The sequence below is a fragment of the Streptomyces sp. NPDC001493 genome, from assembly GCF_053597235.1.
The window spans coordinates 513,697-569,844 of record NZ_JBSFHV010000002.1 but is presented as its reverse complement, the minus strand read 5'-3'; the positions used below and the strand labels follow the sequence as shown (position 1 = coordinate 569,844).

At 71.9% G+C, this 56,148-nt stretch carries 54 protein-coding genes and 6 tRNA genes (2 of these 60 cut by a window edge); 45 read left to right on the top strand and 15 right to left on the bottom strand.

The genetic code is table 11. The annotated features are described in order from the left end of the window. The 5 genes in view from ACWCWD_RS05085 to ACWCWD_RS05065 are tightly spaced (each overlapping or abutting the next) and all read left to right on the top strand, a layout consistent with a single transcriptional unit that may run on beyond the window. Positions 1–18 carry the 3' portion of a hypothetical protein gene (locus ACWCWD_RS05085; protein WP_450770391.1) on the top strand. The gene continues 159 nt to the left of window position 1, outside the view, so only the last 18 of its 177 coding nucleotides appear in the window; the start codon falls outside the window, past its left edge; the stop codon is at positions 16–18. Beyond that, on the top strand, positions 15–719 hold the full coding sequence (locus ACWCWD_RS05080) for a DNA methylase (RefSeq protein ID WP_450770315.1): 705 nt from the start codon (positions 15–17) through the stop codon (positions 717–719). Before ACWCWD_RS05085 ends, ACWCWD_RS05080 begins: the two co-directional genes overlap by 4 nt. After that, the gene (gene repSA, locus ACWCWD_RS05075) at positions 716–2,116 is read left to right on the top strand and encodes a replication initiator protein RepSA (protein WP_450770314.1); all 1,401 of its coding nucleotides are present in this window, start codon (positions 716–718) and stop codon (positions 2,114–2,116) included. Before ACWCWD_RS05080 ends, repSA begins: the two co-directional genes overlap by 4 nt. Continuing rightward, positions 2,116–2,322: an excisionase family DNA-binding protein gene (locus ACWCWD_RS05070; protein WP_266706459.1), complete on the top strand. Its 207-nt coding sequence runs from the start codon at positions 2,116–2,118 to the stop codon at positions 2,320–2,322. Before repSA ends, ACWCWD_RS05070 begins: the two co-directional genes overlap by 1 nt. Then, on the top strand, positions 2,319–3,545 hold the full coding sequence (locus ACWCWD_RS05065; RefSeq protein WP_450770312.1) for a site-specific integrase: 1,227 nt from the start codon (positions 2,319–2,321) through the stop codon (positions 3,543–3,545). Before ACWCWD_RS05070 ends, ACWCWD_RS05065 begins: the two co-directional genes overlap by 4 nt. 78 nt (positions 3,546–3,623) lie before the next feature. On the opposite strand, the gene ACWCWD_RS05060 is transcribed toward ACWCWD_RS05065, so the two are convergent. After that, a tRNA-Arg gene (locus tag ACWCWD_RS05060) sits at positions 3,624–3,696 on the bottom strand. Positions 3,697–4,243: 547 nt separating this feature from the next. Continuing rightward, positions 4,244–4,334, bottom strand: a tRNA-Ser gene (locus tag ACWCWD_RS05055). Between the two features lie 407 nt (positions 4,335–4,741). Between ACWCWD_RS05055 and ACWCWD_RS05050 the strand changes: the two genes are divergently transcribed. Both ACWCWD_RS05050 and ACWCWD_RS05045 read left to right on the top strand, forming a co-directional pair. Continuing rightward, positions 4,742–5,560 carry an SSI family serine proteinase inhibitor gene (locus tag ACWCWD_RS05050; protein WP_450770310.1) on the top strand — a complete coding sequence of 273 codons (819 nt, stop codon included), beginning with the start codon at positions 4,742–4,744 and terminating at the stop codon, positions 5,558–5,560. A gap of 399 nt (positions 5,561–5,959) precedes the next feature. Continuing rightward, complete coding sequence (locus ACWCWD_RS05045) at positions 5,960–10,369, top strand: PAS domain-containing protein (protein ID WP_450770309.1); 4,410 nt, start codon at positions 5,960–5,962, stop codon at positions 10,367–10,369. Between the two features lie 134 nt (positions 10,370–10,503). Here ACWCWD_RS05045 and ACWCWD_RS05040 read toward each other — a convergent pair whose 3' ends face one another. The 3 genes from ACWCWD_RS05040 to ACWCWD_RS05030 form a co-directional block, all read right to left on the bottom strand. Further along, positions 10,504–12,153, bottom strand: a complete 1,650-nt coding sequence (locus tag ACWCWD_RS05040) for a long-chain fatty acid--CoA ligase (RefSeq protein ID WP_450770307.1) — start codon at positions 12,151–12,153, stop codon at positions 10,504–10,506. Between the two features lie 179 nt (positions 12,154–12,332). Next, the gene (locus tag ACWCWD_RS05035; RefSeq protein WP_450770305.1) at positions 12,333–12,890 is read right to left on the bottom strand and encodes a SigE family RNA polymerase sigma factor; all 558 of its coding nucleotides are present in this window, start codon (positions 12,888–12,890) and stop codon (positions 12,333–12,335) included. A 371-nt stretch (positions 12,891–13,261) separates the two neighbouring features. Further along, positions 13,262–16,504, bottom strand: coding sequence for a glycosyl hydrolase 115 family protein (locus ACWCWD_RS05030; RefSeq protein ID WP_450770388.1), 3,243 nt, complete (start codon positions 16,502–16,504; stop codon positions 13,262–13,264). 508 nt (positions 16,505–17,012) lie between these two features. Here ACWCWD_RS05030 and ACWCWD_RS05025 point away from each other — a divergent pair. Continuing rightward, entirely contained in the window at positions 17,013–17,999 is a 987-nt protein-coding gene (locus tag ACWCWD_RS05025) for a bifunctional DNA primase/polymerase (protein WP_450770304.1), read from the top strand. A 178-nt stretch (positions 18,000–18,177) separates the two neighbouring features. Then, positions 18,178–19,356 carry a hypothetical protein gene (locus ACWCWD_RS05020; protein ID WP_450770302.1) on the top strand — a complete coding sequence of 393 codons (1,179 nt, stop codon included), beginning with the start codon at positions 18,178–18,180 and terminating at the stop codon, positions 19,354–19,356. A gap of 41 nt (positions 19,357–19,397) precedes the next feature. On the opposite strand, the gene ACWCWD_RS05015 is transcribed toward ACWCWD_RS05020, so the two are convergent. Continuing rightward, positions 19,398–19,472, bottom strand: a tRNA-Trp gene (locus tag ACWCWD_RS05015). A 364-nt stretch (positions 19,473–19,836) separates the two neighbouring features. Between ACWCWD_RS05015 and ACWCWD_RS05010 the strand changes: the two genes are divergently transcribed. Continuing rightward, positions 19,837–20,241: a hypothetical protein gene (locus tag ACWCWD_RS05010; protein WP_450770300.1), complete on the top strand. Its 405-nt coding sequence runs from the start codon at positions 19,837–19,839 to the stop codon at positions 20,239–20,241. Between the two features lie 99 nt (positions 20,242–20,340). On the opposite strand, the gene ACWCWD_RS05005 is transcribed toward ACWCWD_RS05010, so the two are convergent. From ACWCWD_RS05005 to ACWCWD_RS04995, 3 genes are all read right to left on the bottom strand, one after another. Further along, a tRNA-Ser gene (locus tag ACWCWD_RS05005) sits at positions 20,341–20,420 on the bottom strand. Between the two features lie 131 nt (positions 20,421–20,551). Continuing rightward, entirely contained in the window at positions 20,552–20,686 is a 135-nt protein-coding gene (locus ACWCWD_RS05000; protein WP_450770299.1) for a hypothetical protein, read from the bottom strand. Positions 20,687–21,302: 616 nt separating this feature from the next. Beyond that, a tRNA-Ser gene (locus tag ACWCWD_RS04995) sits at positions 21,303–21,386 on the bottom strand. A gap of 171 nt (positions 21,387–21,557) precedes the next feature. Between ACWCWD_RS04995 and ACWCWD_RS04990 the strand changes: the two genes are divergently transcribed. Further along, positions 21,558–21,995, top strand: a complete 438-nt coding sequence (locus ACWCWD_RS04990) for a GntR family transcriptional regulator (RefSeq protein ID WP_450770297.1) — start codon at positions 21,558–21,560, stop codon at positions 21,993–21,995. A gap of 11 nt (positions 21,996–22,006) precedes the next feature. Further along, positions 22,007–22,576: an HD domain-containing protein gene (locus tag ACWCWD_RS04985; protein ID WP_450770386.1), complete on the top strand. Its 570-nt coding sequence runs from the start codon at positions 22,007–22,009 to the stop codon at positions 22,574–22,576. On the opposite strand, the gene ACWCWD_RS04980 is transcribed toward ACWCWD_RS04985, so the two are convergent. Both ACWCWD_RS04980 and ACWCWD_RS04975 read right to left on the bottom strand, forming a co-directional pair. After that, the gene (locus ACWCWD_RS04980) at positions 22,564–23,037 is read right to left on the bottom strand and encodes an NUDIX hydrolase (RefSeq protein WP_450770296.1); all 474 of its coding nucleotides are present in this window, start codon (positions 23,035–23,037) and stop codon (positions 22,564–22,566) included. The genes ACWCWD_RS04985 and ACWCWD_RS04980 overlap by 13 nt on opposite strands. Further along, on the bottom strand, positions 23,034–23,804 hold the full coding sequence (locus tag ACWCWD_RS04975) for a helix-turn-helix domain-containing protein (protein WP_450770294.1): 771 nt from the start codon (positions 23,802–23,804) through the stop codon (positions 23,034–23,036). Before ACWCWD_RS04975 ends, ACWCWD_RS04980 begins: the two co-directional genes overlap by 4 nt. 626 nt (positions 23,805–24,430) lie before the next feature. Here ACWCWD_RS04975 and ACWCWD_RS04970 point away from each other — a divergent pair. The 21 genes from ACWCWD_RS04970 (at position 24,431) to ACWCWD_RS04870 (ending at position 38,052) form a co-directional block, all read left to right on the top strand. After that, positions 24,431–24,826, top strand: coding sequence for a DUF3307 domain-containing protein (locus tag ACWCWD_RS04970; RefSeq protein ID WP_450770385.1), 396 nt, complete (start codon positions 24,431–24,433; stop codon positions 24,824–24,826). A gap of 87 nt (positions 24,827–24,913) precedes the next feature. Beyond that, positions 24,914–25,096 (top strand): hypothetical protein, encoded by a 183-nt coding sequence (locus tag ACWCWD_RS04965; protein ID WP_450770292.1) that lies wholly within the window; start codon positions 24,914–24,916, stop codon positions 25,094–25,096. Next, the gene (locus ACWCWD_RS04960; protein WP_450770291.1) at positions 25,093–25,473 is read left to right on the top strand and encodes a RapZ C-terminal domain-containing protein; all 381 of its coding nucleotides are present in this window, start codon (positions 25,093–25,095) and stop codon (positions 25,471–25,473) included. The genes ACWCWD_RS04965 and ACWCWD_RS04960 overlap by 4 nt, the downstream gene beginning before the upstream one ends. A gap of 163 nt (positions 25,474–25,636) precedes the next feature. After that, positions 25,637–25,906 (top strand): DUF6284 family protein, encoded by a 270-nt coding sequence (locus ACWCWD_RS04955; protein ID WP_450770290.1) that lies wholly within the window; start codon positions 25,637–25,639, stop codon positions 25,904–25,906. Further along, the gene (locus tag ACWCWD_RS04950) at positions 25,903–26,175 is read left to right on the top strand and encodes a hypothetical protein (RefSeq protein WP_450770289.1); all 273 of its coding nucleotides are present in this window, start codon (positions 25,903–25,905) and stop codon (positions 26,173–26,175) included. The genes ACWCWD_RS04955 and ACWCWD_RS04950 overlap by 4 nt, the downstream gene beginning before the upstream one ends. Then, positions 26,172–26,483, top strand: coding sequence for a DUF6303 family protein (locus tag ACWCWD_RS04945; RefSeq protein WP_450770287.1), 312 nt, complete (start codon positions 26,172–26,174; stop codon positions 26,481–26,483). Before ACWCWD_RS04950 ends, ACWCWD_RS04945 begins: the two co-directional genes overlap by 4 nt. Next, positions 26,480–27,628 (top strand): DUF2637 domain-containing protein, encoded by a 1,149-nt coding sequence (locus ACWCWD_RS04940; protein ID WP_450770285.1) that lies wholly within the window; start codon positions 26,480–26,482, stop codon positions 27,626–27,628. Before ACWCWD_RS04945 ends, ACWCWD_RS04940 begins: the two co-directional genes overlap by 4 nt. Then, positions 27,625–27,966: an RRQRL motif-containing zinc-binding protein gene (locus ACWCWD_RS04935; protein WP_450770283.1), complete on the top strand. Its 342-nt coding sequence runs from the start codon at positions 27,625–27,627 to the stop codon at positions 27,964–27,966. The genes ACWCWD_RS04940 and ACWCWD_RS04935 overlap by 4 nt, the downstream gene beginning before the upstream one ends. Beyond that, positions 27,963–28,373, top strand: coding sequence for a hypothetical protein (locus ACWCWD_RS04930; RefSeq protein ID WP_450770281.1), 411 nt, complete (start codon positions 27,963–27,965; stop codon positions 28,371–28,373). Before ACWCWD_RS04935 ends, ACWCWD_RS04930 begins: the two co-directional genes overlap by 4 nt. 97 nt (positions 28,374–28,470) lie before the next feature. Further along, positions 28,471–28,842, top strand: coding sequence for a DUF6251 family protein (locus ACWCWD_RS04925; RefSeq protein WP_450770279.1), 372 nt, complete (start codon positions 28,471–28,473; stop codon positions 28,840–28,842). A 16-nt stretch (positions 28,843–28,858) separates the two neighbouring features. Then, positions 28,859–29,047, top strand: coding sequence for a hypothetical protein (locus ACWCWD_RS04920; RefSeq protein WP_450770277.1), 189 nt, complete (start codon positions 28,859–28,861; stop codon positions 29,045–29,047). 73 nt (positions 29,048–29,120) lie between these two features. Beyond that, a complete protein-coding gene (locus tag ACWCWD_RS04915; protein ID WP_450770276.1) occupies positions 29,121–29,456 on the top strand; it encodes a hypothetical protein in 336 nt (111 codons plus the stop codon). Between the two features lie 11 nt (positions 29,457–29,467). After that, positions 29,468–29,689, top strand: coding sequence for a hypothetical protein (locus ACWCWD_RS04910; RefSeq protein WP_450770274.1), 222 nt, complete (start codon positions 29,468–29,470; stop codon positions 29,687–29,689). A gap of 112 nt (positions 29,690–29,801) precedes the next feature. Further along, positions 29,802–31,958, top strand: a complete 2,157-nt coding sequence (locus ACWCWD_RS04905) for an FtsK/SpoIIIE domain-containing protein (protein ID WP_450770272.1) — start codon at positions 29,802–29,804, stop codon at positions 31,956–31,958. A 215-nt stretch (positions 31,959–32,173) separates the two neighbouring features. Continuing rightward, positions 32,174–32,437: a hypothetical protein gene (locus ACWCWD_RS04900; protein ID WP_450770271.1), complete on the top strand. Its 264-nt coding sequence runs from the start codon at positions 32,174–32,176 to the stop codon at positions 32,435–32,437. Between the two features lie 9 nt (positions 32,438–32,446). Further along, complete coding sequence (locus ACWCWD_RS04895; RefSeq protein ID WP_450770269.1) at positions 32,447–32,833, top strand: hypothetical protein; 387 nt, start codon at positions 32,447–32,449, stop codon at positions 32,831–32,833. 85 nt (positions 32,834–32,918) lie between these two features. Next, positions 32,919–33,647: a DNA methylase gene (locus tag ACWCWD_RS04890; RefSeq protein WP_450770267.1), complete on the top strand. Its 729-nt coding sequence runs from the start codon at positions 32,919–32,921 to the stop codon at positions 33,645–33,647. Next, the gene (locus tag ACWCWD_RS04885; protein ID WP_450770265.1) at positions 33,644–34,480 is read left to right on the top strand and encodes a bifunctional DNA primase/polymerase; all 837 of its coding nucleotides are present in this window, start codon (positions 33,644–33,646) and stop codon (positions 34,478–34,480) included. The genes ACWCWD_RS04890 and ACWCWD_RS04885 overlap by 4 nt, the downstream gene beginning before the upstream one ends. A gap of 2 nt (positions 34,481–34,482) precedes the next feature. Beyond that, positions 34,483–35,958, top strand: coding sequence for an ATP-binding protein (locus ACWCWD_RS04880; protein ID WP_450770263.1), 1,476 nt, complete (start codon positions 34,483–34,485; stop codon positions 35,956–35,958). A gap of 441 nt (positions 35,959–36,399) precedes the next feature. Continuing rightward, positions 36,400–36,585: a helix-turn-helix transcriptional regulator gene (locus ACWCWD_RS04875; RefSeq protein WP_450770261.1), complete on the top strand. Its 186-nt coding sequence runs from the start codon at positions 36,400–36,402 to the stop codon at positions 36,583–36,585. A gap of 63 nt (positions 36,586–36,648) precedes the next feature. Beyond that, positions 36,649–38,052: a tyrosine-type recombinase/integrase gene (locus ACWCWD_RS04870; protein ID WP_450770259.1), complete on the top strand. Its 1,404-nt coding sequence runs from the start codon at positions 36,649–36,651 to the stop codon at positions 38,050–38,052. Positions 38,053–38,188: 136 nt separating this feature from the next. Here ACWCWD_RS04870 and ACWCWD_RS04865 read toward each other — a convergent pair. Continuing rightward, positions 38,189–38,278, bottom strand: a tRNA-Ser gene (locus ACWCWD_RS04865). Between the two features lie 54 nt (positions 38,279–38,332). Beyond that, a complete protein-coding gene (locus ACWCWD_RS04860) occupies positions 38,333–40,090 on the bottom strand; it encodes a S1C family serine protease (protein WP_450770257.1) in 1,758 nt (585 codons plus the stop codon). Between the two features lie 198 nt (positions 40,091–40,288). On the opposite strand from ACWCWD_RS04860, the gene ACWCWD_RS04855 reads away from it, so the two are divergent. From ACWCWD_RS04855 to ACWCWD_RS04845, 3 genes are all read left to right on the top strand, one after another. Next, positions 40,289–41,116, top strand: a complete 828-nt coding sequence (locus tag ACWCWD_RS04855; protein WP_450770256.1) for a glycerophosphodiester phosphodiesterase — start codon at positions 40,289–40,291, stop codon at positions 41,114–41,116. Between the two features lie 89 nt (positions 41,117–41,205). Continuing rightward, positions 41,206–41,835, top strand: a complete 630-nt coding sequence (locus ACWCWD_RS04850; protein ID WP_450770254.1) for an ATP-binding protein — start codon at positions 41,206–41,208, stop codon at positions 41,833–41,835. Positions 41,836–42,164: 329 nt separating this feature from the next. Beyond that, positions 42,165–43,133: a DUF5926 family protein gene (locus ACWCWD_RS04845; protein ID WP_450770252.1), complete on the top strand. Its 969-nt coding sequence runs from the start codon at positions 42,165–42,167 to the stop codon at positions 43,131–43,133. A gap of 842 nt (positions 43,134–43,975) precedes the next feature. On the opposite strand, the gene ACWCWD_RS04840 is transcribed toward ACWCWD_RS04845, so the two are convergent. Further along, positions 43,976–44,641 (bottom strand): bifunctional DNA primase/polymerase, encoded by a 666-nt coding sequence (locus tag ACWCWD_RS04840; protein WP_450770250.1) that lies wholly within the window; start codon positions 44,639–44,641, stop codon positions 43,976–43,978. 718 nt (positions 44,642–45,359) lie between these two features. Here ACWCWD_RS04840 and ACWCWD_RS04835 point away from each other — a divergent pair. Beyond that, positions 45,360–46,868, top strand: coding sequence for a PP2C family protein-serine/threonine phosphatase (locus ACWCWD_RS04835; protein WP_450770248.1), 1,509 nt, complete (start codon positions 45,360–45,362; stop codon positions 46,866–46,868). Between the two features lie 201 nt (positions 46,869–47,069). Then, a complete protein-coding gene (locus ACWCWD_RS04830; protein ID WP_450770247.1) occupies positions 47,070–48,557 on the top strand; it encodes an aminopeptidase P family protein in 1,488 nt (495 codons plus the stop codon). 37 nt (positions 48,558–48,594) lie between these two features. On the opposite strand, the gene ACWCWD_RS04825 is transcribed toward ACWCWD_RS04830, so the two are convergent. Further along, complete coding sequence (locus tag ACWCWD_RS04825; protein WP_450770246.1) at positions 48,595–49,152, bottom strand: ATP-binding protein; 558 nt, start codon at positions 49,150–49,152, stop codon at positions 48,595–48,597. Between the two features lie 304 nt (positions 49,153–49,456). On the opposite strand from ACWCWD_RS04825, the gene ACWCWD_RS04820 reads away from it, so the two are divergent. From ACWCWD_RS04820 to pheA, 7 genes are all read left to right on the top strand, one after another. Next, a complete protein-coding gene (locus ACWCWD_RS04820) occupies positions 49,457–50,290 on the top strand; it encodes a hypothetical protein (protein WP_450770244.1) in 834 nt (277 codons plus the stop codon). 138 nt (positions 50,291–50,428) lie between these two features. Continuing rightward, positions 50,429–51,169, top strand: coding sequence for a YcnI family copper-binding membrane protein (locus ACWCWD_RS04815; protein WP_450770243.1), 741 nt, complete (start codon positions 50,429–50,431; stop codon positions 51,167–51,169). Between the two features lie 117 nt (positions 51,170–51,286). Beyond that, entirely contained in the window at positions 51,287–51,943 is a 657-nt protein-coding gene (locus ACWCWD_RS04810; protein WP_450770241.1) for an SCO family protein, read from the top strand. Next, positions 51,940–52,386, top strand: coding sequence for a copper chaperone PCu(A)C (locus tag ACWCWD_RS04805; RefSeq protein ID WP_450770239.1), 447 nt, complete (start codon positions 51,940–51,942; stop codon positions 52,384–52,386). Before ACWCWD_RS04810 ends, ACWCWD_RS04805 begins: the two co-directional genes overlap by 4 nt. A gap of 14 nt (positions 52,387–52,400) precedes the next feature. Continuing rightward, a complete protein-coding gene (locus ACWCWD_RS04800) occupies positions 52,401–54,416 on the top strand; it encodes a copper resistance protein CopC (protein ID WP_450770238.1) in 2,016 nt (671 codons plus the stop codon). Positions 54,417–54,550: 134 nt separating this feature from the next. Next, the gene (gene efeB, locus ACWCWD_RS04795; RefSeq protein ID WP_450770383.1) at positions 54,551–55,786 is read left to right on the top strand and encodes an iron uptake transporter deferrochelatase/peroxidase subunit; all 1,236 of its coding nucleotides are present in this window, start codon (positions 54,551–54,553) and stop codon (positions 55,784–55,786) included. 53 nt (positions 55,787–55,839) lie between these two features. Next, on the top strand, positions 55,840–56,148 hold the start of the coding sequence (gene pheA, locus ACWCWD_RS04790; RefSeq protein WP_450770236.1) for a prephenate dehydratase. Its footprint extends 627 nt past the window's final position; only the first 309 of its 936 coding nucleotides appear in the window; its start codon is at positions 55,840–55,842; its stop codon lies off the right edge, out of view.

Here is a 56,148-nt window from a genome sequence, read left to right as displayed (position 1 = left end):
CCGAAGGAGACCCGGTGACCGCCCCGACGCGGCGGCCCCGCGTACTCGACCTGTTCTCCTGCGCTGGCGGCGCCGGCAAGGGCTACGAGGAAGCCGGCTTCGACGTGGACGGCTGCGACATCGCAGACCGCCCCCGCTATCCCTTCCCCTACCACCGGGGCGACGCGCTGACCTACCTCGCCCACTTGATCGACACCGGTCAGATCGGCCGGTACTCGCTCGTGCACGCCTCCCCGCCCTGCCAGGCCAAGAACACGTTGACCGTCGGCACGAACGCCTCCCAGGGCTGGGGCGGCACCCACACCGACCTCGTCGCCCCCACCCGTGCCCTCCTCGACGCCACGGGCCTGCCGTACGTGATCGAACAGCCCAACGGCCGCGCCGCGATCCGCAAGGACGTCTCGCTGTGCGGGGAGATGTTCGGGCTCGGAGTGCTGCGTCACCGCAACTTCGAGTTGGGCCGCTGGGCCACCGCTCGCCCCGCGCACCCCCGCCACCGGGGCTACGTACGCGGCCACCGCCACGGTATCCACCGTGACGGCCCCTATGTCGCCGCGTACGGCAACGGCGGCGGCAAAGCCACCGTCCCGGAGATGCAGCAGGCCATGGGCATCACCTGGACCGACGTCCGCGAGGAACTCACCGAAGCGATCCCCCCGGCCTTCACCCGGTGGATCGCAACCGCGTTCCTCACCTGCCGGCAAGAGGTCTTCGCGTGACCGACACCGCCACCACGGCGGGCCTGGACCCGGCCACCCTCGCCGACGTGCTGAGGGTGGCTGGGTCCACCGGCTTCGACCGTTGGAACGAGCAGATCCGTCGTACTGGTGGATGCGCACAGCCCATCCACCTCACCGGCGCCACCAAGACCATCGACCGCGCCACCGGCACCTTGCTGCACCACTACACGACCGACAACGAACCCGGCGGACGGCTCCGGATCGCCTGCGGCAACCGCCGGGCCTCCCGCTGCCCCGCCTGCGCCTGGACGTATGCCGGCGACACCTACCACCTGATCCGCGCCGGCCTCACCGGCGACCCCGCCAAGGGCACCCCGGTCACGGTCCGCGAACACCCCCGCGTATTCGCCACCCTCACCGCCCCCTCCTTCGGCCCCGTCCACAACCGCCCCGGGAACCGGCCCTGCCGCTGCGGCACCCGCCACACCGACGACGCCGAGGAGCTCGGTACGCCGCTCGACCCAGCGAAGTACGACTACGCCGGGGCGGTGCTGTGGAACAACCACGCCTCCGACCTATGGCGCTACTTCACGATCTACCTCCGCCGCGAAATCGCCCGCCGCGCCGGCCTCACCCAAAAAGCCGCCCGCGAGCAATCCCGACTCTCCTTCGGGAAGGTCGCCGAGTACCAAAAGCGCGGAGCGGTCCACTTCCACGCCGTGATCCGCTTCGACGGACCCGACGGCCCGGACACACCCCCGCCCGCCTGGGCCACCCACGATCTCCTAGACGACGCCATCCGCGCCGCCGCCAACCGAGTCGAACTCACCATCCCCGCCCCCCAGGAAGCCGGCTTCCCCGGCTGGGTCCTGCGCTGGGGCACCCAACTCGACGTCCAGCCCATCGCCGCCTTCGGCAACGGCGAAGACCTCACCGAACAAGCCGTCGCCTCCTACGTCGCCAAGTACGCCACCAAAGCCGCCGAGACGACCGGGACCGTCGACCACCGCATCGGCAACAAGGAAGCCCTCGTCCTCCTCGACGTCCCCGAGCACCCGCGCCGGCTGATCGAAGCGTGCCTCGACCTCCACCACGCCTACCCGGACCGCAAGCTCCGCGACTGGGCCCACATGCTCGGCTTCCGCGGCCACTTCTCCACCAAATCCCGGGCGTACTCCACCACCCTCGGAGCCCTCCGACAGGTCCGCGCCGACTACCGCGCCACCCAACAACGCGAAGCCCTCGGCCTCCCCAACCCCGACGACCACCCGGAAGCCACCACGCTCACCCTCGCCCACTGGGCCTACGCCGGCCACGGCCACACCCCCGGCGAATCCTGGCTCGCCGCCAACATCCACCGCGACATCCAACACAACCGCGACACCGCCCGCGAACACCGCGCCGAACTCGAAGCCCTGGAGGGGGAGGAAAACTGATGACCACCGTCGTGATCCAGCGGAAGTGGCACACCACCGCCGAGGTGGCCGAGATGCTCGGCTTCGGCATTTCCAAGACGAAGATGCTGGTACTCACCGGGGAGATCCGCTCCGTGAAGATCGGTCGTAACCGTCGCATCCTCCCGGCCTGGGTGGACGAGTACGTCCAGCGCGTCACCGCCGACGCCGAGGGGTGGGCGGCATGACCGGCAAGCGCGGCAACGGGGAAGGTTCCATCTACCCGTACAAGAACGGCTTCGCGGCATACGTCTGGGTCACCAAGCCGGACGGGAAGCGGGCCCGGAAATACGCCTACGGCAAGACCCGCGACGAGGTCCACGACAAGTGGCTGAACCTCCACGCGGAGGCGAAGAAAGGGCCGGTGGCGACTCGTCACCGCACCCTCGCGGCCTTCCTCGCGTACTGGCTCGACTCGATCGTGAAGCCCAACCTGGCCCCACTGACGTACGTCTCGTACGAGGGGTACGCCAGGCTCTACATCACCCCGCAGCTCGGTGCGAAGCGGCTGGACAAGCTGACCGTGCGGGACGTGCGCGAATGGCTCACCAAGCTGGCAACGCTCTGCCAGTGCTGCGCCCAGGGCAAGGACGCGAAGCGGGACCTGGCTCATCGGAAGTGCTGCGCGGTCGGGGACTGCTGCGAGTCCTACCCGTCCCGCCGGGTGGTCCAGGGGTCCCGGGATGCCCTGCGGGCAGCGCTGAGCCACGCGGTCATGGAAGAGGAGATCAGCAAGAACGTGGCCTCGCTCGTGAAGGTGCCGAAGCCTCGCCGCCGGCGGATCAAGCCGTGGTCCGCCGCAGAGGCCAGCCTCTTCCTAGCTGATGCTGCGGCGCGGGATGACCACCTCTTCGCGGCGTGGGTCCTCGTGCTGACGCTCGGGCTGCGGCGCGGGGAGGTGCTGGGGCTGACGTGGAAGTCGATCGACTTCGAGGCCGGCGAGCTGTACGTGGACCACCAGATCCAGCGTGCCGGGCGCCAGATCCTTCACCGGGAGACCAAAACCGAGGACTCCGACGACTTCCTGCCCCTGCCGGCCGTCTGCCTCAAGGCCCTGCGGATGCGCCGCGCCCAGCAGCTCGGCGACCGGAAAGCCGCCGGGGAGCTGTGGCAGGGCTCTCACGACCTCGTCTTCACGACGAAGTACGGCACCCCGATCGAGCCGGGGAACCTCACCCGGATGTTCGCTCTGCGATCCCGTCGCGCGGGCCTGCGGGTCATCCCGCTCCGGAACACCCGGCACACCACCGGCTCGCTCCTGGTCGTCCTCAAGGTGCATCCGAAGATCGCTCAGCGGATCCTGCGGCACTCGCAGATCGCGATGACGATGGACGTCTATGCGGATGCTGCCGACGAGGAGGTGCGCGAGGCGATCGGCAAGCTGTCCGACGCGATGGGCGGTACCGGCTGACACGGTTGCTGTACTTCGCTGCTGTACGGACAACGCGAGAGGCCCTCAGGATTTCTCCTGAGGGCCTCTGGCCTGTTGTGCACTCGGCAGGATTCGAACCTGCAACCTTCTGATCCGTAGTCAGATGCTCTATCCGTTAAGCTACGAGTGCTTGGCGTTCCGGGCTTTTTTCTTCCCGGTCGGCGTTGCGAGAACAACATTACATGAACCGCGCCGGGACGCGAAATCCGTTAGCCAAACCCCCTCTGACCTGCGGAAACGCCCCCAGAGGGTGAATCAGGACCGTTCCGGGCCCCGCTCCCGCACCCGTCCTCCCGGCGCTTCGGCGGGCAGAAACCGTCCGAACGGGCCTCCGGAGCGGGGAGCCGCCACGATCCGGGCCCGGCCCCCTCACGATCACGACCGGGAACGGTCGGCGTCCGGCCATCGGGTGCGACCGGCGGTCCGCGTACGCCCGGGGCCACGGACACGACCGCCGCCCTGCGCGGGGCGGCGGCCCGAGCCCGGGTGGAGCCACGATCGGAACCGGACCGGACGGGCCGGACCCGACCCCGGACCCTCGGACCGATCGCCCCGGGCCGCCGAGCCGGAAACGGGCACCCCCAGGAACGACCGCCCCCGGGAACAGCCACCCCCAGGAACGGCCGCCCCGGGAACGACCGAAGCCCCGTGCCAGGGGCACGGGGCTTCGGATGGGGCGGAGGCGGAGGGATTTGAACCCTCGATGGGTTTTAAAACCCAAACCGCATTAGCAGTGCGGCGCCATAGACCGGACTAGGCGACGCCTCCAGCACACCTCGCGCAAGCGCGAGTGGTGCGTGCAGATGATGACACAGACGAGTGCGGTGTCACCAATCGCGGCCCACCGTACTAGCCAGGTGGGCGCGAGGGCAAAGGACATACGCCCCCGATTCGGGGAAGGTCCGGCACGCTCGTGCACCGGGCCGGTGTTCGCCGCCCCCACCTCCCCTCGTACGCCCCACCCACTCCCCCTCGTACGCCCCCGCCCGCTCCCCCCCGTACGCCCGGGCGTGCACTCCTGTTTGCTCCGTGCGGCCCCGTCGGATCGCGCAACGCCGGGGCGGGAGGGACGTTAGGGACACCAGGAAGGGCCGACGTGATCCAGGGACACGAGATGGGTCAGCCGGTGCCCGCCGCCACCCCCGTACCCGTGCCCCAGGACCAGGAGTCCCGCAATGCTGCGCCGTCTCGCCCTCACCGCCGTCGTCTCGATCGCCACGCTGTCCGCCGCCGCCCCCTTCGCCGCAGCCGTCGGGCCGCTGCCCGTACCCATCGAGGGGTCGGGGCCGCTCCCCGTGTCCGAGCAGGCGGGTCCGGTCGCCTCGCCGGGGCCCGCCGGGTCCCCGTACAGCGGGATGCTCCGCCCCGCGCGCAAGGGCGCCGGGCCGGCGGAGGCCCGTGGGCCGCGGGACACGGACGTCCCCGCCCTGCCGGGCCTCGGCAACAGCCACCTGCCGGGGGACTCCACCGGCCCCACCACGCTTCCGGCGCCCGTCACCCTTCCGGCACCCACCACCGGCGGGGCCACCGGAGACACGGGAGCCAAGGGGGACACCGGGGCCGAGGCCGACGCCACCACCCGGCTCACGGTGACGGTCCAGGACTCCGGGAACACCGACTCGGGGAAGACGGGCTCCGCCGACACCGACTCCGCGAAGCCGGGCTCCTCCGGCAGCCTCGTCCGGGACGGGTCGTACGAGCTGACGTGCGCGCCCGCCGCCGACACCCGGTCGGGCACGCGGGCCGGGGGCGACCACCCGCAGGCGCAGGCGGCCTGCGACCGGCTCGCGGAGGCGGAGGGGGCGGGCGAGGACCTGTTCCGGCCGGTCGACAAGGACGCGATGTGCACCCAGATGTACGGCGGACCGGCCACCGCCCGGATCACCGGAACCTGGCGCGGACGTCCGGTCGACACGACCGTGAACCGTAAGAACGGCTGCGAGATCGCCCGCTGGAACGCCCTGCGCCCGCTCCTCCCGGCCACCGGCCAGTAGGCCGGCCGACACCCCGAGCGGGAGCCCGGCCGACCAAGCGGGCGGGAGCCCTCTCGCACCCACAGCGGACGCACATCGGAAGCACATACGGGTCCCGAGCGCCCGCCCAGTAGGCCGAATGGGCCTTTTCCCGGGCCTTCTCGCGGCCCCTGAGCCCTCCCTCGGGCTCCTGGCGTACGGCTCCGTCCAAACCTCCGGAGCCGTACGTACGGGGCGCGTTGGGGTGTTCGGGGGCTTCCGGTGCGCACCGGTTGTACAGAAGCTCGATGAGAGCTCCCCCTCATCCACCGTTCCTGCCCGCTCCGGTGCCCGTAGACTCCTCCCGTGACAGCCTGTGGCCCGAGGGGCAAGATGGGGACCCGGGCCGGCAAGGTGCGGTAAACAGGGAGGAAGCGCGTCGTGAGCAGCAGGCCATCCCGAGGCACTGCTCGCCTCGCAGCCATACTCGACGCCCTCCCTGACGGGCTGCTGCTCGTCAACGCCAACGGCACGGTCGTCAACGCCAACACCATCGCGCTCGAAATGTTCGAGGCGCCCGGTACCGGCCTCGTGGGCCGTGGACTCCTCGACCTGCTCGCCGAGTTCGACTCGCGGCTGATCCCCGGCTCGATGCGCCGGCCGGACGCGGCGGACGCCCGGGGCCGGACCAAGCCGACGCGGATGATCGCGCGCCGGACGGACGGCCAGGAGTTCCCCGTCGAGGTCACCAGCGCGAGCCTCGACAGCGGCCAGGCCGCCTACAACGACTTCCCCACCTCCTCGTTCACCGGCGACGAGCTGCTGATGCTCGTCGTGCGGGACCTCTCCGGCACCGTCGACACCGAGGCCGAACTGGCCCGTTCGCAGCGGCAGACCGAGATGATCCTGCGGGCCGCCTCCGAGGGCGTGGTCGGTACGGACACCGACGGCCGGGTCGTCCTGGTCAACCCGGCCGCCGCGCAGATCCTCGGCTTCCGCGCCAGCGACCTGGGCGGCAAGGAGCTGCACCCGCTGATCCTGCACTCGCGTGCGGAGGGCGAGCCGTTCCCGTACGAGGAGTCGCCGCTCGCCGACACCCTGCGCTCCGGGCGCAAGCACCGGGTGCGCGGGCAGGTGCTCTGGTCCAAGAGCGGTGCGCGGGTCCCGGTGGACCTGACGACCGCTCCGGTACGCGACGGGGACCAGCTGGTCGGCGCGGTGATGACGTTCACCGACCGCAGGCCGTACGAGGAGCTCACCGAGCAGCACACGACCGAGGTCGCGGAGCTGGCCGAGAAGCACGCCGCCGAGATCGCCGCCCTGACGGAGAAGCACACGGCCGAGGTCGAGGAGCTGACCGAGAGCCACACCGCCGCCGTCACGGAGCTCACGGAGAGCCACACCACCGAGGTCACCGGTCTCACCGAGAGCCACGCGTCCGAACTGGCCGACCGCACCGAGCGGTACGCCTCCGAGCTGGAGGAGCAGGCCGACCACATCGCCCTGCTCGGGGCGCAGCACACGCAGCTGACGGCCGTTCTCGGCGAGTCGCTGCGCGGGCCGCTGGAGGAGCTGCGGGCCGAACTCGCCACGCTCGCCTCCGACCCCGCCGGGCAGCTCTGGCCCGAGGCGAACCAGATCCTGCACCACCTGGCCGCCGGGTACGCCCGGATGACCACGCTGGTCGACAACGTGCTGGGCTACCAGCGCCTGGACTTCGGCACGGAGACGCTCGACAAGGCTCCGGCGCCGATCGACGCGGTCGTGACGGCGGGCATCGACGGCGCGGTCGAGCTGATCGGCCCGGGGCGCGCGCAGTTCGCGGTGCACGCCCCGCCGATCGAGGCCGAGGTCGACGCACGCCGGCTGGCGACCGCCCTGGCCCACCTGGTCGCGGACGTGGCAGGGATCGACTCCACCGGCAAGACCCGGATCGCCCCCGGCGGCGGTTATCTGGACTCGACCGTCGTGGTGGCCGCGGCGCAGCGCGGGGACGTCGTACGGATCGAGGTGCGCGGCCCGTTCGCCGGCGGCGACCCGGTGCACACGCCGATCGTGAGCGGGATCGTGCGGGCGCACGGCGGGGTGCTCCAGACCCACGAGATGCCCGGCATGGCGGGCAGCGCGTACGTGCTCGAAGTTCCGCTGGGTTCGGGTTCCGGCACGGTCCAGCAGCCCCCGCAGCCCCCGCAGCAGCAGGGTGGGGTCCCGGAGCAGACCGGGCAGCAGCAGGAGGTCGCGGCCTTCGAGACCGTCGGCGCTCCCGCCGTCGTCAGCGGTGGCCGGCGCAGGGCCCGCAGGTCGTCGACGGACGCGTTCCTGGAGAGCGCGATGAGCCCGGAGGGGCCGGAGAGCCTCGCGGGCGCCGAAGGCGCGCTGCCGGTGGCGGAGGCCGCCGACGAGGGCGCAGCGGGTGTCGGGGGTGCCCCAGGTGCTCCCGTGGGCGCGTCGGACGAGACCGGCGGCGCCGGTCCGACCGGGCGGCGCCGGGCGCGGCGGGGTCCGGCGGCGGAGGAGGAGCAGGCTCAGGAGGCACTCGTGCCCCGGCCGAGCGAGGGTTCGGGCCGCAGGCGCGGCCGTCCCAGCCCGGCGGAGACCGCCCCGCTTCCGGCGCGGTCGGCGGGCGCCCCGGAGTCCGTACAGTCCGTACCGGTACCGGCGCAGGGCGGCCCCCAGCAGCAGGCGGCCCCCGTTCCGGCACAGGCCGGTCCCGCACAGGCCGGTCCCGCGCAGGCCGGTCCCGCACAGCAGCTCCCGCCCGCGCAGGCGCGTCCGCGCGGCGCCGGGCAGGCTCTCGCGCTCCCGGCGGCCGGTGGTGGCCCTTCGGAGGGTTCGGTCGTGACGGCGGCGGAGGGCGCCCAGGGCGCGGGCCGTCCGCAGCGCGGGCAGACCGTGCCTCCGCAGGGTGTTCCGGCGGCTCCGCAGGGACCGGGACAGCAGGCACCGGGCGCACAGGCACCGGGCCGCCCGGCACCCGCACAGCAAGCACCCGCACAGCAGACACCGCAGGGCCGTCCGGCGCTGCCGGTGCGGTCGCCCGTGGTCCACGACGACGGGATCCCGCAGCCCGAGGCGCTCGCGCCGGAGCTCCAGCCCGCGGGCCGTCGCGCCCGGCGGGCGCTGGCCGCCGCGCAGGAGCGGCTGGCCGCGGAGAACGCGGGGCCGCGCACCCCGTTCGCGCTGCCGCCCGCCGACGCGGACCGGCCCGTCGAGCCCGGGGCGGTACCGGACCGGCACGACGCCACCGCCATGGGTCCGGACGAGGACCACACCCCGCCGCAGCCGCACCCGGTGTCCGCCTCGCCGTCCGGCCGGCGGCGGGCCCGTCCCGCCGAGGCGGCGGGTTCGCCGGAGAGCTGGTCTCTGGTCGACTCGACCGACCGGGTCGGCGGCCCGGACCCGGCCGCCCGGGCGGCGGACCACGGACACCTCGACGACGAGGCCGAGGACGACGAGGCGCCGGAGCCCGCTCTCGCGTACGCGGCGCGTGCCCGCACCACCGCCGGGGCGCCGATGCCGCCCGCCACCGCCGTACCGGCCGCGGCGCCCGCCGCCGCGGCCCCCGCCGCTCCGGTCGCGGCCGCCGGGCCGGTCTCCGGCGACGGGCCCACGGCGCACGCGACCGGCAGCACCCCGGTGCCGCCCGCCGCCGTGCCCGCGGCCCGTCGGCAGCCGCTGCCCGCCGAAATGCCGATGCCCGGCGGTTCGGACACCCAGGGCCGGGCCTTCAGCGTGCGGACGCTGGGGCAGGGCGTACCGCTCGTCCAGCACCTGGGGCACCAGCAGAACCAGACGCTCGGCGGGGCCGGCCGGCGCCGCAAGCTGTCGGCTCCCCCGGGTGCCGAGACCCCGGCTCCCGCCGCCCGGCCGCAGGGCCTTCCGCAGGTTCCCGCCCCGCAGCCCGCGCGGCCCGGCACGGGTCTCCCGCAGTCGCAGGTCCCGCAGAGCGCGCAGCCCGGCGCCACCGCCTCGGCCTCCGGGCAGCTCATGGCGCAGGTCGCCGAGGGCCGTTCGTACGCCATAGGAGCACCGGACGAGGGCGCCGAGGGGCCGGAGCCGCTGGACGGTCCGGGCGGCGCGGTGGAGATCGCCAACCGTCCGCAGCCCGTGCCGGTCGACGACGAGCTGCCGCCGGAGCCGCTGGACAACCCCCGGCGGCTGCTGGTCTGGCCCGCTCCCGACGTCTCGACGCAGGCGGCGCTCAGCGACCGGGGCTACCGGCCGGTGATCGTGCACTCGCGCGAGGAGGTGGACGCGCAGATCGCCGCGTTCCCCGCCGCGCTCTTCGTGGACCCGCTGACCGGGCCCATCACGCGTACCGCTCTCCAGTCGCTGCGCCAGGCGGCGGTGGCGGCCGAGGTGCCGGTGCTGGTCACGGCCGGTCTGGGCCAGGCGAGCCGGGAGGCGGCGTACGGCGCCGACCCGGCCGTCCTCCTCAAGGCGCTCGCCCCGCGCGACAGCGAGCAGCACCCGCCCCGGGTGCTCGTCATCGAGGAGCGCGAGGAGATCGCGACGGCCCTAGCGCAGACCCTGGAGCGGCGGGGCATGCAGGCCGTCCGGGCGGCGACCGACAGCGAGGCGGTCGACCTGGCCGCGCGGATGCGGCCGAACCTGGTGGTGATGGACCTGATGCAGGTACGTCGCCGGCGGGCCGGGATCATCGACTGGCTGCGGGCCAACGGGCGCCTGAACCACACCCCGCTGGTCGTCTACACCTCGGCCGGACTGGACGGCCCCGAGCTGTCGCTGCTCGCTTCCGGCGAGACCGCGCTCTTCCTGGCCGAACGCTCCACCAGCGACGAGGTGCAGTCCAGGATCGTCGATCTGCTGGCGAAGATAGGGACCAACTGAGCCTGCGGGTGCCGAAAGCCCTGCGGTGCCGAAAGCGAAGGGCGGTACGGATCTCCGTACCGCCCTTCGCCGTACCGCCCTTCGCCATGCGGTCCGACGCGACGGGCCCGGCGCGACGAACCCGGTACGACCGGTCAGACGACCGTGACGTCCAGTTCGCCGTCCGCGTGCTGCTTGCGGATCACCTTCTTGTCGAACTTCCCGACGCTCGTCTTCGGTACCGCCGCGATGACCGTCCACCGTTCCGGGAGCTGCCACTTGGCGATGCCGGACTCGGCGAGGAAGTCCTTGAGGCCGTCGAAGCCGACGGTGGCGTCCTCCTTGAGGACGACCGTGGCCAGCGGGCGCTCGCCCCACTTCTCGTCGGGTACGGCGACCACGGCGGCCTCGGCCACCTCGGGGTGGGCCATGATCGCGTTCTCCAGCTCCACGCTGGAGATCCACTCGCCGCCGGACTTGATGACGTCCTTGGCCCGGTCGGTGAGGGTGAGGAACCCGTCGGGGCTGATCACGCCGACGTCACCGGTCTTCAGCCAGCCGTCCTCGCTGAACTTGTCCTCGGGGCGCAGGTGTTCGCCGTCCGACCCGCCGTAGTACGCACCGGCGATCCAGGGTCCGCGTACCTGCAGCTCGCCGGCCGACTCGTTGTCCCAGGGCAGGTGTTCGCCGCCCGGGCCGACCAGCCGCCCCTCCACACCGGCCGGGAAGCGGCCCTGGGTGACGCGGTACGGCCACTCCTCCTCGGGGGTCAGCCCGGCGGGCGGGTTGGCCATGGTGCCGAGCGGCGAGGTCTCCGTCATGCCCCAGGCGTGGAAGAGGCGGACGCCCAGCTTGTCGTACGCCTCCATCAGCGAGGGCGGGCAGGCGGCGCCGCCGATGGTGACGCGGGTCATCGAGGAGAGGTCGCGCGGCCTGGCGGTGACCTCCGCGAGGAGTCCCTGCCAGATGGTGGGGACGGCGGCCGCGTGGGTCGGGCGTTCCTTCTCGATCATCTCGGCGAGGGGGGCCGGCTGGAGGAAGCGGTCCGGCATCAACATGTTCACACCGGACATGAAGGCCGCATGGGGCAATCCCCAGGAGTTCACATGAAATTGGGGAACGACAGCGAGGGTGGTGTCGGCGTCCGTCAGCCCCATCGACTCGGTCGCGTTGACCTGCATCGAGTGCAGATAGATCGAACGGTGCGAGTAGACGACACCCTTGGGGTCCCCCGTGGTGCCGGAGGTGTAACACATGGCGGCGGCCTGGCGTTCGTCGATCTCGGGCCAGTCGAAGGTGTCCGGGCGGCCCGCGAGGAGCTCCTCGTAGTCGTGGACGCGCGGTACGGCCCCGTCGAGCAGGGACAGGTCGCCGGGACCGGCGACGACCACGTGTTCCACGGACGGCAGGTGGGGCAGGAGCGGCGCGAGAAGCGGCAGCACCGACCCGTTGACGATCACCACCTTGTCGTCCGCGTGGTTGACGACCCAGACGAGCTGCTCGGCGGGGAGCCGCAGGTTGAGGGTGTGGAGCACGGCACCCATGGCCGGAATCGCCAGGTATGCCTCGATGTGGAAGGAGTTGTTCCACATGAGTGTCGCAACCCGCTGGTCGCCGTCGATGCCCAGTTCGTCGCGGAGGGCGTTGGCGAGCCGGATCGCGCGGGCACCGATCTCCGCGAAACTGCGGCGGTGCGGCTCGGGTTCGCCGGTCCAGGTCGTGACCTGAGACTTCCCGTGGATCGTCATCCCATGGGTCAGGATGCGGGTGACAGTCAGCGGTACGTCCTGCATGGTGCTCAGCACGGCGTCCTCCCGGAGGCGCTACGCGGCAGTAAGGTTCCGCTGATTCTGCGCACATACCGCGCGGTATGTCACTACTCCGGGCCATTCCAATCGGTACGCGCCCCGGCCTGTCCTCGACGCGGGATCGACGCGCGGGGGCAACGCGCGGGGGTCAATGCACGGGGATCAGCGCGCGGGGGTCAACGCGCGGGGGTCAGCTCCGGGTCCTCGCGGAGCTTGCGGAGCGCGCGGGAGACGGCGCTCTTCACCGTACCCACGGACACCCCGAGCACCTCGGCGGTCTGGACCTCGCTGAGGTCCTCGTAGTACCGCAGGACGACCATGGCCCGCTGCCGGTCGGGCAGTTTGAGCACGGCACGCCACATCGCGTCGTGGAGCGACTGGTGTTCGGCGGGGTCGGGGGCGGGAGCGGTCTCCGGCTCGGGCAGGTCGTCGCAGGCGTACTCGTCGACCTTGCGCTTGCGCCACTGCGAGGTGCGCGTGTTCACCAGGGCCCGGCGGACGTATCCGTCCAGCGCTCCGTGGTCCTCTATCCGCTCCCAGGCCACGTAGGTCTTGGCCAGCGCGGTCTGGAGCAGGTCCTCGGCGTCGCTCGGATTCGCGGTGAGCGAGCGGGCGGTGCGCAGCAGGACGGGCCCGCGCGCCCTGACGTAGGAGGAGAACGACGGGTAGGGCGGGGTGTGTCCGGCGGCGGCAGCGGGGTGCCTGAGGGCGCCCGCGCGGACTGGCGTGGTCATCCCTCCAACCTAGGAGCGAAGGCCGGGCGGCGGATCGACCCCAGGTCCCGAAGGCCCGTCCCCCTCAGGTTGTAGGCGCCGGGAGGCGTCCACCTCCTGGGGGTGGAGGGCGCGCGGACGGGGTTCGGGGGCGCACGCGCCCCGCGCCCCCCGGCGGCCGGGGAACGCGCCCCGGTGGACCGGTGACGCGTCCTCCGGCCGGTACGCGGCCGGTCCCGCGTACGGAACGGCCCCACGCGTACGGAACGGCCCCTCGCGGACGGGAACGGCCCGCGCGACGCACCGGAGTGCCGTCGCGCGGGCCGTCCGCTGACCCGTCCGGGCCGTCCACCGGACCCGTCAGGGTCGGCGGGTGGTCCCTCGGACCTCGCTCAGCCGAGCCGCAGGCTCTCCGGCGGGCCGAGGTAGACCGGGCGCAGGCCGCCGGTGTCGACCACCAGCTTCTGGACCACCACGGTCGGGTCGATCATCCAGAACTTCAGCACGTGCTCCCCCGGCCGGGTGATGACGTGCGCGGTGGCGGTGCGGTTGACGTTGTCGGAGGTGGCGCGCGCCCACTGGACGTTCATGGTGCCGTCGTCCCCGCCGGTGACCGTCGTGACGTTCACCGTGGTCGGCACCTCGTCGTCGAAGGAGACCGCGTACTTCAGGCCGTCGCCCGAGAGCGGGTTGTTCCTCGGCGAGAGGTACGCCCAGACCGTGACCGGCCCGGTGGTGAAGAGGCTCAGCGTGTATTCCAGCCGGGGCCCCCGGCCCGCCGACTGCCGGGCCGCCGTCACCGGGAAGGGCTCCATGCCGCCCGCCGTACGGCCGACGTCGGGCAGGCGGCGCCAGCCGACCGACCCGCTGCCGACCGCACGGCTGTAGTGCTCGGCCTCCATCGACACGTACCCGCCGGCCTCCACGAACCCCTTGAGGCCCGACTTCGGCGCCTTGGGCCGGTCGACGACGGCGGTCACGACGACGCTCGACCCGCCGGGACCGCTCACCGTCACCGGTATCCGGGTGACGCCCTGCGGCGCGCGCTTCCAGTCGACCCGCAGGGTGACCCGGGTCTGCGTGGTGACCCGCCCGCGCGGCCGGTCCACCACCAGCCAGGACTTACCCGTCGTGATCCGGTAGTCGAACGGCGCCTGCCCCCGGTTGAACACGTCGAGGTACGGGTCGGGGCCGTTGCCGTACGGGGAGAACACCGGCAGCACCGCCTCGCCCGTGCCGCCGCCCGGCCACCAGTCCTCGCTGCCCTCGACGGCCACGCCCATCTCGGCCGCCCGGGGCAGCTCGATGCGCTTCACCGCCGGGTAGATCTCGTCGGCCAGCGCCACGTTGTTCAACTCGGGCTGCTGCCACGGTGCGTTGGGCCCGTAGCGGCCGACGTCTCCGTACCCGATGTGCGGCTGGGTCTGGAACCCGTCCCACTTGCCGCCCGCCACCTGGGTGTTGAACTTCTTCGCCAGGGCGAAGTCGTCGGCGAGGCGGGCCTCGGCGGTCGCGGCCAGCTCGTTGGTCAGGGCCCGGCCCTGGTCCGCGTAGAAGAGGTTGGTGAACTGCGCCTCGCGGAGCTCGTAGACGTTGGCGGTGGCCTCGACCTCGTACCCGACGAGCTCGAACCAGGCGTCCTGCGAGGAGGCGGGCAGGCGCTTGCCGACCTCGCGGGCCTTCGCCGCGAGGGCCCGCCAGCGCTCGGTGACCCACTCCAGTTCACGGTGGTCCACGAGGCTGAACGGGGTCGCCCGGTCGTCGTAGACGATCGCCGAGGCGTCGGTGGCCGGGTTCTTGGCGGGGTCGAGGGTGATGCGCCGGTTGAGCAGCTCCGGCTTGCGGATCTGCTGGAGGTGCGCGTACTCGGAGAGCACCTCGGCGATCCGCTCGGCCTGCTTCTCGCCGAAGTGCTGTCGGGCGTAGCCGAGTTCCCACTCCGGGAGGTTGTCGAGGTCCCAGCGCGCCGGGCTCCAGGCGTACTCCATGAAGAACTGCGTGGAGAGCTCGTTGCCCTTCAGGTCACCGACGTTGGTGACCCACAGGTTCCGGTTGCCGTAGGTGTACGACTGGTTGAGCTGGTCCCACATGTTCGGCAGCGAAGTGGTGTCCACCCACTTGTAGTTGCGGCCGACGCCCACGTAGTCGAAGTGGTAGTAGAGGCCGTAGCCGCCGGCGCGGTCGTCGGTGGCGAGCTGGGGCAGCTTGCGGATGTTGCCCCAGTTGTCGTCGGTGAGCACCACGGTCACGTCGTCGGGAACGCGCAGCCCCCGGTCCCAGTAGCGCTGCACCTCCTTGTAGAGGGTCCACACCTGCGGGACGGACTTCTCGTCGCCGGTGATGTCGGCGATGATGGCGCGCTGGCTCGCGATGATCTCGCTCATCAGCTCGATACCGTCACCGTCCGGCAGGCTGGTGTCGCCGTTGCCGCGCATGCCGAGGGTGACCACGCCCTCGAACTCCTGCTCCTTCATGCGCCGGATGCCGTCGGCCCAGTACGCCTTCAGCGCCTCGGAGTTGCGCCGGAACGACCACTCGCCGGTACCGCCGTAGGGGTCGTGGCCGGGGGTGGTGATGTTGCCCGCGCTGTCGCGCACGGCGGCCACCGCGTGCCGGTTCCACTCCTCGATGCCGCGCATCATGGGGGCCTCGTGCGAGGTGCCCATGACGATCCCGTACGCCGTCGCGGTGGCGTGGTTCAGCGGGTCGTCCTCGGCGAAGGCCCGGCCCCAGACCGCCGGCCAGAGGTAGTTGGCCTTGAGGCGCAGCAGCACCTCGAAGATCCGGGCGTAGAAGTCGGCGTTGAGCCCGCCCTCGAACCCGGCCGCCTTGCCCGGGCCGAAGAACTTGGGCGCCCAGGTGCCGAGCGAGGGGTTCTCGTCGTTGATGAAGATGCCGCGGTACTTCACCGAGGGGGTGCCCTGGGTGAAGCGGCCGGGGCGCACGTGGATCTGGTCGCGGTGCTCCGGCACCACGTCGTCCCACCAGTACCAGGGGGAGACCCCGATGCCCCGGGAGACGTCGTACGCGCCGAAGATCGTGCCGCGCTGGTCGCTGCCGGCGATCACGAACGCCCGGTCCACGCCGGGCATCGGCCGCTCGACGACCGTCTGGAGGGACGTCTCCCACTTGCCCGCGATCCCGCTCACGTCGAGCTTGCCCGCGGCCACGAGCCCGTCGATCAGCGGGCTGCGCCCGATGGTGCCGACGATCGCGATCTCCCGCCGGCCGGCCACCGCCTTCCGCACCACGGCCGGGCGCACGCCGGTGACCCGCTCGATGTCGGACTGCAGGTCACCGACGGCCCGGATGACACCCGCCCAGTCCTCGCCGCTGACGACGAGAGGAACCGCGCGGCCCGACTTCACCAGCGTGAACCCGCCGGACACCGGAGTGAACGAGAGGTACGCGCCGGCGTCGGTGGCCCGCGCCCCGCCCAACCCCTTCGCCCCACCGGCACCCGTGGCGCCGACGGGCGCCGCCAGGGCGGGCGTCGCACCGCCGAGCGAGAGGAGCGGGGACGCCAGGGCACTCAGACCGAGGCCGAGAGCGAGGACGGACCTGCGGCTGGCGCGGCCCGACGCGGGCGCGTCCGAAGCGCCGGAGAGACGGGGGTCCTCCTGCGAGTCCGGAATCTGCGGGCCCGGAATCTGTGATTCCACGAATGACCTCCGATAAAAAGTTTCGAGAAAAGAGTCGCCATACGGACACAAGGGAGAGTTCGCAGGTCAGGGCCTCGAACAGCGCGAACTGGCGCACCCGGCACCCGGAATCCGCAGCTCACCGATCTCTCCCTTATCGAGCCAAGGCGCCCGAATACGAGGAATTCCGACATCGAGCCGTCCCGGAGTCCCGCGCCGGATCGAAACATTTCGAATATGTCCCCGCAATTTTCTGGAAACCTAAAGCCCGCCTTTTCCAGAGGTCAATCCCCTTGCACCAACCGATTCCGGAAAGGGCGGCACGGACGCGGCCCGAACCACCGGGGACGGGGGCGAGGGGCGACCCCGAGTGCCTGGGAGGCGGGGCGGGTGAGAGGCGACCCGAGCACCCGGGAGGCGGGGGCGAGGGGCGGGGGCGGGGGTGCTCGGGGTCACCCTCAATCCCGTTGCCTTCTTCGAACGCTTGTACGAACATGGCTCCATGGCCCCCACCGACCGGCAGATCGCCACCCTGGCCCTGGCCCACGCGCTGAACGCCGCGGAGCGGGGGCTCCCCGTCATCCCGCTCACCGCCGCCCGGCTCCCCGCACTGCCTTCGGCGCACCGGAGCAGCACCGCGCGCACCGCCTGCACCGGCCTGTGCGGACGGCCCGGTCACGGGGTGCACGACGCGACCACCGACCCGGCGGCCGTCCGCGCCCTCTTCGCGGCGGCCCCGCACGCCGCCGGGTACGGCATCGCCTGCGGACAGGGCCCGCACCGCCTGATCGGCATCGACCTGGACGCGGAGGACGACCTCGGCCCGGCGCCCCGTACGAACACGGGCGACCAGTCGGACGGCGCCCTGCGCCAGCTCGCCCTCCAGCACCTCTTCACGATCCCGCCGACCCTCACCGTGCTCACCCCGGGCGGCGGCCGGCACCTCTGGCTGACCGTGCCCCCGGAGGTCGCCGTGGCCGGCTCGTCGAGCCGCCTCGCCCCCGGCGTCGACGTCCGGGGAACCGGCGGTTACCTCATCGGCCCGGGCTCGGTCACCCCGCACGGCACCTACCGCCTCGCCCCCGGTACCGCGCACCTCGCGCCGGCGCCCTGCCCCCGCACCCTGCTCCGCCTGCTGACGCCCCCGGCCCGCCGGGCCCGCACCACCCGAGGCGGAACGGGCGGCGGGGCCGGGACCGGAAGCGGAACGGGCGGCGGGGCCGGGACCGGAAGCCCAGCCGGAGCTCGTACGCCGCGCGGCCCCGAACACGGCGAAGGGCTGGTCCACTTCGTGCTCGCCGCCCGCTCCGGGCAGCGCAACACCCGGCTGTTCTGGGCCGCCTGCCGGGCGTACGAACACGGCTTCGGCGACGCCCTCGCCCCCGCCCTCGCCGAGGCGGCCGTACGCGCCGGGCTCCCCGCCCACGAGGCCCGCGCCACCCTCGCCTCCGCCGCTCGGCTGGCGGCGGGCCGCTCCGAGGCCGCCTGAAACCGCCGAAGACCGCCGGGCCCGGTCCGAGCGGGGAGGGGCTCGGCCGACCGGGGAGAGTAGGGTTCTCTCCGGTCTCCGCAGCCCGCAGGACCGGTGGACGCGGACCACGCACGTCGCGTACACCCCGCCCGCCCGTCCCGCCCGCCCCGCCCCGCCCCGCAGAGATCGGCCTCCCATGTCCGCCGCAGCACCCACCGCCCGGGGGCACGGTGACATCAGGACGGCGGCCCGCACCCCACGCCGGATCCCCGCCGGCTCCGGCCGGTACGCGCTCCTCGCCGTCGTCCTCTTCCTCTGCGTACGGGCGCTCGGCCTCGCCGCCCTGGCCGTACGCGCCGCCTCGACGGGCAAGAGCCCGCGCGTGCTGCTGTCGGAGCGCTGGGACTCCCTCTGGTACGCCCGGGTCGCCGAACACGGCTACGCCTTCACCCTGAACGCGCCGGACGGCCGCTCCCTGTCGAGTACCGCCTTCTTCCCCCTGCTCCCCTGGCTGGAGCGGTCCGTCCGCGCGGTGAGCGGCCTGAGCCTGCCCGCCGCCGGACTGGTCGTCTCCGCCCTCGCCTCCGCCCTCGCGGCCTGGGGCGTCTTCCTCGTGGTGCGCCACACGTACGGCGCCCGGGCCGGGGTCGTCTGCGTGGTGCTGTGGGCGGCCGTACCGGTCGGCATCGTCCAGTCGATGGCGTACAGCGAGGCCCTGTTCACCGCCCTCGCGGCCTGGGGGCTCCTGTGCGTACTGCGCGGGAGGTGGGTGAGCGCGGGCGTCCTGGCGAGCCTCGCGGGACTGACCCGCCCGGTCGGACTCGCCGTCACGGCAGCCCTGTTCCTCGCGGTCTGGCTCCACCACCGCGGCGCGACCGGCACCGCCCGGACCCGGCTGCGGGCCGCCCTCGGCTGCCTGATCGCACCGGCGGGCGCCGCCGCGTACATCCTCTGGGTGGGCGCCCGGCGCGGACACCTGCTGGGCTACCTCGACGTACAGGACGAGTGGGGCAACGGCTTCGACGGCGGCTGGGCCTTCGCCCGCTTCCTGACCGGTGGCTCCGCCGCACTCGCCGTGCTCGCCCTCGCCGCCCTGCTGCTCCTGGCGTACTGGCCCCACCACATCGGCGCGAAGCAGCTCCAACCCCCGCCGCTGATCGCCTACTCGGCGCTCGTCACCCTGCTCGCCGTCGGCGCCTCGGGCTACTTCGGTTCCAAACCCCGCCTGCTCCTCCCCGCGTTCCCCCTGCTGATCCCCCTCGCCGTCACGCTCACGAGACGCCGCCCCGCCCTCACCTGGACCGTCCTCACCGCCCTGACCACAGGCTCGGCGGTGTACGGCGCGTACTGGCTCACGGGGTCGGGCCCGCCGTAACCACGGGGCGGCATCGAGCCGTCCGTACGGAACCGGAGAGGCGGAGCCGGCCGGATTCGAACCGGCGTCCTCACGGTTTTGGAGACCGCGCGCGACGACCTCTGCGCTACGGCTCCGCCCGCCGGAATCGTAGAACCCCGCGGGCGGCACCGGTAGGCCCAAGCTCAGAAGCTCCTCAAGGCTTTCCGCTTCGGCTCCGCCGCGCGCGGACGGCGTGCGACGTTCGTCCTCCCACGCCGTACGGCACACGGCCGCACGGCGGACGACTGCCCACCGGCAGCAGAGGAGACCGACATGCTGGCAACGCTGCGCCCCGGCGAAGTGATCGTCGTCGTCATCGCCCTGATCGTTCTCGCGGGTCTCGGGGTACTCACCCTCCGCCGGCTCGGGGGCCGCAACCGGTAGATAGCCTCGGGTACTTGGCGGGTGCACGCGGGTGCACGATCACAGCTACGGCTCCGCCCTCACGTACGGGGAATCATGAGCGCCACCAAACTCCTCCTGTCCGCCGTCACCGCCGCGCTCCTGGCCTCGGCCAGCGCCTGCAGCGCCTCCTCCGCGCCGGACACCCCGACGAGCACCACCACCGCCGCCGCCACCACCGCGACGGCCGACGCCGAGCCGAGCCGTTCGGCGAACGCCGGGGTCGCCGCCGCCCTCGTGCCCGATGTCACCGGCGGGAACGCCGGGCGCGCGTACGAGCAGATGAGCGCCACCATGGACATGACCTTCAAGGACGCGAGCGGACAGGGCCGCCCGGTGGACGACCCGGCCTCGTGGAAGATCTGCGGCTCCCAGCCGGGCCCGAACCAGCCGGTCGCCGACGGCCCGGTGGTCTTCGACGTGGTCATGGTGTCGGAGAACTGCCCGAACACGACGCCGTAGCCCTGGGAGGGCCGTCCGGCGTGAGGCGGAGTCCATGACGAAGGGGCGCCCCTGGTGAGGGGCGCCCCTTCTGTTCGGCGCGTTCGCCGAGTTACGCGGTGGGTGTGGGATTTGAACCCACGGTGACTCGCGCCACGACGGTTCTCAAGACCGCCCACTCAAGTCAGTCCAAGTCGCGCTGACCTGCGCAGAGAGCCGACAGAGCCCTCTGCCCACCTTTGCATGCCCATACATGGCCCGCAGTGGACCAACAAGCCAGAGTCAGGCGCCTATCGTGAGCAAGGATTGAGCTACGCCACGAATGCACCCGTCAGTTCTCCAAGTGGCTGACCCATGCCGTCTTGATCTGCTCCCCCTGCTCGGCAGTGATGATCCTTGCCTCCAGCGCCACGGCCACGAGGTCAGTGCCGGCCGCCAGTTTGAGAGCGGTGAAGGCATCGTTCATCCGGTCTGAGTTTCGAGGGGTGCCGACGTGCCCAGAATCCAAGTCAGCCGGAAGGAAGTTCGCTACCTCCCCGTCCTGATGCTCGAACGCGGCCCGATCCATCTTCACGTGGACCCGCTTAGTCCCAATGGTGACCACGGTCCCGTGCGACCCGTGGTGGTACAGAGGCCTGTCACTTGGGACTCTGACCGTGACCTTGTCCCCGACCTTGAAGCTACTCAGTGTCTTTCCACTGCTGAACATACGAGCCCCCCAGATTGCGTGGAACGAGAGGCGCTTCATACCGCCGCTCTGTCCTACTTCTACACCTTGTCTGAGCGCCCTCAGCAAGTCATTCGAGACCTGCCCCGCCGTGATGCGTAGGTGGCAGAACTGCACAGGGATGGGCAGATGGCATACGGACTGACCTGCAATGTCAGCCCGTATGCGGTGCGCGGCACGCGTCACCGAAGATCTCGACGCCTCAGGCCCCCGCTGGTCCTGACAGCCGTACCGACCGCCGCCGTCCGCGCTTTCTGTGGCAGCCCACCCCCGCGCGTGAGGTGAGACAAGGTGAACGCAGAGGGCGGGTCTCCGACTCGGGAGACCCGCCCACTGACCTGCATACTCTCTGACCTGGCGGTGGGTGTGGGATTTGAACCCACGGTGACATCGCTGCCACGACGGTTTTCAAGACCGATCGGCGACAAGCGGCCACACCCGCTCCCACCTGCGTCTTTCCCGGCTTACGAACGTCGCGCGTGCGTCTTGGCCCGCACATGGCCCATGAAGCCCGGAAACGGCCCTCGCGGCGTCCCCGCGATCGGCCCACCCGGTTTTGCGCTGCCACGTGCGACCCTGGCAACAGTCGTCGCTTCTGGAAGGAGGTGCCGTGCCAAGCCCGCGCGGAACCTATCTGCTCATCGCCCATGCGCTGCGAAAGCACGTCGAGAAGGCGCCGGACGGAGATGCGCTCCCATCCGAGGCCGCTCTCATGCGGACGCACGACGTCTCCCGCAACACGATCCGGCGTGCTCTCAAGACGCTGGAGGCCGAAAAGCTCGTCACCTCCGTCCCCGGCGCTGGCTGGCACGTGTCCAGTAAGCCCATCAGGCCGCTCATCGACCGCATGACCGACCTGATCGCGGACGAGGCGCTGGCGGTGGGCGACGCCTACCCATCGGAGTCGAAGTTGTGCGAGCGCTTCAGCGCCTCCCGTACGGCAGTCCGGCACGCCCTCGCTCAGATGGAGGGAACCGGCCTGCTCGCAACCGTGCACGGCAAGGGCCGCACCGTGCGCGCCCTCCCGACTAACAAGGAGAAGACCTAGCCTTGGCATCCATGGGGCTGACCGACTGGGCGCACTCGCTCTCCGAATCGATGTTGTCCGAACCACTTCCGCGCCGCTGGGCCCACTCCCTCGGGGTCGCCAAGCGAGCCCGAACCCTGAGCCCGATTCTCGGCTGCGATGCCGAACTTCTAGAGGCCGCCGCCGTCCTGCACGACGTCGGTTACTCCCCTTCCATCGCCACCACCGGCTTCCACCCGCTCGACGGCGCCCGGTTCCTCCGTGACCAGGAGGGCACCGACGAGCGGGTCGTGCGGCTCGTGGCCCATCACTCTTGCGCGCTCCTGGAAGCCGAGGAGCGGGGGCTTCGGCATGAGCTGGAGACCGAGTTCGAGCTGGAGCGGCCGGAGCTCGTGGACGCGCTCATCGTCTCGGACATGACGACCACCCCGGACGGCAAGCACACCACGCCGGCGGCCCGGCTGGAGGAAATCGTGCAGCGGTACGGGCCGGACACGATCGTGGGCCGTTTCATCCAGCGGGCGGCACCGGAGATCTACGCCGCGAACGAGCGCGTAGAGCTCCGGATGGCTGCCGCCGCCGCAGACGCTCAGCCGAGATAGGGCTCCCGCCGGCGCTCGTCCAAGCCGTGCGCGATACGGAGCCGCATGGACGGGTGGATGTCCAGGTCGTCGAGGTCCGCCGGGTTCACCCAGCGGACCTCCTTCGATTCGCTGCTGGTCCGCAGAGCACCCCCAACAGGGTGCGCCCGGAAGCAGATGGAGAACTGCTGCCGTACCTCGCCGTCGTCGTAGGCGAGGACGTGCTCCGGGTCGGTGTAGAGCCCGACGATGTTGTCGACCTCGACGCGAATCCCGGTCTCCTCCTCCACCTCGCGTACGGCCGTATCGCCGATCCGCTCGCCGATGTCGTGTCCGCCGCCGGGAAGTGCCCACAGGTCGTTGTCCGTCTTGTGGATCAGTAGAAGGTACCCATGGGCGTTGCGAACCACGACCGTCACGGAAGGAACCACCGAGTTAGCCTTGGGCGCCTTGGGGTCGCGGAAGTAATCGATCCGGCTCATGCGTCCGATCCTCGCAGGTCGGTGGGTGAAGAGATGGGGCGGGCGCTCTCCCAGACGCGTTCGACGCTCTCCGCGTACGCGTCAAACAGCTCCCCTCCGGGGACGCGCTGGAGGTGCAGGACTGGCGCCATGTAGGCGCCTACGCCGTACAGGTGCCCGTTCGCCAGCATCACGTCATCGGCACGATAGATCGAGTTGTAGAGCGTGGTGGAGTGCAACCGAAACTCCACCCCCGGAAGCCTGAACAGCGGCGCGTAGTTCACCAGCGCATTGCGAATCTTGCTCGCCATCGCACCGCCGATGCCCTCGTCCTTGCCGCGCACGGCGACTGTGGCCGAGTCAGGGTCGCCGAGCATGAACCGGATGCGTAGGCCATCGGCCGACTTCTCCTTCACCACCTGGTGGAACGCAGCGTCCTCGGTGAGCCAGAAGCCCGAGTAGACCAGCACGTCGAAGTGCCGCGTCGCGCCAGCGTAGAGCTGAGGCCACAGCCGATTCGGCACGACAGAGCGGTGCGGGTAGAGCTGGACCAACTCGGCGCTGCCTGCCTCAGTCACCTCCGCCGACGTCCTCTCCTCCGGCCAGAGGTAGGACACCTCCCGCCCGAGAAGGGATGCAGTCGCGTACTTGTACCGGCGGTATGGCTGCCGCTTGGGCTCGTTGACCCAGCGCTCCACGGTCTTCGCCGACACACCCAGTCGCTCGGCGATCTGATCCAGCGTCATGCCGCTCTCGACGATCGCGCCACGCAAGCGCTCATTGGCCATGCCGTGCACTCCCTCTGAGGGACGACTTGGGACGACTTCACCGTAGCGGAAGCGTCCTGAAGTTGTGTCAGCGTGAAGTTCATCGTCGTGCCTGATCAGGCCACGCTTTAAGTGCCTCAGCGGGGTGGACCCGCGAAGTCGAAGAAATCGAAGGACTTGACTCCGCGACCCATCCACCCCATCCTAAGGAACAGGTACTACATGTACCTCACGCCCGGAGGGCTCCGCATCAGGCGGGTCGGCTCGATGGCAGCGACAGGTGCTTGAGAACTGAACAGCGTGATCCACCGCAGTACGACGGCCGTGACCGTTCCGGCCGAGGCGAGTGGAGACCAGTCGGCCGAGAAAGGGCCCCCTTCACACCGGGGCCCGACACCTCAACGAGGGACACGCCACCGACTCGAAAGAACCGCACGGCACCCGACGCTGCCACCTCAGACTTCCGGGATTTCGGATCTCCCCGGAACGAGCGGCCCCGTGCGAATCGGAGACCCGAACCCGTACTGCCCGACCTTCCGCAGCTCTGCTGCGGCCGGTTGCCTCCTCTGCCCGTCCGGCCTGTGGGTCGTACGGGCGGGGCTGAGGGGAGCCGGACACGCCGCCCCATGACCTCGAAGGACGTCCACATGTTCGCTTCGCTGTTCGTGCTGCTGTACGTCGGTCACCTGCTGGCCGACTACCCCCTCCAGACCGACCACCAGGCCGCGCACAAGGCGGACTGCGGCGCCCACGGTTGGGCCGCGAACCTGCGGCACGCCGCCACGCACGTCATCACCTGCGGTGCCGGTCTGCTGGCCGGCGCGCTGCTGCTGGACCTGCCCGTCACCCTGGCTGGCGCGCTCGCCGCGCTGGTGTGGATCGGCGGGACCCACAGCTTCATCGACCGCCGGTGGCCGGTCGCCTGGTGGATGACCCACACCCGGCAGGCCGGATGGGCCCAGCACGGTGGGGCCGCCCACGTCGACCAGACCGCGCACCTGGTGGTGCTCGCCCTGGCCGCGCTCGCGCTCGCCGCCATCTGATCCGAGCCGTTCTGTCGCCACCAGCTCTCGCGGCTGGTGGCGGCGGTGCGGCCCGGATTCCCCGGACCCGTACTGAAGGAGAGCCCAATGGGCTGGATCAACAGGGCCAGTGACGCCGACCTCAAGCAGAGCATGAAGCTGGCGACCGAGGCGGCGCGCGAGGCCCGGAACTCGGGCAACAAGGAGAGGGAGGCCGGGTTCCACGAGGACCTGAACAGCATGGTGGACGAGGCGCAGAGCCGTGGCTGGTCGAAGAGGTCGGGCCGATGAGTGGCGTCGAGATCGTCAGCTTCGGCTACCTGCACGGTGCACCCCCGGCCGCGCACCTCACCCTCGACCTGCGCACCCACTTCCGAGACCCGCACGTGGCCCCGGAACTGCGGTACATGACCGCCGACGATGAGCCCGTGAGGGCGGCGGTACTCGGTACGCCGGGGATCGCCGCCCTGATCGACGCCGTGGCCGACGCGGCCGGCGCGTTCGCGGCCGGTCCCGGCGGCGGGCCCGTCGTCGTCGCTGCCGGGTGCGCCGGTGGGCGTCACCGGGCCGCCACGGTCGCGCGGGCCCTCGCCGAGCGGCTCGCCGCACGGGGCCACACCGCCACCATCCAGCACCGCGATCTGCACCGGGCGGTCGTCGACCGCTGAACAGCACCACCGGCCCCGGCATCCACGCCGTGAGGGCGCCGCATCGACTGCGGCCCGGGGCACTGCCACCCACACGAGGTGGCCCCACAAGAAGCGAACGGCCCCTGGGATGCACCCCGGGGGCCGTTCTGGTGGGCCGTTCCGCTGAAAGGAACACGGACCCGTGAAGACCATCGCCGCACTTCAGGCGACCGTTACGGCGGCGTCGCTCGACTTCGAGCCGACCGCCGCCGAGCTGGACGCGATCGACACCGAGATGCCCCTCATCCTCGCCGAGGTCGACTTGCTCGACGCGGAGATCATGACCATCGACCGCACGCCGACCGAGCTGGACGACCGGCGGATCCGCCGGGCCCGCCGGCGCGTGCTCGCCGAACGCCGCACCCTCACCAACCGCCTCGGCACGACCGACGCGACGGGCGGCGCGGCATGAGCCTCAGCCCCGACACCCGCGAGTTCCTCGCGGCGGTGAAGGAGGCCATCGACCTCCCTGCCCCGGCGACCTTCGGCGACCTCACGGAGTACCTGCGACTGCTGAGTGACCGCGCCCTGGACGCCGTCATCGCCCTGACCGGCGCCCTGGGTGAGCCGGAGACGGCCGACTGGGGCCTGGGGTGGCACACCGACTACCTGCGCCGTCAGCTCGCGGGGAAGTCGCCCATCACCTACCGCCACTACGACCCGGACGGGGGTGCGTCATGACGCAGCGCTTTGAGGCGTGGATGGCGGTGGGCCTGCACGGCTGGGCCGTGTCCGTCATCATGCGTGGCCGTCTGGAGGGGGTCGGCCCGAGCCACCCCGTCACCCCGCCCGACCCCTGGGGCGTCCCGACCGAGACCGTGCGGGCCGAGGCGCTGACCGTCCTCGGCTACGCGGCCGAGGACGACGCGCAGTGGTCGACGCGGATGCTCGGCCCGCACAAGGTCTGGTCGATCCCGATCCGGCCGCTCGGGAGCTCCCGCACCGAGGTTCCCGCCGGGCAGCTTGTTTTCGGGGAGGCGGAGCGATGAGCGTGCTCACCACCCTGACGCCCCGCCAGATCGCCTCGGCCGAGCGGACGCTGTCCGTCGGCACGTGGGGCATCACCGCCGGGGCCGTCGCCTACTCGGTCCTCACCGTCACCCCGCTCGTGCAGCGGGTCACGACAGACCACTGGGACTGGACGGCGCCCCTGCTGCCCCTCGTCGTGGACGCGGCGGTCATCACGTCCGTGAAACTCGACGCGACTGTGGCCCGGCTCGGCGAGCGGGCCGGCGGGTGGGCGACGTTGCTCCGGTGGATGTCCGGGGCGATGACGCTCGGCCTGAACGTCGGCGACAGCGCGCTGAAGGGGGACCCGACCGGGGTCGCTGTTCACGCGGTGATCCCGCTCATCCTGATCGTCATCGCGGATGCCGGACTGGCCTGGCGACGGGCGATCGGGCGGGCCGTCGAGCGCATCGAGCGTTCACGGGTCGCCGAGCAGGCCGCCCGTGAACAGAAGGCCGAGACCCGTGAACAGCGGGCCGAAGCCCGTGAACAAGCTGCTCGGCAGGAGCGTGAACAAGCGGCCGAGCGTGAACGCGCGGAGCGTCGGGACCGAGAGGAGCGGACCGAACGCCTGGAGCGCGAGCGGCTCGACCACGAAGCCCGCCAGGCCCGGGAGGCCCGCGAGCACACGGCCGCCATGGCCCGTGAGCAGGCCGAACGGGAGGCCGCCGACCGGCGGGCTGAGCGGGAGGCGCGGGAAGCCCGGGAGCGGCGCGAGGACGAGCGGCGTGAACAGGAAGCCCGCCAGACCCGGGAAGCCGAGCAGCGTCGCCGCGCCGAGCAGGCGGAGCGCGACCGGATCGCGGGCCTGGCGGCAGCGGCCCGTGAACAGCAGGCGCGGCCCGTGAACACCACACGCCCCGTCGTGAACACTCGTTCGAATGCCGTGAACACGGGCGAGACCGCCGTGAACAACGACCGCCCGGCTGTGAACACGGAGGAGCCTCCGGCCCCCTCGGCGCCCCACGGCCGACTGTCCGAGGAGGCCGCTCGTGAACACATCGCGGCGGCTGTGAACACCGACCCGGGCATCACCGTGCGGACGCTCGCGACTCAGACCGGCTGGTCCGTCGGGTGGGTCTCCGCCCGACGGCAGGAACTCCAGACCGCCGGCGGTGAGCGGTGACCACGCCGTTTCCGTCGTACTGGTGGCGCCTCGCCCCCGAAGGCCTGGCCACCCGCCGTCAGCTCCGCGCCCTCGGCCTCCGCCCCGGCGGTCAGGACCCGGTCGCCGAGCTCCAGCGTCCGCGCCGACGGCGGGGGCCGCTGATCGCCTACCTCTACCGCATCGACCTCGCCCGCCCCGTCCGGCCGATGACCCCCGGGCGGCGGGCCGCACTCGCCAAGGCCATGGCCGCCCGCCGCACCTGCCCCTCCTGCCGGACCGACCGGGGCTACTGCATCCCCCGCTCGCTCGGCATGTGCGTGCCCTGCGCCGACACCCCGACCGGAGGTTCCTTATGAACCGCCTGCCCCGCCCCCTCGCCGTCCTGATCTGCCTCGGCCGCGACCTGGTCGTCCACCCCCGTGAACTGCTGCTGAACCGCTACCACCACCAGTGGCTGGCCGCCGGGTTCATCGCCACCATCGCCGCGCTGGTCGCCACCAGCTTCCCCGGCTTCCCGCCGGTGGCCCTGGTCCCCGCACTGCTGCTTGCCGGTCCGAGCTGGGCCCTCGACCTCGCCGGGACCGTCGCCCACGGCCTGTGGGTGTCCGGGCGGATCTGGCAGGACATCGAGTGCCAGTGCTGCGGCGACGACCCCGACGACGGCCACGACGACGACCCCGAGCCTGACGTGCCGGTCGACGGCCCCAGCTTCGCCCGCGAGGTCGAAGCCTGGCTCAGGACTCAGACCCCGACCCGCCGCTGACCACCGCCACCAGCCCCGGCAGCCACGCCGTGAGGGCGCCCGATCGACTCGGGCCCGGGGCACGCCCCTGCACCACCCCGCCCATGGAAGGACCCGCATGGAACCGCAGCTCCCCGCCCCGCACGCGGTGACCGTCGTCCAGCTCGCGGACGGCACCTACACCTACGCCAACACCGCCCACCTGCCCGCCCCGCAGGTGGCGCCGCAGCAGATCGTGCAGCACATCCACCAGGCCGCCCCGGACCGCACCGTGCAGCGCATGGCGCTCGGGACCGGGGTCGGCGCCGGCGCCGTCAGCGCAAGCGTCTACTTCGGCCCGATGCTCATCGCCGCGATCACCTCGATGGCCATCTCCCTCGCCGTGGTCGCCCTGGTCGTCGTCGTCATCGGCTGGACCGCCGTCACCGTGGTCCGGTCGGTCGGCGGGACGGACGGCAAGGCCGCCGCCAAGACCCTCCGCCGCCGCTGACCTCGAAGGAGACCGGATGTTCCAGGCAGGTCAGAAAGTACTCATCGTCGCGTGCGAGGACGACAAGCGCGCGATCGGCCGGACCGGACGGATCGTGGACGAGGTGCCGCCCGGTCCGCTGACCGGCGGCCGGTGGACTGTCACCGGCATCGGGGTCTTCATCGGCCCGGTCCTCGCTCACCCCCACGAGCTGCGGCCCGTCTGACGGCTGCCTGTCCGCCCGGTCACGTACCGGGCGGGCGGGGAGCCGGACAGACCGGCCCCAGGAGGGGACCACCGTGGACCGCAACACCACCCCCGTCTACAGCTACACCGCCGCCGAGAAGCGCGCCCGCCGAACCCTTTTCATCAAGGGACTCCGGCAGGCCACCGCCGACAACGTCGACCCCCGCGTCGTGGCCCGCATGGAGGAGATCGACCGGTCCGCCGCCGAACGCGGCGCCCGCGAACTCCGTGCCTTGCACGACCTGTTGGCGACCGCCCGGCAGGACGCGGCCACCGCCAAGGCCAAGGAGAAGGCAGCGCCCCGCGCGGAGCGGGACGCCGCCCGGCAGGCCCGCAAGGACGCCGAACAGCGCGTCCGCCTCGCCGAACGCGCCATCGCCCACGCCTGAAGGACACGCCAATGATCTTCCGTTTCCTCAACGACGGCGGCTCCGAACTGGCCGCCGAGCCCGTCATCCTGCGGGCCACCTCCGACCATCCGGAGCCCGCCGTGGCCGTGCGGATCACCTCCGGCGGGAAGAGCCGGATGCTCTACGTCTCCCTCGACCGTGTCGAAGAGCTGCTGACCAGCATCAGGGACGCCGCACGACAGGCCGCAGCCGACTTCGACCGGGACAGCTGAACACCCCGCACGACCAGCCCCGGCATTCACGCCGCGAGGGCGCCCGATCAACTCCGGCCCGGGGCACGCCCCCGCACCACCCCGCCCATCTGCGAGCAGGAGAGACATCACCATGACGACCCCGACCACCCCGCTGGCCGGTCCCGAACCCATGGGGACCGTGCACCACCTGGACGATCACCGGACCGCCCCGGTCACCCTGACCAAGGAAGACACCACCCCGCCCGCCGTGGTGGTGGAGGCGGTCGACCGGACCGACAACCCCCTCGCGGACTGGCTGTGCGTCCCGCCCGCCCCGGTTCTGCCGGCGTGGGCCCGCTCCACCGCGTCCATCAGGGCCAACGCCGCAGCCCTGGCCCGGGTGACCTGGTGGCACGCCCGCTTCCACGCGGTCCGCGTCCCCAAGTACCTGGTCAAGACCGTGTGGTTGGCGGCCCGTGGCTTCTTCCGCGCTGCGGCCGGTCTGTGGCCGACCCTGTCGGCGCAGGACCACAGCGCCGCCGTGAAGGCCCTGCGCGCGCAGGTCAGGGCCCGTCCCGAGGACATCGACCTGGCCGCGCGTCTCCAGGCCGCCCACTACGCCCGTACCCAGACCCGCCGGTGGCGGTTCGGGGCCGCCGCCGTCGGTGTTGCCGCCGCCGCGATCGGCGTCATGCTCGCCGACCCGATGCTTCAGACCGGTATCGCCGGGGCGGTCGTGACCCCGCTCGCCTACCTCGGGCGGGGCAAGGAAACTCACCTGCTGGACCAGGGGGCCCCGCCGCTGCGGGTCGACATGTCCGCCCAGCAGCTCAACGACGCGCTGCGTGCGGCCGGTCTCCTGAAAAGCGGCCGGTCCGGGGACGACGAGAAGGACGCTCCTCGGGTGTCTTGCTCGATGGGCCCGGTCCGTGACGGCCGTGGCTGGGCGGTGATCTTCGACCTCCCCCGGGGCGGCGGGAAGACCGCCTCCGACGTCCTCGCGAAGCGGGAGGTCATCGCGCAGGAACTCGGCGTGGACGAGATCCAGGTCATCATGTCCCGCGTTCGCGCGGCGAAGGGCGGCAACGCAGGGCGCGTCAGCATGTGGGTCGCGGACGACGACCCCTACCTCGGCACCCCGAACCCGTCCCCGCTGGAGAAGGCCGAGCGGTTCAGCATCTGGGAGCCGGTCCCGTTCGGGCAGGACGCGCGCGGCGTGCGGGTCGAGATCCCCGTCATGTGGCAGTCGATGTTCTTCGGCGGCCTGCCCCGCCGGGGCAAGACGTTCTCCCAGCGGCTGCTGACCGCCGCCGGCCTGCTGGACGCCTACGTGCGGCACTACGTCGCGGACGGTAAGGGCGGCGCGGACTGGATGCCCATGAAGGCGGTCGCGCACCGCCTGGTCATGGGCGCCGAGGACGACGCGATCGAAGCCCTCAAGGCCATGCTCGCCGAACTCCTCGCCGAGATGGAACGCCGGTTCGCCCTGCTGCGGGACCTGCCGACCTCGGTGTGCCCGGAGGGCAAGCTGACGCCGGACATCGTCGCGAAGTACAACCTGCCGGTCATCTTCGTGACGATCGACGAACTCCAGGAGTACTTCACCGCGATGGAGCGCGAGGACCGCGAGCAGGTCATCAACGACCTCTGCCGCATCGCCCGCCGGGGCCCGGCGGCCGGGTTCATCAGCAACTTCGCCTCCCAGCGTCCCGACGCGGAATCCGTCCCGGCGAAGCTGCGGGAGATCATCACCATCCGCTACAGCACGCAGGTCGTGGACCGCACGTCCTCCGACATGGTCCTCGGCAAGGGCAAGGCCGCCCAGGGTGCGGACGCGTCCGTGCTGTCCGAGGACCACAAGGGCGTCGGCGTCCTGGTGACCGGCCCCGCCTCCTACGTCACCGTGCGGGCCGACTACCTCGACGGGCCCAGCTTCGCGACGCTCTGCCGCAAGGGCCGGGTCCTGCGCGAGGCCGCCGGACAGCTCACCGGTGAAGCCGCGGGCGATGTCACGGCGGCGGCCGACGCGGCCGGGATCACCGTGCCCGCGATCGTGTCCGACACCCTCGAAGTGATGCGCCACAGCCCGCGCATGTTCACCACCGACCTGCTCGCCGGACTCGTGAACCTGGACGAGGACGAGTACGGCGACTTCAACGCCGAGAACCTGGCCGCCGCCCTCGAAGCGGCCGGCGTCAAGCGCACCAGCAAGCAGGTCAAGATCAGCGGCTCCAACGGCGCCGGCTACCAGCGCCGCGACATCGAGTCCGCCGTCCCCGCCGAGATCCTCCTCAGCACCGGCAGGTAGAGGGGTCCCCCACTACCCGGCCCCGCCCGGCACCCCCGAAAACCACCGCCCGACACCCCGCCAGCAGGGCCCCGAAGTAGAGGGGCCCCTTTACCCCGGTAGAGGGGCAGGTAAGGGCCCCTGACCTGCGAGGTAAGGGCGGTAAAGGGGGGCCGTGCGCGCCCGTCCGCACCCCTCCACAGCACCGAATCACCACCCCACCGAAGGACACCCCTGTGCTCCGTCTCCGTATCCAGCTCGGCTGTGACCGCCGCGTCCTGGTCCTGACCGACACTCCCCGCCCGAACTGCCCGGACTGCCAGGGCGCGGGCGGCCACCACTACGACTACGGCGATGACTCCGGCGAGTACGCCGGCACCGAGTGGGACCCCTGCCCCTGCTGGGACCAGTCCCGCTGCTGGACCGTGCTCCGCCTGCCCCGCGTCCCCCGCCGCCGGGCCGCCGACCGCGACCCGTGGTCCACCGAACCGCCGTTCTGAGGAGAACCCGTGACTCGCATCGACCCCGACCGGTACGCGGCCAAGGCCGCCGACGTGCTCCACGCCTTCACCCGGCGCACGATGCCGAAGCAGGACGGCCCCGGCATCGCCTACCCCGGCCCCATCCGCCGCTCCATCGGCAGCCTGACGGCGCTCACCCACTCGCTCCAGCAGGCCATCGACCACCTCGGCATCGCCCTCGGCGACCTCAACGACGCCGGCCTGCTGACCGCCGACCACGGCACCCCCGCCGAGCACACCGCCGCCGCCATCGCCGCGCTGGAAGCCGCCGAGCGGGCCGCCCACCTGATGGCCGAGGCGCTGGGCCGCGCCCATGTCGCCACCGAGCCGCTCGGGTACGACGGCCCCGCCACGAAGACCGACGACGACCTGTAGCTACGCCGAGGGCGGCCCCCACTCCGCCAAGAACCGGGGCCGCCCTCGTCCAGCCGTCCTCATCAGAGAACTGGAGACACCCAGCATGACTCAACCTGTCCTCATCCGGCGAGTACCCGGCCACCGGCCGCGCCTCCTGGACCTCTTCTGCTGCGCCGGCGGCGCGGCCACCGGTTACCAGCGGGCCGGGTTCGAAGTGACCGGCGTCGACATCGCCGACCGCCCGAACTACCCGTTCGGCTTCACCCAGGCCGACGCGCTCGAACACCTCGCCCACCTGATCGCGTCCGGCGACATCGAGCAGTACGCGGCCGTGCACGCGTCCCCGCCCTGCCAGGCCGGGTGCGCCCTCACCGTGGGCACCAACCGGGCGCGCGGGTGGGGCCGTGAGCACGTCCAGCTCATCCCCGAACTCCGGACCCTGCTCGACGCGACGGGCCTGCCGTACGTCATCGAGCAGCCGAACGGGAAGGCGCCCGTCCGGGCCGATCTCCGCTTGTGCGGGGAGATGTTCGGGCTCGGCGTGCTTCGTCACCGGGTGTTCGAGTTGGGCGGCGGCTGGACCGTCCCGCAGCCCAAGCACCGGCCGCACCGGGGCTACGTGCGCGGCTACCGCCACGGCGTCTACCGCGACGGCCCGTACGTCGCCGCCTACGGCGCCGGCGGTGGCAAGGCCACCATCCCCGAGATGCAGACTGCCATGGGCATCACCTGGACCGATGTCCGCGAAGAGCTGACCGAGGCAATCCCGCCCGCGTACACCGAGTTGATCGGTCGGGCCCGCCTCGCCGCCGAACGGGCGGTGGCGGCATGAGAGACCTCTTGAGCACCGCGCTGGACCTCGCCGCCCGTGGGGTGCCGGTCCTGCCTCTGCGGGCCGGGAAGCTCCCGTTCGGCAACTGCCAGGCGTGCAAGGGCAGCGCGTGCGGCGACCGGCCGAACATGCTGGCCGCCGGGCCGTGCGTCTGCCCCCGCCCCTGCCACGGGTGGGCCGCCGCCACCGTCAACGAGGCCGTGATCAAATCACCCTCGTGGGCGACTGCGTGGCGGCAGGCGGCGGCGGTAGCGTACTGCCCCGGCGGAGCCGGGGTGACCGTCGTGGACCTCGACAACGCCGAGGCTGTCGACTGGGCCCGCGAGCACTTGCCCGCGACCAGGACCGTGGACTCCACCCGGGGGCAGCACTGGATCTACCAGGGCACCATGCAGTCCTCGAACGGTGTCCGGGACGGGATCGACATCAAGTCCGCGATGTCGTACGCCCGGTGGCTCGGCCCCGGGACCGGCACCATGACCGCCCTCCCTGACGTGGTGCGCGCGCTGATCACGGACAAGCCCCGTCCCATGTCGGCCGTCCGCACCGCCGCAGTGCCCGCGCCGGCCGGTGGCGGGCAGTGCCCCCACCGGACGCCGGTCTACCTGGCCCGGGGCATCGCCATGGCCGAACAGCGGATCACCGGGGCCACCAGCGCCATCCACGCGACCGTGTACCGCACGTTCCTCGCTGTGCTGTCCGCCCACGGCCGGTGCGGCTGCCTCACCGATTCCCACATCGGGCAGTTGTTCGCCGCTGCCCAGACCAAGGGCGAGTCCGTCCGGCACTGCACCGACGCATGGGCCAACGCCCTCACACGGTTGGGACTCTGACCATGTCCGACGACGAGAAGAACTCCGGCCGCGAGGTCATCACCGAGTACGCGCAGTCGCATTTCCGGTACTTCCGCACCGCCGACGGCACCGTCTACGCCCAGAAGAACGGGCACCCCGTCGCCCGCCCGATCCGCTCCCAGGGCACCACTGGCAGCCACCGGCAGGAACTCATGGTCGGACTGTTCCGCGACGGCAAGGGCGTGTTCAACGGCTCCGCGCTCAAGGAAGCCCTCGACCTGATCGAGGCGCTGGCGCTGACCGAGAACGTCCAGCCGGTGCACATCCGCGTCGCTCCCGGGTTCGACGGGGCGACGTGGCTGGACCTCGGCCGCGACGACGGCCAGTCCGTCCGCATCCACCCCACCGGCTGGGACATCCTCGTGCCCGACCCGCGTGAGGTGTGCTGGCGCCGTACCCAGCTCACCGGTGAACTCCCGCTGCCGGCCAAGGACACGGCCGAGAAAGGCATCGATCTGCTGCTGCGCCTGACGAACTTCGCCGGCGCGGACACCGAGTGCCTGGCCCTCGCCTGGCTGGTCGGCTGCCTCGGCCCCAACGTTCCCGTCCCCGCACCGTTCCTCACCGGGCCGCAGGGCGCGGGGAAGTCCACCGGGGGCCGGATGCTCGTGCGCATCGTGGAGGGCATGAGCGGCGACCTGCGCAGGGCCCCGAAGGACGAGGAGAACCTGATCGCGGCCGTGGCCGCAGGGTGGGTCACCGCGCTGGACAACCTGTCCCACATGACGCCGGACCTGTCCGATGCCATGTGCTGCATCGTCACCGGAGCCGAGTCCGTCAAGCGCGCCCTGTTCACGGACGGGGACGTGCACCGGGCCCGCTACCGCCGCCCGCTCCTGCTGACCGGCATCGACGTGGGCGTCATCCGCCCCGACCTCGCCGAACGCCTCCTGCCCCTGCGCCTGGAGCGGCCGACCGTCCGGCGGACCGAGGCCGAGCTGTGGACCGAGTTCGAAGAGGCGCTCCCGGTGATCCTCGGCTCCCTCCTCGACCTCACCGTCAAAGTCCGCTCGGCCGAGGCGGAAACCCCGACTGATCTGCGCATGGCGGATTTTGCGCACCTGTGCGCCCAGCTCGACGTGGCCACCAGCCTCGGCGCGCTCGCCGCGTACCGGGCCAGCCTGGACGACCTGAACGACGACGTGATCGAAGGCGACTTGCTCGCGCAGACCGTCCTCCAGCACGCCGCGACCCTCGAACCGGGCGCCGGGAAGCAGATGACGTCCACCGAGTGGCTGCACGCCCTGGGTCGCCTCTACAGCGGTGACGAGCTGCGGCCCCTTCCTAAAGGATGGCCGACCACCGGAAAAGTCCTCAGCGACCGCCTCAAGCGCCTCCAGCCCGTACTGGCCGCTCGCGGTGTCCTCGTCGACAGCGGACGCACCAAGGCGGGCCGGTACCTCGAAATGACCCGCCAGGCCGCCTTGCCCACTCATGAGCAAGCGGCGGCGTTCTGACCTCTGGTCGGGAGACAAGCAAGAAGAGCACCCCGCGCGCGCCGGCGGGTGCTCTTCTTGCTGTTCTGCGGCGAAGCCGCCTTAATGGTCGCGCCGCAGGCTCCTTCTTCGCTCCCTGAGTCGCACTGAACTACCTACAGACGCTCCTTCATTTTCCTAAGTAGGGAAGCTCTGCGTCACCTGCGTCACCAGACGGCAGAAAACGGCACCTGACCTGCCACGACGAGGGTGACGCAGACGGCATTTCCTGCGTCACCCCTGCGTCACCTGCGTCACCCGATGACGAAGCCTGCGTCACCCGGTGACGCACACCAGACGTCTGCGTCACCCCAAAGCCGCAGGTCAGACGCCTAGGTGACGCAGATGACGCGGGTGACGCAGAAATCCCCACCTCGGACAGACACGGCCCGAAGTTCTTCACCCATCCCAAGGAGTTGCACCGTGGCGCGCCCTCAGATGCTCAAGCTCCCCGAAGTCCTCGCCGAACTGAACATGTCCCGCGCTGCCTTCTACCGCATGCGCGCCCGGGGCCTCGCTCCCAGGCTCATCAAGCTCCCCAACCATCAGGTCCGCGTGCGCCGCGCCGACCTTGACGCCTGGCTCAGCAAGTGCGAGGAAGCCGCCTGACTCCGCCGCACCAACTAGTTCCGAGAGGGCCCGCCATGGCGGGCCCTCTCTTTTTGGAGAGACATGCTCACCTTCGAAGTTGTCATCTGGTCCATCCGGCAACGCAAGGGCCGGCCAAAGCCCTGGGAACTGCGCTGGCGGGTCGGCAGCGAGGGGCATTCCAAGAGCTACATGCTGAAGCCGCAGGCCGACGGACGACGTACTCAGCTCATGGCCGCCCTACAAGACGGACAGCGGTTTGACGAGGAGACCGGTCTCCCCGAGAAGGAGCTTGCCGCGCTCTCCATGCCGACGTGGTACGAGCACGCCAAGGCATATGCGCTGATGAAGTGGCCCGGAGCGGCGGCTAAGCATCGAGCGAGCATCGCTGAATCCCTTGCTGTCGTGACGCCCGTTTTCACGACCTGCCGGGGCGCGCGCCCTGATGCCCGCGTGCTCCGAAACGCCCTCTATCAGTGGGCGTTCCGGGCCGTAGACGGTCCGGGAGACCAGTTGGTCTCGCGCGCTGACGGCCGAGACCTCCCGAACAACATCCGCGAATCCCTGGAGTGGGTTGCCGAGCACTCCATGCGGGTGGAGGAAGCTGCGAAGCCGGAGCACGTACGAGCGGCACTGTCGGCCCTCTCCAAGCTCTTGAACGGAAAGGCGGCGGCGGAGAACACGGCGAACCGGAAGCGCATGGTGCTGAGCAATGCCTTCCGGTACGCCGTTGAGGAGCGGGGTCTTCTCACCCGCCATCCGTTCCTGTCCGTCGACTGGACCGCGCCCCAGACTTCGGATGAGGTCGACTTCCGCTGGGTGCCCGGCCCACGGCTCGCTCGCGCTCTGCTCGCCGCCGTGGCCGCACAGGGGGCACGGGGCGAGCAACTGGAGGCGTTCTACGGGGCTGTGTACTACGTAGCGACGCGCCCCGGCGAGGCCGTGGCCCTGCGGGAGTCGGATTTCCAACTGCCGCCGGAGAGCGAGCCGGACGCGTGGGGCGAAGTCCTGCTCTCGGAGAGCCACCCCGAGGTGGGAAGCGGCTGGACCGACAGCGGGAAGTCCCATGACGAACGGGGGCTCAAGCACCGCGCCCGGAACTCCGTACGCGCTGTGCCCGTCCCGCCGGTGTACGTCCGCATGGTCCGCGCACACATCGCCCGGTTCGGCGTAGCACCGGACGGCCGACTGTTCCGGGCGGTGCGCGGGGGCCGCCTCACGTCGAACGAGTACTCCGAGGTCTGGAGCGAGGCACGGACGGCAGTACTCAGTGAGCGGGAGCAGGGCACCCCATTGGCAGACGTTCCGTACGCGCTGCGGCACGCTGCGATCTCGCTGTGGATCAAGTCCGGCATGGACCCGGTGGAGGCCGCATACCGCGCCGGCCACAGCCTCGCGGTCCTGTACCGCTTCTACGCCAAGCTCCTCAAGGGAGGTTCGGCGGCGGCCAATCTCCTCGTTGACCAGGGACTTCTGGCCGAGGAGTAGGGCCGATCCTGGCCCGCACATGGCCCACATGCGCTGATCTGCGGTGGGAAATGGGGGCATGAGGTGAGACAAGGTGAGCGCAAAGGACGGGCCCCCGAACCGGGGACCCGCCCTCTGACCTGCTAACTCTCTGAGCTGGCGGTGGGTGTGGGATTTGAACCCACGGTGACATCGCTGCCACGACGGTTTTCAAGACCGTTCCCTTAGGCCGCTCGGGCAACCCACCCCGGTCCCCGGAGCGACGGGATCGCCGCCGGGGAACGGCCTACAGCCTAGCCGGTCAGCTGTCGCCCTTGCGCTCGCCCAGGGTGAGTTCGACGGTGGACTCCTTGCCGTCGCGCTCGTACGTCAGCGTGACCCGGTCGCCCGGCTTGTGGGTCCAGATCTCGCCGATAAGGGTCGGGCCGCTGTCGACGGGGGTGTCGTTGAACTTGGTGATGACGTCGCCGGCCTTCAGGCCCGCCTTGGCGGCGGGGCCGCCCTCGGCGACGGCGGAGGTGCTGCCGGAGCCCTGGTCGGAGATGACCGCGCCCTCACCGTTCTCCGACATGGTGACCGTCGCGCCGATGACCGGGTAGACGGGCTGGCCGGTCTTGATGAGCTGCTCGGCGACGTTCTTCGCCTGGTTGATCGGGATGGCGAAGCCGAGGCCGATGGAGCCGGCCTGGGTCTGGCCCGAGGAGCTGCCGGTCGACTGGATGGCGGAGTTGATGCCGATGACCGCGCCGGTGGCGTCGAGGAGCGGGCCGCCGGAGTTGCCCGGGTTGATCGAGGCGTCGGTCTGCAGGGCGCTCATGTAGGAGCTGCTGCTGGAGGCGGAACCGTCGCTGGAGGCGACCGGGCGGTTCTTCGCGCTGATGATGCCCGTGGTGACCGTGTTGGACAGGCCGAAGGGGGCACCGATCGCGATGGTCGAGTCGCCGACCGCCACGTTGTCGGAGTTGCCGAGGGCCAGCGGGTTCAGGCCGGACGGGGCGTTCTTCAGCTTGATGACGGCGACGTCGTAGCCCTCGGCGCGGCCGACCACCTCGGCTTCGTACTTCTTGCCGTTGGAGAAGGTCGCGGTGAGCTTGCCGCTCTCCGCCGCGGAGGCCACCACGTGGTTGTTGGTGAGGATGTGGCCTTCCTTGTCGTAGACGAAGCCGGTGCCCGTGCCGCCCTCGCCGTCGCCGTTCTGGGCGTCGATCGTGACCACGCTGGGGAGGGACTTGGCGGCCACGCCCGCCACCGTGCCGTCGGCGCGCTTGAGTGCCTTGGGGGTGTCGGCGGCGCTGATCGTCGTCGAACCGGAGGAGCCGCCGTCGTTGTTGTCGGCGGCCCAGAAGCCGAGCGCGCCGCCGATGCCGCCGGCGACGAGCGCCGTCGCGGCGACCAGGGCGACGAGCCCGCCCGCCCGGCGCTTGCCGGGGCCCTTGGGAGCCTGCTCGGCGGAGGCACCCCAGACCTCGCCGCCATGACCACCGTCGCCGCCGCCGGCGTACGCCGGGACGGCCGGTGGGGCCGGGGGCGGCCACGAACCGGCGGGCGCGGCGGTGTGCGGCGCGGGGTACGCCGGGGCGGCCTGCGGCGCCGGGTAGGCGGGCGGAGGCGTGTGCGGCGCCGGGGCGTGCGGCGGGAGGGGCTGCGTCGCGTCGGCCGCCGGGGCGTGCGCGGGCGCCTGCGGCTGCTCCGGCGCCGGGGTGTGCGCTGGCTCGACGACCGGCTGTACCGCGGTCGGCTGCTCCGGAGCCTCGGCGGGCTCGGCCGGGGCGGCCGGTGCGGGAGTGGTGCCGTACGGTCCGGCGGGCTCGGCCGACGGGGAGGTGTCGTCGGCCCGGCCGTCCGCGTACGGCGGTTCCTGGGGCTGCGCGGCGGGCTCGGACGGGCCCTGCGGCGCCGGGGCCGCGTCGTCCTGATGCGCCGTCGCCGGTGCCTCGGGCGCCGGAGGTGCCTCCCGGCGGGGGTCCTCAGGAGCGGCGGCCGGCACGGGAGGTACTGACGGAGCGGGCGGTACGGCGGGGACCGCGGCGCCCTCGTGGCCCTCGTTCTCGGTGCTCACAGCTCTTTACTCCTCGGTTCCACTCGGCGTTCGGCAAGAGATCCGCTCTGCAGTGTCTGGGCCCAAGCTTTGCCCAGAACACGTCAGGCCACTGTAAACAGGACCTGTGCATCCGCACGCCAATCTTTACATCAGACAAAACGGCACTCCTGGTACAAGGAACGCACAGCCGTCGCGTCGCGGTGGCACCATGACGCGGTGACCGAAGCGCACCAGCCCTCCAGCCCGTCTCCCATCCAGGTCGTGGCCCATCGAGGGGCCTCCGACGACGCCCCCGAACACACCCTGGCCGCGTACCGGAAAGCCATCGAGGACGGCGCGGACGCGCTGGAGTGCGATGTCCGGCTCACCGCCGACGGACAGCTCGTCTGCGTGCACGACCGGCGGGTCAACCGCACCTCCAACGGGCGGGGCGCGGTCTCCGCCCTCGAACTCTCGGAGCTCGCCGCGCTCGACTTCGGCTCCTGGAAGGACCGCGAGGAGTCCCCCGACTGGGACCCGGTGCCCGGCGAGCTCACCTCCGTACTCACCCTGGAACGCCTGCTGGAACTGGTCACCGAGGTACGGGCGGCGGGCCGGCCGCTCCAGCTCGCCATCGAGACCAAGCACCCGACCCGGTGGGCCGGGCAGGTCGAGGAGCGGCTGCTGCGCCTGCTCAAGGAGTTCGGCTTCGACGCCCCGCCGGCCGAAGGCCCCTCGCCGGTCCGCGTCATGAGTTTCTCCGCCCGGTCCCTGCACCGGGTCCGCACCGCGGCCCCCACCCTGCCCACCGTCTATCTGATGCAGTTCCTCACCCCCCGCCTGCGGGACGGGCGGCTGCCCGTCGGCACGCGGATCGCCGGGCCGGGGATGCGGATCGTACGCAACCACCCCGACTACGTCCGCCGGTTGCACCGCGCCGGGCACCAGGTGCACGTCTGGACCGTGAACGAGCCGGAGGACGTGGCCCTCTGCGCCGAACTGGGGGTCGAGGCAATCATCACCAACCGGCCGAAACAGGTGATTTCGCAGCTCGGACGCCCGTAGGACGCGTCGCCGGAGTGCCGTCACCCCCGCTCCCCGAACCCGTCACAGGGAGTGCACCGGCGCATTCGATGCGTGCAGTCCCGTTACGAGTGCGTCACCAGAGATGCTTTGACCGGTTTCCGGCGCAGCTCAGAGGGGCATCCCATTCGTGGCGTGGGGCAAAGGAGGTCTCGGGGGTGACGTTGGTGGTGGCACAAGAAGTGCCCACGTCGTCGAGCATGGCCGTTCCTCACGGCCCTGCGGGCGTGAGGCAGGCGCGGCACCGGATGCGCGCGCAACTGCGGGACAACGGGGTCTCGGACACGGTCGTCGACGACGCGGTCCTGATCCTTTCCGAACTCCTCAGCAACGCCTGCCGGCACGGCAGGCCGCTGGGGCAGCACGTGGACGTCGGTGACGGCGACGTCCGCGCCGCGTGGCACGTGGACCGCCGGGGCGGCCTGACCGTGGAGGTCACGGACGGAGGCGGGCCGACGCGGCCCATCCCCTCCACCCCCTCGGTGACGGCCCGGGGCGGACGCGGGCTGAACATCATCAGTGCCCTCTCCGAGAAGTGGGGCGTCAGGGACGACGCCCCGGGCGAGGTCACGGTCTGGGCGCTGGTGGCGGCGGAGGAACGGTTCGACGGGCTGGAAGGCCTGGACGGTCTCACCGGCTTCCAGGCACTGCCCGGATTCGAAGGGTTCGACGGCCTGGACCTCGACGGGCTGACGGCCTAGGAGCCGTACGAGACGGGCTGACGCCCAGGAGCCGCAGACAGGGTCCGGACGGCAGTCCCGGTACAGCAAATCCCTGTACGGCAGTTCCCGTACAGCAGTTCCTGTACAGCAGCTCCTGTACGAGGTTCCGTACGGAACAGCCGGGCGCAGCCCCGGCGGCAGAGCCGGACGACGGAGTCCGGCACCGGAACGACGAGCCGCGGTCGGCACCGCGGCGGGCGGGCGGCGCGAGGCGGCGCCCGGGACGCGGCCGGCGGTCGGGCCGGAAGCGGACGAGGCACTAGGCTCGCGCCTCAGACAGCACCGTCGCAACCGGGAGAATGCCGACCATGGCCAAGAAGCGCCCTCAGACGACCAAGGCCGCGAAGCCGCAGGTGAAGGACGGGGAGATCCCCGTCGTCGGGGCCCGCGAGCCCTGCCCCTGCGGTTCGGGACGCCGGTACAAGGCGTGTCACGGACGCACCGCCGCGCACGCGGTGACCGAGCTGGTCCAGCGCCCGTTCGAGGGGCTGCCCGGGGAGTGCGACTGGGTCGCGCTGCGCGAGCTGGTGCCCGCCGCGACGGTCCCGCTGACGCTGAAGGACGGGCTGCCCGAGGGCGTCCCGTCCGTCACGCTGGCGACCGTGCTGCCGATGGCCTGGCCGGCACTCCGCCGCGACGACGGCTCCATCCTGCTCGCCCTGCAGAACGACACCTCCTCCGGTGACCTGAGCCGCGGTCTGGCCGACGCCCTGCAGCAGGCGCTGGAGGCCGCGCCCGGCACGCCGATCGCCGCCCGCCGGGTCGCCGCGGACGGTCCGCGCCTGCAGGACCTGCTCGCCGCCGACGCTCCGTTCGAGCCCGTCGTCCACTCGGGCTTCGAGTTCTGGGTGCCGGACGCGGAGAACGCCACGGCCGAGGTGACCGCTTCCCTGGAGCGCGCCAACGACGCCGCGATCCCGACCTCGCTGCTCTCCTCCGTCGACGCCGCGTACTGGTGCGAGACGCCGGAGAAGAACCACCTGCGCTGGGTCATGCCGCACCCCGAGGAGAAGCTCCTCGACGCGCTCGCCCGGCTGCACGCCGCCGGCACCTCCTCGCTGGGCGAGGGGACGCGGCTGGTCGGTTCGTTCCGTGCGCACGGTCTCGTCGTCCCGGTGTGGGACCTGCCGAGCGCCATGACCGCCGAGGAGTGCGAGAAGCCGGCGGCCGAGTTCGCCGGGCGGCTCTCCGAGGCGCTGGCTTCCGACGCCCCGCTGACCGCCGAGGAGCGCCGTGCGCGCGGCGGGCTCACCAACCGCCAAGTGACGCTCAGCTGACAGTGACGGAGAGCGGGTCCGGCCGGTGACTCGCGTCACAACAGGACGTGCCGACGAGTAAATCCCCGCCCTCATAGGCGAGATCGAATTTGCGAACGGCAGATCTCTTGTTACGGTTCTGAAAGCCCGGTCGCTGGTGCATCCCCCGTCGCCAGCGATCGGGCGTCTCAATTCCGGGTACGGCCCGGCCCGCGGCGAAGCCGTGAGCGGCCCGCCGCCCCGCGCCCGACGGGCCCCGAGCCCCTCGCACCCGCCGTCCGGCCTTCCCGTACGACGCCCGCCCGGTACCGCGCGACACCGCGTTCGTACGGTGACCACGCCTCAACCCGTGTCGCCCGCCGGGCGCTTGCCGCCCGTACCCGTGTCCACTACCCGTCGCACCCCGTCTTCCCGGGGCCGCGCGCGCCCCGCCCCCGCAGCGGACGGGGGCTCACCCCGGGTACCGCGCACGACAGTTGTGGTCCCGCTGTGCGCTCCCTGTGCCCCGGGCACCCGCCCTCCCCGGCCTCCCTGACGGCGCACAAAGGGCCGGATACGGACGGAAGTCCGACGCCGCATTCCTTATTCGACAGATATTCAGGAACGAGGGAGGAAGGCATTCCAGAAAGGCGGTCGGGTTCGAAATCCGGTCATTAATTCGCATGCGCCTCACCCCTCCCTTCCCGCACCTGAATCCCGCGTCCACGAAGGCCTGCGGGAATGCTCCCGAGCGATGCTCTGCGTGATGCTCTGCGCAGGGGGCGGCCAGAACTCTCCCACCGGGAAAGTCGCGAAATAGCCGGATCGCCCGGGATTCGTATCCCGTACGGGACGACGCAGGCCCACCCCCGGACGCCGGCCCTTCAGTAGGCGAGCCGGCTCCCGCCGCCCGGGGCACCCGTACTGGCCTCCACGAGCGCGTCCAGGACCGTCCCGACGTCCGGCAGCCAGGGCGCGGCGCGCTTGGTCAACGGGGCCCGCTCCCAGCGCACCGGGCCGTCGCCCTTCCCCGCGGGCGGCACCACCAGGTAGCCGCCCTCCCCGTGGAAGCGCAGCGAACTCGGCACCCACTCCTGGGCGTGCAGCAGCTCACCGAGGCGCTCCAGGGTGTACGGGCGGACCAGCAGCGCCCACCGGGTCGGCGTCGCGATCACCGGCCCGATCCGCAGCCCCCGCGCGTCCAGCACCGCGAGCGCCTGCGCGGCGCTCGCCGCCGGCAGACTCACCGCGCACGGCGCACGGCCGCCGGTGGCCAGCAGCACCGGCGCGGAGGGGCGCCCGGTCCACCACCAGCGCACCATCCGGGCGTCCGTGGTGGCCGCGAGCAGTCCGGGATCGAAGGGGTGTGCGCCGGGTACCACGCACTCGGGGTCGGGGCAGGCGCAGCCGCTCCGGGCCGCGGACAGCCCCACGCCGGGGAGGACCGGCCACTGCCAGCCGATGGCGCAGGTCAGCGCCGCGTCCAGCCGGGCGGTGCCGTCCCCGCGCCGGAACAGGTTCCCGCGTCGCCTTCCGGGGATCTCGCGCATGAGCGCTCGTTCCTTTCCGTTGAACGCCGAGGTCCACGTCACCGTCCGCGTATCGCACTGCTTCGCGTCGGTGACTCTGACTGTGCGTAAAACACTGCGTAAACCACTGCGCATGTCACTGCGCACGTATCAATGCGCACGGCGCCGCGTATGTCACCGCGCAGAACACTGCGCACATCACTGCTGCGTGCATCACTGCTGCGTGCATCACTGCCGCGTGCATCACTGAGCATGGACAACCGTGCGTGCGTGACTGCGCGTGCGTGCTCATCGGGCCGCTTCACGGACGCATGGGGCACCGGACGGAACCGGGCCGAGCGCGATGGAGCGAAGACGGGTCGAACCGGACCGTGCCTGAGTCGAACGGCCTTGCGGAGTCGAGCTGTCGGGAGCCGGGCCACGTCGTGCGGCGCCCCGGTCGCGGCGGTACGAGGAAGGCAACACCCCGCGCGTGCCGCCCGAGCGGGGTTCCGCTGCTCCTGGGCGGGGCGTCACGGACAAGGACGTCCGTTCCCGCCACCGGGTTCCGGGGCGGACCCAACTGCCCCGCGCTCCAAGGATTACGTACCCCGCACGACCGGATTGACGCTCCACCCCGCACAACACCCCGGGGGGCACTGCCCGTCGAACTCGTCCAGTCGACCGCAAATACCTGTCGCCTGCTCCACTTTTCGGCCAACTTAAGTATCGCGTGGACACCAGGAGTCTCGCAAGGACAATGCTGGACATCGCCTTACTTGTACGTGTACATGTGGATGCCTTGATAGTGGCGCAGAATGACAGGGGGGTTTGCGATGCTATTCGACGGAACTCGCCGGTCGGAAAGCCGGAGGCCATGAGCGCCCGACACCTGCCAAAAGTGGCTGGAATCAATCCAACAGTTCCGGTTTCAACGCACACTCCGGAGCCGCTGACCACCGTGCCACCCGCACCCGGCGCCTTCCTCCAGGACCGGCTGGCCGGATGGGTCTCCGATCTCACCACCCTCCACGAGCTCACCGAGCGCCTCGCCGCGACGCACACGCTCGACGACGCGCTCCCTGAGCTGCTGAGCGCCGGAGCCGCCCTCGTCGGGGCGCCCCGCGGCCTCCTGACTCTCGAACCGGCCGACGGCCGGGGCCCGCGCACCACCATCGGCCTGGGCCTCGGCCACGCCGACCTCGGCGCCCTCGAAACCGTCCCGCGCGGCGCCACCCCGCACGGCCGGATCCTCGACGGCCCGCCCGCCACCACGGCCCCGGTGAGCAGCCCGGACCTCTTCGCCGAAGCGGACCTCGACCCCCGGCACCGCGAGGTCGCCGTACGGCTCGGCTACGCCGCCAGCTACGCGCTCCCCCTCGCCGCCCGGTCCGGCACCCTGCTCGGCGCGGCCGTCTGGTTCTACGACGAGCCGGCCGAACCCCTGGAGCGGCAGCAGCACCTGGTCGGGCTGTACGGGCGGTACGCCGCCGAGCACCTGGCCCGCCTCCTCGAACTCGAACGCGCCCGGTCCGACCTGGCGGTCGTCGCCGAGGAGCTCCTGCCGAGCCGGCTCCCCCGCATCCCCGGCGTACGGCTGGCCGCCCGCCACCGCCCCGCACCGGACGGCGGCGGCGACTGGTACGACGCCCTGCCGCTCCCGGACGGCGCGCTCGGCCTCTCCGTGGGCTCCGCAGGCGGCTCCGGCCCGGGCGCGATGGCCACCATGGGACGGCTCCGCTCGGGGCTGCGCGCGTACGCCGTCATGGAGGGCGAGGACCCCGTCGCCGTCCTCTCCGACCTGGAACTGCTGCTCCGGCTCACCGAGCCCGCCCGCACCGCGACCGCGCTCTTCGCCTACTGCGAGCCGGCGCTGCGCCGGATCGTGCTGGCCGGTGCCGGGCACACCCCGCCGCTCGTCGTCGGCGACCGGCGCACCGAGTTCGTCGAGACCACCGTCTCCGCCCCGCTCGGCATGCTCGCCTGCTGGGAGGCGCCGAGCGTGGAGTTCACCCCCGAATCGGGGGAAACCGTTCTTCTCTATACCGACGGGCTGCTGCGCCGCACCGGCGACTCGACGGACCGGGCGTTCTCACGGCTGCACGCCGCCGCCGCCGGGGTGCCCCGGACCGCCCGACACGACCCGGAGGCGGTCGCCGACCACGTACTGCGCACCCTGCTGCCCGGGAGCGGGATCGGGATCGGGAACGGAAACGTCCCCGCGGACCGCACGGACGACGTGGTCCTCCTCGCGGTCCGCTTCGACTGACCGCCCGGTACGCCTCCCCCTTGAGGACGCGTACCGGAGGCACTTCCTCCACTTCAGGTGTCCGCGCAGATCAGCCGCGTTCTCCGGGATCCGCGCGAGGCATGAGCGGAGCCGTTCGGTAAGAGGCCCTTCGGCCCTGGGCCCCCTTCCGTACGCCCGTACGATGGTGGGGCCCAGTGTCGTAGCAAGGAGAGACAAATCGTGTCCGACGAGCGCACCCCGGAGACCCCGGAAATCGAAGCGACCGAAGCGGCCGAAGAGACCGAGCCGATCAAGACCCGGAAGAACGGCCTGTACCCGGCCGTCTCCGACGAGCTCGCCGACAACATGAAGTCGGGCTGGGCCGACACCGAGCTGCACGGCCTCGCGCCGCTGCCGCAGGCCGCCCACACCGCCGACCGCCGCGCCGCGCTCTCCGCGCGCTTCCCGGGCGAGCGCCTCGTCGTCCCCGCGGGCAACCTGAAGACCCGCGCCAACGACACGGAGTACGCGTTCCGCGCCTCCTCCGAGTACGCCTACCTCACCGGCGACCAGACCCACGACGGCGTCCTCGTCCTGGAGCCGAAGACCGACGGCGCCGGCCACGACGCGACCGTCTACCTGCTTCCGCGCTCCGACCGCGAGAACGGCGAGTTCTGGCTCGACGGCCAGGGCGAGCTGTGGGTCGGCCGCCGCCACTCCCTCACCGAGGCCGAGCAGGTGCTGGGCATCCCGGCGAAGGACGTCCGCGAGCTCGCCGCCGCGCTGAAGGAGGCCACCGGCCCGGTCCGCGCCGTCAGGGGTTACGACGCCGGCATCGAGGCGGCCCTGACCGACAAGGTCACCGCCGAGCGCGACGAGGAACTGCGGGTGTACCTCTCCGAGGCGCGCCTGGTGAAGGACGCCTTCGAGATCGCCGAGCTCCAGAAGGCGTGCGACATCACCGCGCGCGGCTTCGAGGACGTCGTGAAGGTGCTCGACAAGGCCGAGGCGACGAGCGAGCGCTACATCGAGGGCACGTTCTTCCTGCGCGCCCGCGTCGAGGGCAACGACATCGGCTACGGCTCCATCTGCGCCGCCGGCCCGCACGCCACCACGCTGCACTGGGTCCGCAACGACGGCGCCGTCCGCGCCGGCGAGCTGCTGCTGCTCGACGCCGGCGTGGAGACCAACGACCTCTACACCGCCGACGTGACGCGGACCCTGCCGATCAACGGCACGTTCTCGCCGCTCCAGCGCAAGATCTACGACGCGGTGTACGCGGCGCAGGAGGCGGGCATCGCCGCCGTGAAGCCGGGCGCCGACTTCCGCGACTTCCACGACGCCGCGCAGCGCGTGCTCGCCGAGCACCTCGTCGCGTGGGGCCTGCTCGGCGACCTCACCGTCGAGAAGGTCCTGGAGCTGGGCCTCCAGCGCCGCTGGACCCTGCACGGCACCGGCCACATGCTCGGCATGGACGTCCACGACTGCGCCGCCGCGCGCACCGAGACGTACGTCAACGGCACGCTGGAGCCGGGCATGTGCCTGACGGTCGAGCCGGGTCTGTACTTCCAGGCCGACGACCTGACGGTGCCGGAGGAGTACCGCGGCATCGGCGTCCGGATCGAGGACGACATCCTCGTCACCGAGGACGGCAACCGGAACCTCTCCGACAAGCTGCCGCGCAGCTCCGGCGAGATCGAGACCTGGATCGCCGGTCTCAAGGGCTGACGCCCACCGCACGGGAACAGCGCCGGGGGCGCGCCGCTCAGGAAACCATGAGCAGCGCGCCCTCGCGCCATTTCAGTGTCTTGTCGAAGCTCACCACGGTTCCGCGTCCCGGCCGGTTGCCGATGTGGACGTGGTCGGCGAGCTGTTCGATGAGTCCCAGGCCACGGCCGCTCTCGGCCATGTCCCAGGGGTCGGCGGCGCAGTCCGGCTTCGTCGCCGGTGCGCCGCGGGTATCGGAAGGATGTGCTGCGGGGCGAAGGGTTCGCCGGCTGGGAAAGCCCGGTCCGGAGTCCGCCACCTCGATACGGCAGGTCTCGCCGTCCAGGTACGCGGTGACCCGGTACTGACCACAGGCGCCCGCGTACCGGTCCTCACCGGCACGGCCGGAGGCGGGGCCCCCGTGGCCGCCCTGGTCGGCGGCACCGTCCCCGCCGTGTTCCACGGCGTTGGCACAGGCCTCGGTGAGCGCCACCGACAGGTCGTAGGAGATGTCCGGATCCACTCCCGCCGTCTCCATGCTGCCGAGGAGAAATCGACGGGCGAGCGGAACGCTCGCGGCTTCGCGCCGCAAATGGAGTGACCACCACATGCTCATGCTCCAGCCTCCTGGCTGCGGCTCGACATACCGATACGTATTGCCGTGGAGGGCACCCCGTAAGCACGGTTCTGCCGTGATGGCCCTCATTCGGCGGACGCGAATATTCCGCTTGCCGGTGTATGTCCGGACCCGCAGGCCCGGGGCACCTCTGTCACCAGCTACAACGACCGTCACACCCGTCACGTTCTGCATCCCGCGCAACAGTTCCGCTTCCCGTACAACGCACCCCGAACCGTACGGAAGATGACCTTCCGGACCTGCCGCCCCACGGGCGGGGGCGCAGTGCGATGATGGCCCGGCCATGTCTACGCCTGACGCACGGTCCGTCACACGCGCCGGAGCCGGTCTGCGGCTCCTGAGGGCCTCGGTGTTCGCCGCGGTCTGCGTCGTGCTGTCCGCGGCGGGACATGCCATCGCCTCCACCTCGGCCGTGCCCTGGTGGGCGTTGCTCTGCGGGTTCTTCCTCGTGCTGGCGGTGGTGACCCCGCTCGCCGGACGCGAACGCTCGCTGCTGTCGATCGCGGCGGTCCTGGCCGGCGGGCAGCTCGCTCTGCACACGCTCTTCGGGCTCGCCCACCCCATGACGGCCGCCGCCATGGGGACGGTCCCCGCCTCCGCCGCCCCGGCGTCCGGGGACGCGTCGCTCGTCCGGTTCGCCGCCTCGCTGGTCTGCGGGGACACCCCGGGCGCGATCAGCCTCGCCCAGGCCCACCGCATCGTCACGGACGCGGGCGTGGACCCGGCGACCGTGACCGGCGCCCACGTCCACCTCGCGGCCTCCGCCGCGTCGGGCGGCGCGACGGCGCTGCTGCCCGGCCTCCCCATGCTCCTCGGCCATCTGCTGGCCGCGTTCGTCACGGGGTGGCTGCTGCGCAGGGGCGAAATCGCGCTGTTCGAGGTGGCGCGGCTCTCCGCGCACGGCGGCCGTGAACTCGCCGCCGCCGCACGGCTGCGCTCGCTGCGCGCCGCGCTCGCGCTCGTACGGGTGCTGCGCGCGGGGCTCCCGGGCGCCCCGACGGCCGGGCCGCGCCCGGCCCGTACCCCCGTGGACGCTCCGGTCCCGGCCACCGGCGATCCGCTCCAGCATCTGGTGATCAGGCGCGGGCCTCCCGCCGCGTACGCCCTCGCAGCCTGACGCGACAGCCTCCCTCGTGCCGTACGACTGCCGTACGACGGCCCCGCCGTGCGACGGACGGGGGACGGAGGTGTCGCGATGCCGTCGCGCACCCGCGCGCCGGACCACCTTCCTGCGCTCCGTGGAGTGATCACTGCCATGAACGTTTCCCGTATCGCCGTCGCGGGCGGCATCGCCGCGACCACCGTTCTGCTGCTCGCCGGTCCCGCCTCCGCGCACGTCAGCGTGCAGCCCCAGGGCGAGGCGGCCAAGGGCGGTTACGCCACCATCAACTTCAAGGTCCCCAACGAGCGCGACAACGCCTCGACGGTGAAGCTCGAAGTCAACTTCCCCACGGACCACCCGCTCTCCTCGGTCAGCCCGCAGGCCGTGCCGGGCTGGAAGATCGACGTCACCAAGGCCACGCTCGCCGAGCCGCTCGACGTCCACGGCAAGAAGGTGACCGAGGCGGTCTCCAAGGTCACCTGGACCGCCGACTCCTCGGCCGCGATCAAGCCCGGGTACTTCCAGCAGTTCCCGCTCTCGGTGGGCCAGCTCCCCGACGACACCGACCAGCTCGTCTTCAAGGCCCTCCAGACGTACAGCAACAAGGAAATCGTCCGCTGGATCGAGGAGACCCCGGCGAGCGGCGAGGAGCCCGAGAACCCGGCGCCGGTCCTGACCCTGACCGACGCCGCGGCGGACGCCCACGGCGCCGCCGCGTCCGACTCCGCCGACGACAAGAGCACCGGCACCGAAGCGGCCGGTCACACCACCGAGGCCGCCGAGGACTCCGGCTCCGCGAGCGACAGCACCGCGCGGGTCCTGGGCGTCGTCGGCATCGTCATCGGCATCGCGGGCGTCGCGTTCGGCGTCCTCGCCCGCCGTCGTACCGTCTGACCCGACCAGGCCTCACGTCCCGGACGTGCCGTGCCGGGCCGGGTGCACACGCGCCCGGCCCGGTCCCCGGCACGTTCCGGGCCACCCACCGCACCACAGACCAGGAACACATCCTCCATGCGCACCAAGAAACTGGCGTCGGCCGTGGCGTTCGCCGCGGCGGCGGCACTGGCCCTGACCGCCTGCGGCTCGAACGACGACTCCGCCGCCAAGCCGGTGGCCGACGTCTCCACGTCCACCACCACCAAGGCCGCCACCGTCCTCGACCAGCCGTTCACCAAGCCGGACCTCGTCCTGACGGACACCCACGGCAAGACGTACGACCTCCGCAAGGAGACCAAGGGCAAGCCGACGCTCATCTACTACGGCTACACCAACTGCCCCGACGTCTGCCCGCTGACCATGAGCAACATCGCGCTCGCCAAGCGCGCGCTGCCCGCCGCCGAGCAGGCCGAACTCAAGGTCGTCTTCATCACCACCGACCCCGAGCGGGACACCCCGGCCTCGCTGGGCTCCTGGCTCAAGGCCCAGGACCCCGACTTCATCGGGCTCACCGGCGACTTCAAGACCATCCAGGCGGGCGCCCGGTCGATGGGCATCGGCATCGACCCGGCGACGACGGAGAAGGACGGCACCGTCGTCTCCATGCACGGCGCCCAGGTCATGGCGTTCTCCCCGAAGACCGACGCCGGGTACGTCATCTACAGCGAGGACACCACCGCGGACGACTACACCGCGGACCTCCCCAAGCTCATCGAGGGGGCGAACCCGTGACAGGCCGGGCGGCGCTCGCCGGCGGACTGGCCCTCGTCACGGGCCTGACCCTCGCGGGGTGCTCCGCCGGGGGCTCCCCCGAGCTGAAGGTCGTCGGGGCCTTCATGCCGCAGCCCGTCAGCGACATCGCGGCGGCGTTCCTCGTCGTGGAGAACAAGGGCGGCGCCACCGACCGGCTGACGTCCGTGACCAGCCCGATCTCCGACCACGTCACGATCCACGAGACCGACGGACAGGCCATGCGGATGGTCTCGTCCTTCGAGGTACCCGCGCGCGGCGAGCTGGACCTCGAACGCGGCGGCAGCCACATCATGTTCAGCGAACTCAAGCGGCAGCCGAAGCGGGGGCAGAAGATCTCCGTGGAACTGCACTTCGAGAAGACCGGCCCGATCACGGTCGAGCTTCCCGTCGAGGAGACGACCTACAACCCGGCGAAGCAGTGAGGGACTGATCCACCATGACAGCCACCGCCCCGCGCGCAGGTCGTGTCCGGCCTTACCCGACAGGCCGGCCGCTCACCGCGTCCGCGCTCCTCGCCACGCTGATCGGCCTGCTCCTCGGCCTGATGCTGGCGGGCGCGTCCCCCGCCTCCGCGCACGCCGCCCTCACGGGAAGCGACCCGCAGGACGGGGCGGTGGTCGACGCCGCACCCCGGGACGTCACGCTCTCCTTCTCCGAGTCCGTCTCGCTGAGCGACGACGCGATCCGGGTACTCGACCCGTCCGGCAAGCGGGCCGACTCCGGCGTACCCCGCGCGGTGGGCGACGGCAAGGCCGCCCGGTACGCCGTCACCCTCCACACCGGGCTCCCCGACGGCACCTACACGGTGGCCTGGCAGGCGGTCTCCGCCGACAGCCACCCGGTCTCGGGCGCCTTCACCTTCTCCATCGGAGCGCCGTCCACCACCACCGTCGCACTGCCCGCCCAGGCAGCGGGCGGCGGACTGGTGGGCACGCTCTACGGCATCGCGCGCTACGCCGCGTACGCCGGTTTCATCCTGCTCGCGGGCGGCTCCGCGTTCGTCCTCGGGTGCTGGCGGGGCGGCGCCTCGGCCCGCCCGCTGCAACGGCTCGTGCTCGCCGGCTGGCTCACCCTCACGGCGTCCACCCTGGTGATGCTGGTGCTGCGGTACCCGTACACCGGCAGCGGGAAGCTCTCCGACGCCTTCGACCTCTCCGGCCTCCAGGCGTCGCTGGACACCAAGCCGGGGGCCGCGCTGGTCTCCCGGCTGCTCCTGCTGGGCGCCTCCGCGCTCTTCGTCGCCGTGCTGTTCGGTACGTACCCCCGGCGCGAGGACGAGAAGGAGCGCAAGGACCTCACCTTCGGCCTCTCGCTCGGCGGCGCGGTCGTCGCCACCGGCATCGCGGGCACCTGGTCGCTCGCCGAACACGCCTCCGTCGGTCTCCAGCCGGGCATCGCCATGCCGGTCGACATGGCGCACCTGCTGGCGGTCGCGGCCTGGCTGGGCGGTCTGGCGGCCCTGCTGACCGCCCTGTACCGCGTCCCGGAGCTGCCCGCCGCCGCCGTACGACGGTTCTCCCGGGCGGCCTTCTGCAGCGTGGTGGTGCTCGCCGCGACGGGGCTCTACCAGTCCTGGCGCCAGGTCGGCTCCTGGTCCGCGCTGACCGGGACCACCTACGGCCGGCTGCTGCTGGTCAAGGTCGGACTGGTCGCAGTCCTCGTGGGCGTCGCCTGGATCTCCCGGCGCTGGACCGGCCGGCTGACGGGCGGTGAGCCGGTGACGGTGCCGGAGCAGGCGGTGGCGGAGCAGGCCGCGCCGGTGGAGGTGGAAGCCGGCCCGGTGCCGGCCGTGGCCGCCGGTACGGACCCCGTCACGGCCGCTGCCACGGGCTCCCTCGCGGACCCCGTCGCGGGCTCCATCTCGGACCCCGTCGCGGACCCCGAGCGGGCCGCCCAACTCGCTCGCCAGCGGGCCGCGCTGACGGCCACGAAGGAGCGGAAGGCCCGCGACGCCGACCCCGGCCGCTCCGGGCTGCGCCGCTCGGTCCTCGTGGAGACGGGCATCGCTGTGATCCTGCTGGCCGTCACCACCATCCTCTCCTCGACCGAACCGGGCCGTACGGAGGAGGAGGCGGCGCGCACCAACACCGTCGCCGCCCCGGCCGTCGCCCAGCCGGTCACCGTGAGCCTGCCCTTCGACACCGGCGGCCTCAACGGCAAGGGCACGGTCCAGCTGGACCTGGACCCCGGCCGTACCGGCTCCAACGACATGCATCTGTGGATAGAGGACGGCAAGGGCACGGCGCTGGACGTACCCGAGGTACGGATCGCGCTGACGCTGGAGGCGAAGGACATCGGCCCCCTGCCGGTCGTCCCCGACCGGCTCGCCGAGGGCCACTGGGCCGCGAGCGGCGTACAGATCCCCATGGCGGGCGAGTGGAAGCTCGCGGTCACCGTCCGCACCTCGGACATCGACGAGACCACCGTCACCAAGAACGTGAAGATCGGCTGACCGGCGTGAGCAAGCGGAACACGAACGTGCAGAGCCCCCGGGAGCGAGCCGGGGCGGCTGCCAGGAGCACCTCCCGGGCTTCCACCGAGGGTGCCTCCTCGGGCGACGCCCCGGGCGGGGTCTCCCGGCGGAAGCTGCTCGGGGGCGCCGGGGCGGCCGGTGCCGCCGGGCTGGTGCTGGGCGCGGCGGGGGGTGCCACCGGGTACGCCGCTACGCGCCCCGAGGCGCCCGCGGCGCTCGCCTCGATCGGCTCGACCGAGGCGATGTTTCACGGGAAACATCAGCCGGGGATCACCACTCCGCTCCAGGCCAGTGGGCATCTCGTCGCCTTCGACCTCGCGGCGGGCGCCGGACGTACCGAGGCGGCCGCACTGATGCGGCGCTGGTCGGTGCTGGCCGAGGAGCTGATGGCGGGCCGCTCCGCAGGGTCCGGCGGGTCCGGCGGCGACACCGGGATCGCGCTGGACGCCGGCCCGTCCTCTCTGACGCTCACCTTCGGCTTCGGCCGGACCTTCTTCGACCGCACCGGGCTGGAGGAGCGGCGGCCGGCCGGGCTCGACCCGCTGCCCGCGTTCTCCTCCGACCACCTCGACTCCGGGCGGTCGAACGGCGACCTCTGGGTCCAGATCGGCGCCGACGACGCACTCGTCGCCTTCCACGCGCTCCGCGCCGTCCAGCGGGCCGCCGGGTCGGCGGCGCGGGTGCGCTGGCAGATGAACGGCTTCAACCGCACGCCGGGCGCGACCGCCCGCCCCATGACGGCCCGCAACCTGATGGGCCAGCTGGACGGGACCAACAACCCCAAGCCCACCGACGGCGACTTCGACACCCGGATCTTCGTGCCCGCGCCCGCCGGCTCCGCCGCCGCCGACCCGACGCAGGACTGGCTCGCGGGCGGCTCCTACGCGGTCGTCCGCCGCATCCGGATGCTGCTGGACGACTGGGAGAAGCTCACCGTCGCTCACCAGGAGCGGGTCATCGGTCGGCGCAAGGACACGGGCGCCCCGCTCAGCGGCGGCGACGAGACCACCGCGATGGACCTGGACAAGCTCGGTGCGGACGGCAAACCGGCGATCCCGTCCAACGCCCACGCCCGGATCTCCTCCCCCGGGAAGAACGGCGGGGCGGCGATGCTGCGGCGCCCGTTCTCGTACCACGACGGCATCGACCCGGACGGGACACCGGACGCGGGGCTGCTCTTCGTGTGCTGGCAGGCGGACCCGTTCCGGGGCTTCGTGCCGGTCCAGCGCAAGCTCGACCGGGGGGACGCGCTCTCGCCGTTCATCCGGCACGAGGCGAGCGGGGTCTTCGCGGTGCCGGGCGGCGCCGCGAAGGGGGAGTACGTGGGACAGCGGCTGCTGGAGTCCTGATCGACCCGGGCCGGTCCGGCGGGGGTCCGCCGGACACGGCCTAGAGTGACCGTATGTCCGCCACGCGTTACGCCTACCTCGGCCCCGAAGGCACCTTCACCGAGGTGGCGCTCCGTACGCTCCCGGAAGCCGCCACCCGCGAACTCGTCCCCATGGTCTCCGTACCGGCGGCACTGGACGCCGTACGGAACGGGGAGGCCGCCGCCGCCCTCGTACCGATCGAGAACTCGGTCGAGGGCGGGATCACCGCGACCCTGGACGAGCTGGCGGTGGGCGCGCCGCTGATGATCTACCGCGAGGTGCTGCTCTCCATCTCGTTCGCGCTGCTGGTGCGGCCCGGCACGCGGCTGGAGGACATCAAG

Bases quoted from the DNA above. Each gene is read 5' to 3' on its own strand.
- ACWCWD_RS04970 (WP_450770385.1), top strand. From the start codon at position 24,431: ATGTTCGCTTCGCTGTTCGTGCTGCTGTACGTCGGTCACCTGCTGGCC.
- ACWCWD_RS04840 (WP_450770250.1), bottom strand. From the start codon at position 44,641: ATGCGCGAGATCCCCGGAAGGCGACGCGGGAACCTGTTCCGGCGCGGG.
- ACWCWD_RS04920 (WP_450770277.1), top strand. From the start codon at position 28,859: ATGTTCCAGGCAGGTCAGAAAGTACTCATCGTCGCGTGCGAGGACGAC.
- ACWCWD_RS04815 (WP_450770243.1), top strand. From the start codon at position 50,429: ATGAACGTTTCCCGTATCGCCGTCGCGGGCGGCATCGCCGCGACCACC.
- ACWCWD_RS04945 (WP_450770287.1), top strand. From the start codon at position 26,172: ATGACGCAGCGCTTTGAGGCGTGGATGGCGGTGGGCCTGCACGGCTGG.
- ACWCWD_RS04880 (WP_450770263.1), top strand. From the start codon at position 34,483: ATGTCCGACGACGAGAAGAACTCCGGCCGCGAGGTCATCACCGAGTAC.
- ACWCWD_RS04985 (WP_450770386.1), top strand. From the start codon at position 22,007: ATGGGGCTGACCGACTGGGCGCACTCGCTCTCCGAATCGATGTTGTCC.
- ACWCWD_RS04820 (WP_450770244.1), top strand. From the start codon at position 49,457: ATGTCTACGCCTGACGCACGGTCCGTCACACGCGCCGGAGCCGGTCTG.
- ACWCWD_RS05035 (WP_450770305.1), bottom strand. From the start codon at position 12,890: ATGACCACGCCAGTCCGCGCGGGCGCCCTCAGGCACCCCGCTGCCGCC.
- ACWCWD_RS04905 (WP_450770272.1), top strand. From the start codon at position 29,802: ATGACGACCCCGACCACCCCGCTGGCCGGTCCCGAACCCATGGGGACC.
- ACWCWD_RS04975 (WP_450770294.1), bottom strand. From the start codon at position 23,804: ATGGCCAATGAGCGCTTGCGTGGCGCGATCGTCGAGAGCGGCATGACG.
- ACWCWD_RS04800 (WP_450770238.1), top strand. From the start codon at position 52,401: ATGACAGCCACCGCCCCGCGCGCAGGTCGTGTCCGGCCTTACCCGACA.
- ACWCWD_RS05065 (WP_450770312.1), top strand. From the start codon at position 2,319: ATGACCGGCAAGCGCGGCAACGGGGAAGGTTCCATCTACCCGTACAAG.
- ACWCWD_RS05020 (WP_450770302.1), top strand. From the start codon at position 18,178: ATGTCCGCCGCAGCACCCACCGCCCGGGGGCACGGTGACATCAGGACG.
- ACWCWD_RS04890 (WP_450770267.1), top strand. From the start codon at position 32,919: ATGACTCAACCTGTCCTCATCCGGCGAGTACCCGGCCACCGGCCGCGC.
- ACWCWD_RS04825 (WP_450770246.1), bottom strand. From the start codon at position 49,152: ATGAGCATGTGGTGGTCACTCCATTTGCGGCGCGAAGCCGCGAGCGTT.
- ACWCWD_RS04960 (WP_450770291.1), top strand. From the start codon at position 25,093: ATGAGTGGCGTCGAGATCGTCAGCTTCGGCTACCTGCACGGTGCACCC.
- ACWCWD_RS05050 (WP_450770310.1), top strand. From the start codon at position 4,742: ATGCTGCGCCGTCTCGCCCTCACCGCCGTCGTCTCGATCGCCACGCTG.
- ACWCWD_RS05070 (WP_266706459.1), top strand. From the start codon at position 2,116: ATGACCACCGTCGTGATCCAGCGGAAGTGGCACACCACCGCCGAGGTG.
- ACWCWD_RS04810 (WP_450770241.1), top strand. From the start codon at position 51,287: ATGCGCACCAAGAAACTGGCGTCGGCCGTGGCGTTCGCCGCGGCGGCG.
- ACWCWD_RS05010 (WP_450770300.1), top strand. From the start codon at position 19,837: ATGAGCGCCACCAAACTCCTCCTGTCCGCCGTCACCGCCGCGCTCCTG.
- ACWCWD_RS04885 (WP_450770265.1), top strand. From the start codon at position 33,644: ATGAGAGACCTCTTGAGCACCGCGCTGGACCTCGCCGCCCGTGGGGTG.
- ACWCWD_RS05025 (WP_450770304.1), top strand. From the start codon at position 17,013: ATGGCCCCCACCGACCGGCAGATCGCCACCCTGGCCCTGGCCCACGCG.
- ACWCWD_RS04870 (WP_450770259.1), top strand. From the start codon at position 36,649: ATGCTCACCTTCGAAGTTGTCATCTGGTCCATCCGGCAACGCAAGGGC.
- ACWCWD_RS04950 (WP_450770289.1), top strand. From the start codon at position 25,903: ATGAGCCTCAGCCCCGACACCCGCGAGTTCCTCGCGGCGGTGAAGGAG.
- ACWCWD_RS04980 (WP_450770296.1), bottom strand. From the start codon at position 23,037: ATGAGCCGGATCGATTACTTCCGCGACCCCAAGGCGCCCAAGGCTAAC.
- ACWCWD_RS04845 (WP_450770252.1), top strand. From the start codon at position 42,165: ATGGCCAAGAAGCGCCCTCAGACGACCAAGGCCGCGAAGCCGCAGGTG.
- ACWCWD_RS04925 (WP_450770279.1), top strand. From the start codon at position 28,471: ATGGAACCGCAGCTCCCCGCCCCGCACGCGGTGACCGTCGTCCAGCTC.
- ACWCWD_RS04930 (WP_450770281.1), top strand. From the start codon at position 27,963: ATGAACCGCCTGCCCCGCCCCCTCGCCGTCCTGATCTGCCTCGGCCGC.
- ACWCWD_RS04835 (WP_450770248.1), top strand. From the start codon at position 45,360: ATGCTGGACATCGCCTTACTTGTACGTGTACATGTGGATGCCTTGATA.
- ACWCWD_RS04965 (WP_450770292.1), top strand. From the start codon at position 24,914: ATGGGCTGGATCAACAGGGCCAGTGACGCCGACCTCAAGCAGAGCATG.
- ACWCWD_RS05000 (WP_450770299.1), bottom strand. From the start codon at position 20,686: ATGAACGATGCCTTCACCGCTCTCAAACTGGCGGCCGGCACTGACCTC.
- ACWCWD_RS04940 (WP_450770285.1), top strand. From the start codon at position 26,480: ATGAGCGTGCTCACCACCCTGACGCCCCGCCAGATCGCCTCGGCCGAG.
- ACWCWD_RS04910 (WP_450770274.1), top strand. From the start codon at position 29,468: ATGATCTTCCGTTTCCTCAACGACGGCGGCTCCGAACTGGCCGCCGAG.